The organism is Rhodococcus sp. DK176, assembly GCF_038447315.2.
Lineage (GTDB): Bacteria > Actinomycetota > Actinomycetes > Mycobacteriales > Mycobacteriaceae > Rhodococcus_F > Rhodococcus_F jostii_A.
Genome location: NZ_CP118321.2, coordinates 6,236,473 through 6,293,975, shown reverse-complemented (window position 1 = coordinate 6,293,975; position 57,503 = coordinate 6,236,473). Strand labels below are relative to the sequence as shown.

Sequence of the window (57,503 nt, the reverse complement as noted above, 5' to 3'; positions counted from 1 at the left end):
GTCGAGCAGCCCCCACCCGGCGCCGGGTTCGAGGTCGCGGAGCGCGAGCACCAGCGCGCCGTCGCATCCCGAATCGGGCCGCCGCCAGTATCCCAGTGTCGCCGCGAACGCCTCGCAGACGGCGGCCCGGCCGAGGGCGAGGTACCGCTGGGGGTCGCTCCACCGGACCGTCGACGGCTCCTCGCCGAACAGCGTCCGCACGTAGTGATCGCGGACGTCCTCGAAGTCCCAGGGGGCCCCGTTGTCCCGCGGCACGGCCGCCTTCCACCGTGGGTGGTGGCCCGCGACCGCGAGGCTGCCGAATTCGGCCTCGATCGCCGCGTCCGACGGGGGGATCGAGAACGCGAGGCATTCGGCGGCGAACCGCACCCGGGCCTGGCGGACGTCGGACAGCGGAAGCCGATATCCCCCGACCCCGAAGTAGTGCGCGATACCCGTCCCCACATGGGTCGCGAGCGCGTCGTCGCCCGGCGGCGAGGTCGGTGACGACGACACCCGCACCAACCCCGGCGCCGTCCGACCGACCACCGCCGGAATCACGTCGTGCACCGCCGTCATGTGCGACCACGGAAGTCCGAGCATCGCCGGTTGCTGTTCGGTCTCGCTGCCTCCACTGAACATGGTGAGCGCGGGGTTCCCGGACAGCGGCCGCAGCACCGCCTCGACCTCGGCGGTCAGCAGGTCCAGGAACGGCTGGTCGTCGGGCGGGTCGAACGTCGACAGCATGACGTCCTGCCACACCATGACACCGAGTTCGGCACAGTCGTCCCAGAACGCGGCGTCCTCGTACACCGTCGTGCCCGGCACGCGGACCATGTTCAGGCCGGCCTCGACCACCCGCTCGAGGGTGGCCCGAGCCTGATCCCGGCCGCCCAGCCCCACCGGATCCACGGGCGTCCAGACGGCGCCGCGGCAGTACACGTCGACGCCGTTGACCGACAGCCGGAATCCGCCGTCGCCGCACGCCGCGCGCACCGTGCGGAATCCGACCGCACCCAGGTCGACGACGTGCTCCCCCAGGACGATGCTCAGCGGATACGTCGCGGGGGCGCCGTGGGTGTGGGGCCACCACAACCGGACGTCGGGGACGCGCACGTGGGCGCGGATCTCCTTCGCGCCCCGCCCAAAGTCCACGATTTCCGCGTCCACGGTGAGGTCGCCGAGCCGCACGACGGGGGCAGCTCCGGCCGAACGATGCACACGCACGGCGAGGTCCAGCACGCCCGTGCCGTCCTCGACGGCGGTGACCACGTGACGGTCCGACAGGACAGGCGCGGCGCGGTCGCGCAGTCGCACCGCCCGCCACGGACCCACCGGGGCCGGCACACCACCGAAGACCGGGGCGCGGCCGAGCAGGCTCGTGCGAACCCAGCGCAGGCCCTGCGCGCTCACCAGCGACGACCGCCAGCGTCCGCGTGGCCGCCGGCGGCGGAGCGCGGCATCGAGCGACGGAAACCGGATCGCCAGCGTGACCGTGCCGGGGCGGGAGGCGAGTTCGACCGAGGCAGGCACGAACATCGACTCCGAAGACAGGACGAGGTCCTCGCCGGCCCACACCTGCGCGTGCGAGGCGAGGCCGTCGAACTCGAGCCGCCACGGCCCCGGGCCGCCGCCGGACACGTCGGTGACGAACCACCAGTCCACCGCATCGGTCTTCGTCGCCCGCGCCGCCGCAACGCCGTGGGTCGCCCGGATCGCGCCTGCCGCGGTACCCGGCACCTGCGCGGGATACCACGGACCCGGCACACAAGCCAGGCCCGACGGATCGGTGACCGAGCCCGGTTCCGTTGCCACGCAACGCCACCGCGCGCCGGCGAGAAGATCCATTACGCGCGTCCGACCATTCGCGCCACGCCACCCACCGACCGTTCCCACGCCTCGGCCATGCCGTCGAGTTGCGCCGACGGGTCGACACTGCGTCCGCGAGCGGCCCGCGCCATCTGGAACTGCACGCTCTTCGCGCCCTGCGCCACCGCCCGGAAGCCCGGCGCGAACGCCGCTGCCCCCGCGAACCCGTTGCGCTCGAGGTACTCGCAGACGTCGGCGGCCAGTTCCGCGGTGGCACCGCACTGCCGCAACACCCCGAACGTCCACAGGTGGAACGTGTCGATGCCGGCGTCGCGGATCCAGGGCACGTCGGCGACCACTCGTTCGCCGAGTTCGCGCACCGGATTCCCGTCCGGCCGGGTGGCGAGATGATGACGCAGCACCGCCTCGAAACGCGCCGGACGGTACCCCGGGTCCCCGTCGAACCGGACCTGCTCCACGTAGGGGGTGAAGGTCGCCGACCCGGCGACGTCGAGCCCGAACAACCCGCGAAAGTCGTCACCGGCCAACCGGTGATACCCGCTGTTGTGGAAATACTCGAGCGCACCGGCCTCCCGGTCGATGTAGTTCGCGACGATCGTCGTCTTGGTGTGACTCTCGCGGTACCCGGTGCCCACCGTGTCCGGGAGCCAGTGCGCATCCACCTCGACGGTCGACAGCATTCCCGCAGCGAGGTTGTCCTCGACGTGGTCGAGGACCCGGCGCCAGACGTTCATCTCCCCCACGTCGATCCCGTACAGCGCGAACAGATCCTCCGGCTTGAACTTCAGGAACGTCCACTGTGATCCGTCGAACCGGGCGCCGAACGCGCACGCGGCGGCGGGCACCGGATCGAGCCCGAGCGAGTGGAGCACCTCCACCCACAGGTCGAGGTAGCAGTTGGTCTCGGTCCACGTCCGCTCGTCGGAGTGGATGGAGTGCGGTTCGTATCCGTCCGGCGAGATGTCGATCAGCCGGGACATCACAGCGACATCCGGGATTTCACCGCACTCGGCCAGCGCGACGGGTCCATGCCGTGGGTCCGCAGCATCGCGAGCGCGATGCGTTCCATCCCGAATCCCACGCACGCACTGTGGGCGACGCCGCCGTCCGCGGTGGCGATGTCGAACGTGACACCGAAGTGGTCCTGATGGCAGTTGCACGAGGCGACGGCGGTCCCCTCGTCGAGATCGCCGTACAGGCGCACCGTGAGCTCGGTCTTGAGGTTCTCCTCGCGCTGGTTGGCGGCGAGCATGCGTCCGACCCTGCCGAAGAACGGGTCGTTGGCGACCACCGGCGTGGCGTCCAGCCACAGGTCGGACAGCACCTCGAGCCCGCGCTCGATCCACGAATCACGGTGGGTCGCGGCCTGGTCCGCCGTGCCGATCTGCACGAACTCGTGCATCCGGAACGCCTGCATGCGGGCGGGATCGAACGCCGGCTCGTGCCTGAAGCAGTAGCCGTACACGTCGAGCAGCGCACCGCCGTCCGGCAACACACCCGTGAACATCGGGTACGCGGGGTGGCACGCCGCCGACACCAGCATCGTGTCGGTCGGTTCGAGCCACTTGTCCCAGCTCTCACCGTCGGCTCGCGCCGCCAGCAGTTGGGCGTGCTCGGCGTTGGTGCCGGTGAACGTGTTGATCGCCCCGGTCAGGTTGGGGAACGACGCGATGTAGTCGGTGCGCTCGAAACTGGTGCGCGGGAACACCGGGGGAAACCGGAATCGGGCCGCGGACGCGCCCGGCCCTGCCGCGCGCACGACCAAGTCGATGCCGTCGACGATGTCCTCGAACAACCCCGACCGTCCGTAGAGGCCGGCGACGGACGTGTCCACCAGGAGTCCGGCGTCCAGCAGTTCCGCCCGGAAGGCACGCCGGGCCCGCTCGAGTTCGCTCGTCTCTTCCCGTTCCACTGCTGTATCCGTACTCATATCGTCCCCCGGTATGCCGTGGCCATCTGCGCCGAGTTGGCCATGATTCGATCGTTGTTGACCATGACGGCCGCTCCGTGCGCATCGCGCAGGTGCCGGCCGAGCGAGTACTCCGTGTCTTCCCGGTAGCCGGCGATCCCGCAGATCAGCAGGGCTCTGCCGACCAGGTCGACAGCCAGCGTCGACGCCGTCACCTTCAGGTTGTTCATCGCCAGCGAATAGCCCACTCCACCCGCGATTTCGGCCTCCGGCGAACCGGGGGGCGCCGCATCGGCGTCGTCGAACCGGCGGGCCGCCGCGAACACGATGTCCGAGAACTGCTGGTGCACAGCGGCCGCCTCGGCGAGACGCGATGCCGCGGGCGAGGCCACGCCCGGCTGCTTACGCGCTGCCGCTCGCACGCACCGCCGCGCCTTCTCCACCGCCGCGTCGGCGATGCCGAGCCACACGGCCGACCACACCGAGTGCGACACCGGGAGCATCGTCGCCGCCGAGATCTCCGCATAGGGATCGGCGACGACGAGATCGGGTGTCGTGGTGGCACGCAGCACGAATCCGGGACTGCAGGTTCCGCGCAGTCCCAGCGTGTTCCAGTCACCGGTGCGCTCGAGCGTCACGTCGGCACGCCGGCAGACGACGAGCACCTGGTCGCTCGGCGGGCTGTCGGGGGTGCGCCGCGCGGTCGCGAGGATCGCGTCGGCGTACTCGCCGTAGGAGATCACGGGGGCATTCTTGACCAGCGTCACCACCCCGCCGGACTGCTCCACCGCGCACGTGCTGCGCCGGACGTCGCCCCCGATGCCCAGTTCCGTCGTGGCCGATGCCAGCAGGAACTGCCCGGCGACCACGTCACGCAGGAAGCCGGAAACGCCGTCGCCACCCGGATGTCGTACGAGCGAGAGGATCTGGGTCTGGTGCATCGCGAACACCATCGCCGTCGCGGCGCAGTGGCGCCCGAGGGTCCGGGCGATCGTGCACAGTTCGCGAAGCGTCGCGCCTTCGCCACCCAGTTCCGGGGGAACGGCACACGAGAGCAACCGCTGGTCCCGGAGCGCGTCGATCGCTTCCTGCGGAAAACGCGCGTCCCGATCGACGTCGACGGCCCAGCGCGCAGCCACCTCGGCCACGACCCTCTCGGCTCGCGCCGCCGGTCCCCACGACTGCGCGGACTCGATCCCGGTGTCGCTCCCCAGGGCGATGCTCATGCCACTCCGAGTTCGACGAGTGCGCCCCGAATGGAATCCACACTCGCGAACGTGCTCTTGCGCAGCAGCTCGTCGGGGAACTCGACGTCGAACGAATCCTCCAGCGCCAGCATGACGTTGACACTCGCGTGCGACGTCAAACCCAGTTCGTAGAGATCGGCGCCGACGGCGACGCTCGCGGCATCGACGGACAGCCGGGCGTGGTCGCCGAGAACCTTGCGGATGGTCTGCTCGCTCATGGGTGGCGTTCTCCTTGGTGATGGGGTGGGGTGCCGAGCCGGGACGCGGTGACCATCGCGATCGCGACGTCGGCCTCGTGCGAGATCGAGACGTCGAATCCACCGAGCCCCTGCCGCTCGGCGAGGTCCGATGCGTTGCCGGACAGGCGCACTCCGCATCCGCCCCAGCTCTCGCGCCGGATCTCGATGGACTGCCACGGCAAGGCGACGTCCCCGGGTCGCAACACCTTGACCACGGCCTCCTTGGCCGCGAACCGGGCGGCCAGCCGTTGGGCCCGCGCAGGTCCTTCGCAGGTTTCCAGTTCGTGGGGTGTGAAGATTCTCGTCAGGTAGCGGTCGCCGAACCGCTCGACGCTGCTTCGCACGTGCCCGACCGTCATCACGTCGCACCCGATACGGGATTCGGGGATCGACAAGACAGAACCACCAGACATCGCTCCCCCTGCTCCAGTCTTCGACAGTCGCCCTCAGCGACTCTCCAGCAAACCCTTCGAGAAGTTACCGCACACCGGCAATTCAAGACAAGAGGTACTGCGGTGTGGGCATAAACATACCCTGGGTCTGTAACGCTGTCCTGGCAACGCGATCAAGCAGCAACTCCGACGCACGCGACTCGTCTGGAACTCACCGACGCACCGGGCTGGTAGTCGAGCTACAGCCCGACCTCGATGGCTCCGGCCGCCAGCAACTTACCGATCTTCTCCGCCGAGACCGGCCGGCTGAACAGGAAGCCCTGCGCCCGATGGCATCCCATGTCGAGGAGTTGCCGGGCCGACTCGACGTTCTCGACGCCCTCCGCGACCAGCTCCAGGCCGAACGATTCGGCGAGACCGATGATGGACTTCACGATCGCCCGATCCTCGGGGTTGGTATCCAGGTTCATCACGAAACCTTTGTCGATCTTCAGCGTCCCCACCGGCAGCGCCTTGAGGTGGCTGAGGGAGCTGAACCCGGTGCCGAAGTCGTCGATCGCGACCTCCACGTCCATCGCGTGCAAACCTTCGAGCGCTTCACGCGTCCAGGTCAGATCACTGAGCACTGCGTTCTCGGTGATCTCCAGGCACAGCGCGCCCTTCCGAAGGTCGAATTCCGTCAACGCGTTCGCGACGACGTCGAGAAAATCCAGACCGGCCAACTGCCCCGGCGAGACGTTGACGCGAAGATCCAGATCCAGCTCGGGCACCTGCGACCGCCAGTCGGCCCACTGCCGGCAGGCCTTCCGGATCACCCAGCGCCCGAGCTCCCCCGCAACATTCGTCGCCTCGGCGACGTCGATGAACGACGCCGGCTGCAGCAACCCGAGCAGCGGGTGATTCCACCGCACCAGGGCCTCCACCCCGATGATCCGGCCGGTCCGCAAATCGACCTCGGGCTGGTACTCGAGGAACAGCGACTCGTCCGCGATGGCCGCACGCAGACTGAGCTCGATCATGTTGCGTTTCTCGCTCTCCTCCTGCATCTCGTCGGTGAAGACGCTGATCGCGTTCCCACCCTTGGTCTTCGCGACCATGACGGCCTGGTCGGCCTGGCTGAGGAGCGAACTGGTGGTGGCCTTGCCCGGAATTCCGACCGCGACGCCGATACTGACGCTGCGGCTGACCACCTCGCGGCCGAGACGCACCCGCTCGGTCACGACGTCGCGGATGTGCTGCGCCCGCACCTCCGCCTCCTCCAGCCCCACCGATCCGCCGAGCACGAGCACGAATTCGTCGCCGCCCAGCCGGGAAACGAGGTCGTCGGTCTGGCTGGTCGATCTGAGCCGGTCCGCGATCGTCGAGATGAATCCGTCACCGGCTCCGTGACCGAAGAAGTCGTTGAGAGGCTTCAACCGGTCCAGGTCGAGGAACAGGATCGCGACCGGCCCGGCTTCGGACTCGGCGAGACGAGTGTCCAGGTGGTGGTAGAGCGCGCGCCGGTTGCTGAGACCGGTGAGGGAATCGTGGTCGGCCGAGTAGCGCAACTGCTCCTCGACGACGATGCGCGCCTGAACCTGGGCGAGCAGGGCGGCGATCGCCTTGAGGACGTCGAGCTCCGGCGGCGTCCAGTCGCGGTCGCCGAACTTGATGAATCCGAGCGTGCCCGTCGTCGTGTCACCGGACAGCAGCGGAACGGCTGCGAGCGACACCTGCGGCACCCCGGACGCCTCGCGAACCCGCTCGTTGTAATCCGGACCGGACACCTCCGGCCGGAAGATGGCCACTTCCTTCTGGTGCTCGATCTGGGCGAACGTCGAGTCGGCGTCCTTGAAGTAGACGATGCCGAGCGGGTCGGGGTCTGGGATGAAGGGCCGGAGCGGGTATTCCGCGACCAGGACCGTCGCCGCGATCTCGTGGTCTGTGAACCGGAGGAAGCTGGTGTCGACCTCGAAGTGCTCCACGAGATCCTGCAACACGCGGGTGGCCACGGGCTTGAACGAGACCGCATCGACAGGCGTGAGCCGGGACGCCACGGTCGTCACCAGGGTCTCGAGCTTTTCGGTTTGCTTCTCGGTGTTCACGGGCCCTCCTGTCCTTACGATATCCGCCTGCGAACCCGGTCGGCGAGCCGCTCGCTCCGAACCGACGGGCCCGGCGCATGGCTGAGCCGTAACACCATGGCGAGCGCTTCACCCGCCTTCGCACCGACGACATCGAACAGTTCCTCCCGCAGCCTCTCCAATGGTGCCGCATACCGTGGTGAGACTTGTTCGAGTTCCGCACTTTCCACACCGTAGAGAAACACAGGTGAAATCGGCTGGACGGCGAGCCCGAGCGCCTGGGCGTGGATCCACACGCTCTCGGTCGCCTCACCGCCGCGCACGTAGTCCCGAGGGGTGCTGCCCGGTATGGCGACGACCGCGACAGCCGAGCTCGACGCCACACGGTCCGCGGTGGACTTGCCCAGCGCGCGTCCCTCGTCCAGTGCGCCGAGTCGTTCCATTACCTCGGGTCTCCGCAGCAGCGCGAGGGTCGACAGTTCCGCCGAATCGAGTTCCAGTGCACGAACGTCGATGCCGGTCTCGACCGAATCCAGCGGCGGCCACCGCAACTCGCCGATCATCTCGCGGTGCAGGGTCGGCGTGAGGAATCGGATTCGGTCCGACTCCGCCAGAATGGCGCCGATCGTCGAGATGTCGTCCCGGTCGGTCACCAGGCAGAGGCGTGCGCCCTCGCGCGAGACCGCCTCCGCGAGAAGTCCCGCCTGCGTGTCGTCCAACGGCTGGGGCACGCCCGGCCTGCGGTTGGTGGTCCGGTCGAGCATGTGTTCGTAGCGGTCGGTGAGTTCCCGGTCGTTCCCGCTGCCGAACGTCATCGTGGCGGCGGGAAGTCCGGCATCGCCGTCGTGGACCGTCACGGCGCCGAGCAGTCCGGCGGCCGACGCGGCGATCCGGGCGTTGTGCAGCGCGGCGCCGACCGCGACACAACTGCCGCGGTAACCGACGTCCATGGCCGTCGTGTACTCAGGGGCCACTGAAATGGTCAGCCTCGTGTTGTCCGCCGCGATCGTCCACGGCTGGACGTTGCCGCCGGACGGCGCGCGGGACGCGGCATGCACGACGGCGTCGACGGCGTCGTCCGAGACTGCTGCGGGCACCGCACGATCTTCGGGCTCCTCCGGCAGGTCGTGCGGTGGCGGTGGATCGGCGAGGGAATCGAGACGCTCGTCCAGATCCATGCGGCACCGACCCGATGCGAGCGGCTGTCCGAGCCCGATGCGCCGCACCGCCGCCGCGACCTGCGCACCGCCGAGCAGCACCTCGCCCCCGAGCTGAGGCCACGTGGAGATGGTTTCGTCCACCTCCACCAACGACGCCGCCATCGTCGCCGACAGCTGTCCGGCGTCGAGAATCCGAAGGACGAGCGGAATCTTGTCCCGCGAGCCGAGCCCCGCCAGCGACTCCACGTCGACGTCGCCGATCACTCCGTGGAAGACGGGCCGATCGGGTTCGAGGTCGTATCGCTCGACGTCCAGCAACCCCCGGTCACTGGTCGCCATCAGCACCGGCAATCCCCTGCGGCGGGCCTCCCGCCGCAGGGATACCTTCACGTCCAGGGAATCGCATTCGTCGATCACCACGTCCGTGCCGTCCAGGAATTCGGCCACCGACCCGACGTCGAGACCGTCCTCCCACAACGTCACCGTGACGTAAGGGTCGATCTCCGCGATACGGCGGGCAGCGACCACGGACTTGTTCACACCGAGATCGAGAACCGTTCCGGGAACCCGGTTCAGGTTGGACAGTTCGAGGGTGTCGAAGTCCGCGAGCCGCAGACCGCCACACGCACCTTCCAGCGTGAGAGCCAACGCGACCGCGTGACCGACGCTCAGACCGACGATCCCCACGGTCACGTCTCTGAGGCGTTCCTGTTCCTGCGCGGTGATCTTGTTCCGATTCCGGTCCAGCCGCAGCAGCCGGAACGATGCGGGGCCGAGCAGACGCACCACGGTCCGTCGCCACGAGTAGTACGCCCACACCGGAGTCTCGTCCAGCACGCCGGGTCCCGGTGTGGGCACGAGAGAACGGAGGCTGTCGATCTGTTGGCCGAGCCGGTCGACGAAGACCACCGCGGGGTCGCGGCGGAGGCGGTCGAGTACCGCCGCGTCCTCGGAGTGGTCCTCGTCGAGCAGCAGGGCGGTGTAGTCACCGCGGGATTCGTTCACGAGACGCTCCGCATCGGCCGGACGACGTTTCCTCCCGTCCCCGTCGCGATGCCTGCCGACGGCGTCGGTCGGGACGTCGTGAGTAACAGTTGGGCCAGCTGCATGGATTCGGCGCGGCCCCTGCGCCTACTCCGATCCCACCACATCAGCCGCGTCTCGTAGCGGTCATCCGGATAGGGCACGGGAGCAATGTGGTCGGCCACCACGCCACCGGTGGTTCGCCACGTGTCCAGGACGTGGGATGCGGCGGTCGCAAGCATGAACTGGACGTCGAGCAGATCCATCGAGAAGGTGGCTATGCGACCCAATGCGCCGACGAGTTCACCCCGCCTGGCGGCCGTGTCCGCCACCCACGCGCCCTTCGCTTCCACGACACCGAACGGAAGCCGGTCCTCGATCATCCGGCGGACGGCGGGAGCTCCGGGATCTGTTCCCCATTCCGTGATCGCATGCGCCTGATCAGCGACAAGATACGGACCCTGGGCGCGGACGCCGGCTGCGACCGAACCGTCCGGTGCGATGGCGACGAAGAACAGTGCGGTGGTGTCGCCGGCCTGAATCCGCTGGTACTCGAGCGCCTTCTCGGCGCCGTACTTGCGATAGCCGGCGAGTGCTCCCTCGAGATACTCTTCCCAGAGCGTCGGCTCGTCGGAGGGCCGGGCGACGACGAAGCGACACTCCGACCGCGGATCCCACACACTCAGAGTTCGATCGAGTATGGTCTCCGTCGACCAGACGTCTATCTGCGGATTCGTCAGCTGTTCAACAGACATTGGTATTCCCATCGGGCGTCGGTGCGGCAATTCCGGGGACTCACGGGTTACGTAAAGACCCCAAGAACTGGACAGACGAACCCGGTCACAGCCCCGCGGCTACCTATTTTCCGCGTTTACACCAGATTTGTCACCTGTGATGCCATGAATGGGCCCAAAAACAAACTTCAGGTCGGTAATTGGCGACCCGGAATTAGGCGAGGGAAATGAACAGCTCAACGCTGTTCGGCGCGCGGAAGACCTCGATCTCCTCCGCGTAGGCGCGCTCGATGCGCCCTTCCTTCTCAGCCAGCTCGGCCTGAATCCACACGTCTTCGATCGGGTCGGATGACCGCCCGTCAGGTGTGAACTTGGCGAAAAAGCCGGCCGGGACACGCACCAGCACGTCACCGATCTCGAGATGACCGACATCGATGCACCGGTATCCGATCACCGCGGTCCACCCCAGATCCGGGACGGCGACGTAAACGGTGGTCAGTTCCTCGACACCACGCTGCTGGACGCGCTCCCGAGTGAACTTCATCAGATCGCTCGCGTGCGCCGACGAACCCAGCTCCATGCGCGGCAGAACCAGCCCGCCGAAGTCGGCGGACTCACGCTTGACGATCTCGAAACTCATTGTGGCCCCTACCTCGTGGCGGGTGGCACTATCGCCACATACAAATCGATCCCGAAGGCGTGCGGGTAGAACTCGAAGTCACCGGTGTAGGAGCGTTGAATCTGCCGCGATTCCTCCGCATCACGAATCTGCCCCCAGAGCGCGTCGAAGAGGTCGGGGAAGGTTCCCACGGAGGAGAACTTCGCATAGGTCCCCGCAGGAATCCGCGATACCAGATGCCCGCGTCCGACCTGATCGATCGAAGAGCACTCGTAGCCCACGATTTGCGTGTAATACGAGTTGATCTCGGGAGCGTGGTCGACATACGCAGAAGCCAACGGCCTGTCCACGTTTTGCGCGAGAAGGGTCGACCACGTCTTTTCGAGGTCCTTGTCGCGCGCTTTTCCCAGCGCCCTCTTCGGACTGCGGACGGCCAGTCCGGCGACCAGTGTCTCTTCGCGTTCGACTATGACGAACGGCATCGGGCACCCTCCGATGTCATCGGCACATTGGCTTCAATGGCAATTATTGCTCGCCCGCCTTTAATTCGGAGGACGAGATATCACCATACCTCGTCCAGGATCCGCGGTCTGCGTCCTTAGTCGCGAAAAACCTACATGGCTAAGTCATCACTTATTTGATCAAGTCTCCGCGAGACGTCAAACAAAAGGGCAACCAGCCATTATTCCCGAGGATTAACATACTTGAAGTTGGTTTCAGGCCTTGCAAGACGACTTGGAGTGTGGTTTATTGGACGGATCGAGACCTTGGGTGTGACGCAACTAACACACAGAGCGACCTCCAGGTCTCGATGACGAGGGGAGACTGCCCGTGCGCTGCCGACTGTGCGACTCCGATCGCTTGCGAAGCGTCCTGGATCTGGGGGCGACGCCGCCGTGCGAGCTCTTCTTGACCGAGCAAGGCCTGGACGCCCCCGAGACGAACTATCCGCTGCACCTGCGCATCTGCGAGGACTGCCTCCTACTTCAGGTTCCGGCCCTGATCTCCCCGGAGGACACTTTCACCGACTATGCCTACTACTCCTCCTACTCGGATTCATGGGTGGAACACGCACGGCAGTTCGTCGGCTCCTCGGTGACGCGGCTCGGCCTCGACTCGAGATCATTGATCGTCGAGGTCGCGAGTAATGACGGTTACCTGCTGCAGCACGCGGTCGACGCCGGGATACGCTGCGTCGGAATCGAACCGTCGCACAACGTCGGCGCGGCCGCACGTGAACGAGGTGTTCCCACTCTCACCGCATTTCTCGACGAGGAACTCGCCGCCGACATCCGCGCCGAGCACGGTCCGGCAGACCTCGTGGTTGCGAACAACGTGTATGCGCACATCCCCGACCTCCGCGGGTTCACTCGCGCGCTGCGTACCCTCGTCGCCGACGACGGCCAGCTGAGTATCGAGGTGCACCACGCCCTGAATCTGATCGTCCTCGGGCAATTCGACACGGTCTATCACGAGCACTTTCAGTACTACACGCTCCTCTCCGCCATGCGTGCGCTTGCCACGGCCGGCCTCTCGGTCGTCGATGTGGAACTTCTGGAGACACACGGCGGCTCGATCCGGATCTGGGCACGTCCCGGCACTGCCGGCGAGGTGCCCACCCCGCGCGTCACCGACGTATTGAAGGCGGAAGAAGACGCCGGACTGCACACCGTCGACGGATACAGCCGACTCGAAACTCAGGCGAGAGTTGCTCGACAAGAACTGCTCGGGTTCCTCCTCGACTGCCGAGCCCAGAACAGGACCGTCGTCGGCTACGGCGCTCCCGGCAAGGGAAACACCCTGCTGAACTACTGCGGAATTCGCCCCGACCTACTCGAATACACGGTCGACCGTAATCCGTACAAGCACGGCCGGTACACGCCGGGCACCCGGATCCCGATTCTCGATCCCCGGCAGATCGAGAAGGATCGGCCGGACGTCGTCCTCGCGCTGCCGTGGAACCTCGAGACGGAGCTGACCGAACAACTGCACTACATCACCGAGTGGGGCGGAGAGCTCGTGTACCCGCTCCCCTCCCTGCACAGAGCGACATTCCAACCCGAGAGCGTGGCAAGGAGGCTCACGACATGAAAGTTGTCCTGTTCTGCGGCGGATACGGCCTACGCATGCGCAACGACCACAACGACGTGATCCCGAAACCCATGCAGATGGTCGGACCACGTCCGCTGCTATGGCATGTCATGCACTACTACGCTCATTTCGGCCACACGGAATTCATTCTGTGCCTCGGGTACGGTGCGGAGGCCATCAAAGACTACTTCCTCGACTACCGCGAAGCGGAATCCAACGACTTCGTTTTGCGCGCGAGCAAGATCGAGCTGCTGAACTCCGACATCAGCGACTGGTCGATCACGTTCGTCGATACTGGTCTGGAGTCCGCGATCGGCGAGCGTCTGCGACGTGTTCGACGGCACCTCGGCGAAGACGAGTACTTTCTCGCGAACTATGCAGACGTACTCACCGACGCCCCCCTCGACGATGTCATCACGAAGTTCCACGAGTCGGGCGCGGCTGCATCCATGCTCGTCGTCACGCCCCAGTCCTCGTTCCACTGCGTCAACGTGGCCGAGAATGGCGAAGTCAAGGAGATCATCCCGGTCAGCCGGCTGCCCATCTGGGAGAACGGCGGATACTTCGTCCTCAGCCGGGAGATCTTCGATCTTCTTCCCCCTGGCGGCGATCTCGTGGCTGATGTGTGTGAACGCCTTGCCGGTGAAGGCCGCTTGTTCGGGTATCGCCATGAGGGATTCTGGAAGCCGGCGGACACCTTCAAGGAGCGCGCCGAACTCGATTCGAACTACTCGCAAGGCATCCATCCGTGGATGGTGTGGGAGCCGTCGCAGCCCGCACACAGCGCGTGATGATCAGCCTCGACACACGAGGGCTCCGCGAAGTAGCGGTGCTCGGTGCGCACTGTGACGACGTTGCGATCGGGCTCGGAGGCACCCTTCTCACAGTTGCTTCCAGCACTCCCGGCCTTCGCGTCCGGGCGCTCGTGCTGGCCGGCGCCGACGCCCGGCGCGAAATAGAGGAGCGTCATGCGTTGGCGGCATTGTGTCCCGCCGCCGACCTCGAGCTCACGGTTCTCGACGTTCCGGACGGGTACGCACCGGCATATTGGGAGCCGATCAAGAAGGCAGTCGAGGCGTTCGGGCGCGATTGTCATCCCGATGTGGTATTCGCTCCGCACCGAGCCGACGCACACCAGGACCACCGTATGTTGGCGGAGCTGGTTCCGACGGTTTTCCGTGACCACCTGATCCTGGGGTACGAAATCCTCAAGTGGGAAACCGACACACCTCGGCCGTCGATCTACCACCCGCTCACCCGCGCTGTGGCGACGGAAAAGGCGCGGATACTGCTGAAGCACTACCCCTCCCAAACCAACCACGATTGGTTCGACGAAGACTCCTTCCTCGGGCTGTCACGGCTGCGGGGTGTGCAGTGCAGACAACCCCACGCGGAGGCGTTCGTCCTCGAAAAGGCAACCATCCGATTCGGAAGGACCTGACATGCGAGTGCTCCTCACCGGCCACCAGGGATACCTTGGCTCGGTCATGGTTCCGGTATTGCAGACGCGCGGGCACGACGTCGTGGGTCTCGATTCCGGACTCTTCGCCGGATGCGTACTCGGTCCTGCACCCGCCGACCCTCCCTCTTTCCGGGTAGACCTGCGGGACGTGACAGAGCAGCATCTGTGCGGCTTCGATGCCGTAATTCACCTCGCTGCCCTGTCGAACGACCCGCTGGGGTCTCTCGCGCCGGACATCACGTACGAAATCAACCATCGCGCGTCCGTCCGGCTGGCTCGCCTGGCGAAGCAAGCCGGTGTGCGGCGATTTTTGTATGCCTCGACATGCTCCGTATACGGTTCGGCCGGTAACGAGTTGGTGACGGAGTCCGCACCACTGCGTCCACTCACGCCATACGCCGAGAGCAAGGTGCGCGTCGAGGAAGACGTAGCCGAACTCGCCGACTCCGGGTTCTCTCCGGTTTTCCTGCGCAACGCGACCGCCTTCGGATTCTCCCCCCGGCTCCGCGCCGACATCGTCCTCAACAACCTGGTCGGTATCGCGATGCTGACGGGCACAGTGCGAGTCTCGTCGGACGGCACGCCGTGGCGCCCGCTGGTACATGCCCAGGACATCGCCACCGCGTTCGCGTGTGCACTCACCGCGCCGGTCGATCGGATCCACTGCGCCGCCTATAACGTCGGGACCGAGACCAACAATGTGACGGTGGCACAGATCGCCGAGGCCGCCGCCGCGGCGGTCCCCGGCTCACAAGTGCTGATTACGGGAGAGACCGGCGCGGACCCGCGGTCCTACCGCGTCGACTTCTCGGCCATCCGCACGGCATTCGAAGACTTCGTGCCGCGATGGAGCATCGTCGACGGAGCGGCCGAATTGTACGACCGGTGTACCCGCTGGGGCCTCACGGACGTGCTCTTCACGCAGCGCTTCACCCGACTCGCCCATCTTCAGCAACTCGAGCGCGCCGGTGAACTCGATGAGTCCCTGCGGTTCCAGCGAGTTGGGGCCGGCCATGAATGACGCGAACTCCCAGAAACCATCACAACCGTTCGAGCAAGGCCGTCCAACTCCCCGCCGCGGCGTCGCGGTCACTGATCAGCGAGACCGGAAGCGGCCACGTTATCGCAAGAGACGGGTCGTCGTGGGCCACCGCGATGTCAGCCGTCGGATCGTGCTCACGATCGATTCGATAGCACACATCCGCGACCTCGGTGAGTGCCTGGAATCCGTGCAGGAATCCGGGCGGGACATAAAGATGCGCGAAGTCCACGTCGTCGAGTCGGAATGCCTCCTTCTGCCCGAACGTCGGCGACCCCCTGCGGATATCGACCAGGACGTCGTAAATTGCGCCATGAGCACACCGGACAAGTTTCGCCTCACCGGGATTTGCGCGTCCATGCATGCCCCGCACCACGCCGCGCCACGACCGGGACTGCGAATCCTGCAGGAAATCAGCGGCCAGAATTCCGGTCTCGCTCATATGTTCATCGAACTGGCCGGCCTCGAACGTACGCGTGAAGAGACCTCTGTCGTCGCGATAGGGCACGGGCCGGAATACCCGGACATCCGTCAATTCGGTGGTTTCAACATGCACGCTGCAATTCTTGCGCACAAGGGCCGGGTCGGTCACCGATTCCATCGCACCGAGGTTCCGACATGATGGCCTGTCGGGGCTGTGGGGTTGCCGTGTTCGATCGGGTACTCGATCTCGGTTCGATGCCCGCGGCCGACTTCTTCCCTCCTGTCGGTAGTCCGATCACCGCGGCCGAATCGGCGCACCGCCTGACAATGGCGTTGTGTCGAGAGTGCGGCCTTGCTCAGCTCGTCGACGACGACACCGTTCCGGAGGAGCCACGTGGCGTCGAACCAGAGGCTTTGAGAACGCAAGCATGCACAGCTGTCCGTGCCGTCGCCGATGCCGGATACCTCACGGGCGACACCGTCACCGAGTTCGGCAGCCCACACGGCGGAACATGGTTACCACTGCTCGCCTCGCGGGGGTTCCGTGTCGCGACAGACCGCCGGACAGCCTCTGTGGTGATCGATTGCTTCGGGATGATGCACGAACCCGACCAGCGGGTGGCCTTGTCGGCGCGGGCAGCGGCACTCGACCCAGACGGCACCCTGCTCATCCAATTTCATTCTCTCACTACGATTGTGAAGCATCAGCAGTGGACGGCACTCCGGCACGGTCATTTCGCATACTATTCCTTGACCTCACTGCGCCGGTTACTGACCGACGCAGGACTACACCTCACACACGCCTGGGTCTTCGACCTCTATGGCGGCACGGTCTTGGCCGCCGCACGCCGTTCGCCGTGCGCACCCCCGACACCCCGTGTTCATCGCATACTCGCCGATGAGCGCATGATCGGAGTCACGAACCCCGTCACCGTGCAATCCTTGCAACTCGCCGCGGACACGAATGCGACAGCCTTTCGCGACTGGCTGACAGCGATGTCACAGCGGCATTGTCGAGTGTTTGCCTATGGCGCCGCATCTCGGGCCGTACCACTGTTCGCCCACGCGGGCCTCGACCGAGGCCTTGTCGCGGCCGTAGCCGACGCATCCACCGCCAAACAAGGGCGGCGAATGCCCGGCACCGATGTGCCGATCATTTCGCCTGAGCAACTACTTCGCGCTCAGCCGGACAAGGTTGCGCTCACGCTGCCGGATCTACTTCCCGAAGTGTCGCAGCGCTATCCGGAACTCTCCGGACGGTGGGTCCTGCCATCTGAGACGCAACGCGTCCCGGCTCCAGCGCTCGTCGGACCTCGGAGTCGGGAGCACCCGGCGCCGAGACACCCTGATACATACGCGGGCACGCAGATGGCCCGAGACGGCCTGCTCGATTCGCGTTCAACCGCCAGCAACCGAGATGAAGTACAGCCATGACCACCAGCACCCGTCGGATATTGCGAATCGGACCCTTGTATCCACGACCTACCCTGACGCGCGCGGTCCGCCACTCCGCAGACATCGTTCCGGATTCGCTGCCGGCTCCCAGCCGACCCTTGTCGAGCAAGCGTGCACGAACCTACCTGTTACCGATCGCGACCGACTTCATCGTGCTGTCGATCGTCTGTTCAGTGACACGGATCGATCGTCCCGCGCAGTTCGCAGCGATAATTGTGGCGATCCTGGCGCTCACAGGTGCGTACCACCCCCACCTGACGCTCTCAGTACTCGACACCCTGCCCCGACTTGCACTCGCAAGCACACTGGCAGCAATGGGCACGGCAGTGATCTTGACCCCGAACGGCACATTGGTGGGCGCCGTCAAGCTGGCAGCAGTAACCCTCTTTGCCCTCGTACTGTCCCGCAACGCCACCAACGCGGTCGAACGCTACTTCAGACGGAGGCTCCGCGGTGGTCGTCGAACGGTGATCATCGGTGGAGGACCTGTCGCGAAGATACTGGCGAACAGTATGGTCGCTGAGCCGTCATGTGGACTGCAGTTGATCGGACTTCTCGACGACTCCCTACTCGCCGAGACCGCGCACAATGGGAACGTACCGATCACCCCACTGCGAGGGAACCTGTGTGAGTACCTTACGACCCACCACATCGACACGGCGGTACTCGCCTTTCCCCACGCCGTCGACGGCGCGATCATCCACGCGTTGCGTGAATGCGACCGCATCGACTGCGAAATATTCGCAGTTCCCCGACTGTGGGAGCTCACGGCGGTCACCGGCGACATGGAACACATCGGTGCCGTCCCACTGAAGAAGCTTCGGCGAGCGGCACACCGATCGTTCCTGTGGCGGGTGAAGTTATGGATGGGCCGAGTCCTCAGCGCGGCGATGCTTGTAGCGTTGGCCCCGACACTTCTCGCGATCGCCGTCGCGGTGTATTTTTCGGACCGATCGGCACCGGTGTTGTTCAGACAGAAGCGAGTCGGCTTGGACGACCGGATATTCGAACTTCTCAAGTTCCGAACAATGAACCCGGCAAGCGACCACGAATCCGCTACCCACTGGTGCATTGCACATGACGCCAGGATCGGGCGCCTCGGTCGGATCCTACGTGCGACCTCGCTCGACGAATTGCCGCAACTGTGGAATGTAATTCGGGGAGACATGACACTCGTCGGTCCGAGGCCTGAACGTCCCCACTTCGTCGACAAGTTCCGGGCCACGGTTCCCAATTATGCAGCGCGCCACCGCGTACCGACGGGAATAACGGGATGGGCCGCAGTCAACGGCCTACGCGGCGACACGTCGATCGGGAATCGCACCCGCTTCGACAACTACTACATCGAGAATTGGAGCATGTGGTTCGATGTCAAGGTACTACTCCTGACGGCAGTGGCGGTGATCAAACTCGGAGGAAAGTAGCCAGCGACAGATGTGCAATGGCGAAATTCCGCCGGAAAGTGGGCACACAGTACGGCACCCATGGCTACGGCACCCAGGGCGACTCAGCAGTCGACTTGCAACCGAGTCCTTCGCGCCACAACGGTGCGGGATCGCACGGCGAGCCGCTGAACCGCCGCTCTCATCAGCCGCATATCACCAGCAAGAACATCTGCAGGACAGACGAACTCGGGATAGTCACGAGCAATTCGGTGATGGAAGCGAAGCATATCCGACAACTTGCTGACCGTCGATGTCCGACTGCACATGTTGAACGTGGAGTCCCGCCACGCAGCCACGAGCTCGGACATCCCGAAGAACATCCCGAAGGCTGTCACTCGCGCGAACAGATCAACGTCCATGGGGAAAACGAGATCACCGCGGAATCCGCCCACACGATCAAAATGCTCTCGCCTGAACATCGCGGCCGCTGTCGGTCCGAAGTCGGCCGGCCCTCGTCGGACAATTGTCCTCATCAGAGTGCGCGGAGTATGGAGCCCCTCCAAGCCGGGAATCCCCAATCGCGACTCACGCAGCGCCCCACCCTCGTCGATCACGTCGAACTTGGCGGAGCTGAGAGCTATTGCCGGATCGTCCATTACACGAATTTGCATTTCGAGCGATCCGGGCATCAGGACATCGTCCGCACAGACGACCTTCACCAATCGGCCGGTCGAGAATCCCACTACCCTGTTCCAGTTGGCGCCGATCGGCAGAACTACGTCGTTGCAAAAGACTCGCACCCGTGGGTCGCTGAACGAGCGCGCAATAGATTGTGTGGCGTCTTCGCTCGCATTGTCGAGAATTACCAGATCGATTTCGACGTCCTGGTCGAGGACCGATCGCACCGTCTCTTCGAGAGTGCTGGCGGCGTTATATGCCGGAACGCAGACGGAAACCGTGGCAGCAGCCATCGCTATTCTCCACCAAACCCTCGACGCGAGCGACAATCATGATCTCGTTGTGCACCAATGCTTCCTGGTGACAGGACTGCCTTCGATTCTATCACGCGGAGCGGCTCGAGACATCGGGCCGAACGAGCATTGCGAAAGTCCGGCAACGACATCGCGCGTCCGTGCACAGCAATGTAGAGTTTAGTAATCCGGTACCGAATGGACCGGCGTGACAACGCAATAGCAACGACAGCCGGCGCGACATGAACTTTACGGTGGGTAGTCCACAACTCGACAACACTCGGTCTCTGCGGCTCCATATGACGGGGGCGGAGTGGTTCACGTCGGGACATGGTGGATTGAACCGATACTTCACCGACCTGTATTCCACACTGAATGAACGCCCGGGCGTCGATGTTTCCGCTGCAGCGTTCGGTAAGCCCGAACAGGGCGGGCATTCGTGGGGCCCGGTCGGTGCATCGACACTGCGCCGCGCATACACCGCTTTTCGCGACACCAGCGCTCTACCGCCGGACGCGGTCATCGACCGCCATTTCTGCCTATATGGGCGCTCGGCGATCGGCGCGCATGGCAAACATCCCCTCGTTGTCCACTTTCACGGGCCCTGGGCAGCCGAAAGTCGCATCGTTGGGGCCAGTGAGATCACTGCGCGGTCGAAGTACTGGATCGAACGGCTCCGCTACGCCGGCGCAGACCGCTTCGTCGTGCTGTCCAAGCACTTCCGGAATCTGCTCGTCGAGTGCTATCGGGTTCCGGAACGCAAGATCAGGGTTATTCCTCCTGGTGTCGATCTCGCCCGCTTTCGCCCATCGGACTCTCCCTCGGCGTCATGCACCATCCTCTGTGTTCGACGCCTCGAGCGGAGGATGGGTATCCATGTTCTGCTCCGGTCGTGGCGAGCCGTCATCGCTGCCCATCCCGACGCCCGCCTGGTGATAGTCGGTACAGGTACCGAAGAATCGGCCCTCCGAGGACAAGCTGCCGAGGCTGGCTACCTGGACTCGATCACATTCGAGGGAACTGCCACCGACGGACGACTGGCTCAGTTGTACGGGCAGGCGGCTCTGACCGTCGTGCCATCCGTTGCGTTGGAAGGGTTCGGGCTCATTGCGCTGGAATCCCTGGCCGCCGGGCGCGCCCCGATCGTGACCGAGTGCGGCGGATTACCTGACTCCGTGCAGGAACTCGACCCTTCCTTGATCGTTCCCCCCGGCGACGCCGATGCGCTCGGAGAGCGCATCGTCCGGGCTCTGGACGGACACATGCCCGGTCCCGGGCAGTGTCGCACTCACGCCGAAACGTTCTCCTGGGACGCCGCCTCGCAGCAACACATCTCGATGTACGAGGAACTGGTCTCATGACCAAGGCCCTGTTCATCACACACACAGCCGCACCCTCTGGTGCCGAGTTGGCGACACTTCGATTGGCAATCGCTCTTCGCGACAACGGATCAGGCGACACGGGGCGACGCGTCGATGTCTCGGTGGCCTGTGCTCAGGGCGGGCCAGTCGTCGATCGCATGCGCGAGGCCGGTCTGGAAACCATCATTTTGCCAAACACTTTCGACAGCCGCGCCGTGACCGTCCGAAGCAGGAGCTTGCGCCGACTGATCCTGGGATTCTTCGGACTCGCCAAGATCGGATGGTCGGCCGGTGCGACCGCGAGGGCGACAGGAGCGACAGTTCTCGTCGCAGGAAGTACCAAGGCATTGGTCATCGGCGCAGTCGCTACGCGACGCGCCGGGATCCCACTTGTATGGCAGGTGCACGACCGGATATCCGCCGAATACTTCGGGGGTCTCCTCGCCAGCGTAGTTCGCGGGCTCGGCTGGGTGTTCAGCCGAGGTTACATCGCCAACAGCAGATCGACGATGAGTACGCTGTTCGCCTGGCACAGGGCAACGCTCGTCGCCTACCCCGGCGTCGAACCGAGCAGGCTTCCCGATCACGTGAGCCAACGTCGCCCATCCGAAACTGTTGTCGTCGCCGTCGGGCGCTTGACGCCCTGGAAAGGGCAGGACGTTTTCCTGCGCGCGCTGGCCGATACGACTGTTCGACCTCAGTGCGTCTATCTCGTCGGAGGGACATTCTTCGGCGAGGAAGCTTTTCGTGAAAGCCTGGAGCGTCTCGCACACGAACTCGACCTTCCAGTGATCTTTACGGGACACGTCGACCACCCTGACGCCTACATGCGGCATGCAGACATTCTGGTGCACTGTTCCGTCATCCCGGAACCGTTCGGTCAGGTCGTTGTGGAGGGGATGAACGCGGGCTGCGCGGTAATCGCCTCGGGCCCAGGCGGCCCGACCGAGATCGTCGAGTCGGGGATCAACGGGTTACTCGTCGACGGCGGTGATCAGGAGCAACTGACAGCGGCGCTGAATACATTGATCGGCGATCGTGAGCTTCGTCGACGTCTTTCGGCAGCGGGCCGACGACGCGCAACTCATTTCGATATTGCCGAGTCCGCTCGCGATATAGCGTCATTTCTCGACACCGTGTCTGCCACGCCGGAACGTAAGCGAGCAGCGCATGGCTGACGACCGACGAGAAAACCACATCGTCACTGTCGTGCGTGACATCGCTTTCGTGAGCTTCGGGAAGTACGGCCAGTATGTGATCACGGTGGTAACGCTTCCGTTGATAGCGCGAGTTCTCGGAACCGAAGGACTCGGGCTTCTCGCGATCGGAATGTCTTCCTACTTCATCGGATCCCTGCTCGTCGATCTCGGGATCACCCAGTTTCTCGCCGCGATGGTCCACAGCGCAGACATCAATCAGCTCCGCGGAAACTATCTCGTAATCCGTGCGGCAATTCTCGGGACCATAGGTGCCGCCTTACTCGCCAGCCTCGTCTACGGCGTCGATATCCACCTTCACATGATTCTGCTCGGGTTGTTCGCCGGCGGCTTCTGGTCCATCTCCGAAGACTGGGTTCTCATAGGGCAAGGCCGATTCGGAGCGTCGATGGCATACAGGGCGTCGGCCGAATCGCGTACCTCGCACTCCTGATGTCGTTGCTCCCGCGCCTGCCCCATCCCTCTGTCGCCATCCTCTGCTTACTCGTGTCGTCCACACTGACCGTCGCACTGACCTGGAGGGACTCTCTCAAGAAGTTCGGCCGCCCATGTCGTCCACGCGAGGTGACGACAATTCTCCGAATGGGAGCACCCGTCCTCACCTCACGTCTGCTCGTAGCAAGCTACGGGCAGGGCGCTGTTGCGGTGTACTCCTCGGTGCTCGACGCGGTGTCCATCGGCCTGTATTCTGCCGGAGATCGGCTGGTGCGAGCCATACAGTCCTTGCTCGATCCAATAGGCTTCGCGCTACTGCCACGCATGGCCCGCCACAGCACCGACGATCAGTTCTGGCGACGCGCAACCCAGGCGCTTATCGTATGTCTTTGCGCGGCCGGAGTTGCGACGGTCGCGGTATGGATTGCGGCGCCGGCCCTGATCAACCTCGTCTTCGGAAGCGATTTTTCCGAGGCCATTCCGCTCCTGCGAGTCGAGGTGCTCATACTGCCCGCGACCGCCTTGACGTCATTTGTCACCACCGCGGTCCTACCCGTCAAGCAGGACACGAGCGGCGTCTTGATCGGCGCAACCATCGGAACCTTCGTCGCAGCCGCGTCACTACTCGTCGCTGCACTGACACAATCGGTGTGGGCCCTCGTCTACGGCACATTGTGCTGCGAGTTCTCCGTGGCGCTGTGGTACGTCGTCCGGATGCGGCGACTCGCCGGTCGCGAGCGAAAAGAACGCAATGCCGGCGGCACCGCCACAGAGGTCGCGCTGGTTCACAAGGAGAATCGGCTATGAAGATCCTGTATGTCGGCGACGACTGGGTCGGAAGCAACGCTCGATCGCTCGCCAACGGGTTCCGGCAGGCGGGACACGACGTTGTCGTCGTCGACTCGACGTCGGTGTCACTTCCTCCGCGGCTGTCACCCCCGTGGATCTACGCGAAGGCCACTCACCGGCGGGCGCGCTGGAGTATCGAAGCCGTTCAATCGCGCATCGATGCCATCGCTGCCGAATTCAAACCCGACATGGTGTTCGGATTCAAGGCCGTCTTCCTCGACCAACGGCGTCTCCTCGACGTCCCGGCGCAGTTCCATGTTCACTACAGCCCCGACGACACCTCCAACCCCTACAACACATCGCCCGGCTACCTGGAACTGGAGAGCGAATGGGACCTCGTCGTCACGACCAAGCGCCACAACGTCCCTGAGCTACTCGAACGTGGTGCGCGCGCCGTCAAGTTCGTGCTCAGCGCATATGACCCTGCGTGGCACCACCTCTCGGCACGACGAGACTCCCGACGATACGTCGTCGGCTTCATCGGAGCCTGCCGTCCCGACCGTCGCGATCGCTTGATCTCACTGGCACGAAAGTACGGCAAGAATTTGCTCGTTCGCGGGCCCGGCTGGTGCCGTGTGCCCGAGTTGCAGGTCACCAGTGCCGAAGTCGCGGGTCCGGTGTACGGAGAGCATTTCGCCTCGGAAATCGCGTCCGTGACGGCGAACCTCGTTCTGCTCAACTCCGACAACCGGGACACACATACCTGCAGAACTTTTGAAGTGCCCGCGTCCGGCGGACTCTTCGTGGGCGAGAGGACGAGCGAACATGCGGAACTTCTGGAGGAGGGCACGGAATGTCTCCTGTTTTCGAACGAGAACGAGTTGGACGAGATCCTGGAATGGTGCGTGATGAGTCCCGGGCAGGCAGAGAAGATTGCAGAGTCGGGTTTCCGGCGGATCGTGGAGGGTAGGCACAGATATGTGGATCGTGCCCGAGAGATCGTCGATGAAATCTGCTGACCATCGAGTATCGGAACGCGAATTATGAGCAACCCCGACTTCGAGATACTGCTCGTCATCGGCGCACTGGCGACAATAGTCGTCGCCGCTGCGTACGTTCACGGTATCGCACGCGTCTTCCTCGTCGCGCAGGCGGCGTACTGGAGCCTGTCCTACGTTGCGCGTCCGATGGTCCTCCTATGGGTGCGACCTCAACCACGGTTCGGTGACAGCATCGCCGATCCACGACTGGTCACAATCGGCTACGACCACGGGATCGCGATGGTGCTGCGGCCCGTTGCGTTCGGCCTGTGGGTGTACGCGATCGTCGTTGTGGCATACGCGGTCTGGAGCCGGCATCGCGCAGGACGTGACCGTGCCGCAAGGAATTCCGTGCGATCCGCCGACGACGGGAATCTGATTCCCACACTGTGGACCATCTACGCAATCGGTGTTCTCGGGCGAGTTGTATCGTACGCAGCAGGTTCCACCGCCTCCGCGGGCCAAACACAAAGCCCGAACCCGCTACTCAGCTTCGTGACGCTGATGGCGGTAATCGGTGCCCTGGGGTTGATCGTCTTCTACCGACCGGCCAATCGCAGAGTTGCTCTCGCGGTGATCGGTGCGCTGACCGTCATGGAGTTGATGTGGACCGTCGCAATCGAATCGAAGACACCGATCATGGGCGCCGCGCTCGCGATTGCGGTGCGCTTCGCTCTCACCGGATGGTCCAGGGTCAAGGTCGCCGCGATCGCGGCGATCTCGGTTCTGGGAATAGCCGCGTTCGGCTGGTTGCAGGCCATCAAGGCTTCCGCTCTCGCGCGAGCACAGTCCGAGATGCTTGATGCGAACTATCCCGTAGCCATGCAGCCATTCCTCAGCATCCTGCGCAGATTCGATCTCCTCGAGGCTGCGACGGACAGCTACTACCTCGGCGGACGGCCTTGGCTCACCTTGTCGGACGTCGCACACCATGCGCTCATCAGCATGGTGCCGGAACAGCTCCTCGGGACCGCGAAGTTCCAGTCCGGGACCGCGTGGGCAATCGAAGTTCGCGGGTCGTCTGTCGACATGACCAGGGTGTCCGTCTCACTGGCAGAGGGAAACATCAACGAGGGTTTCGTAGTCGGCGGGTATCCCGGAGTCGTCCTCGGCGTGGTCTTCACCTTCGTACTGGTGCTGGCGGGTGTACGTGCGCTGCATTCACGGCACATCATTCCGATCTCTATGGGTCTCATGCTGATCGAGGTACCCGTCTTCTTCGAGCGAGGAATTCTGGGCAGCATGGAACTCATCGGAAAGTCACTTCAGGTGGCCATTCTGGTCTGGATTGTCTATCTGCTCGTCGGAGAGTACCGAAGGCGCACTGAAGCCTCGTCGAAACGGAAGCCGCGGAAACCGCCACACGCACTCGTCGACGCGGCGGGGTCGAAAGATTGGACTGGCCTGCCGATCTCGCCGATCGCCCGGCCCGCGCAGTCGGCGATCACCCCGCCCTCCACGGTCGGTCCACCGAGAACGCGCGAAGCTCCCGTCTCCTTCGAGCGGGGAATTCTGGGCAGAATCGACCTCCTCGGAAAGTCACTTCAGGTGGCCATTCTCGTCTGGATTGTCTACCTGCTCGCCGGAGAATACCGAAGGCGCACTGAAGCGTCGTCGAAACAGAAACCGCAAGAGCCGCCACACACACTCGTCGACGCGGCGGGGTCGAAAGGTTGAAGGACATGCGATTGATCGATTATTTGCACATAGCTCGCCGCCGCTGGATTCTCATCTCGGCGATCACAATTCTCTGTGTGGCGGGCGCCGTCGGCTACAGCTCCATGCAACCGACCACATATCAATCGACCAGCCGACTGTATGTGACGATGGCAACCGGAACGTCGGTGAACGACGTCTACCAGGGTGGTCTAGCCGCCCAGCAGCGAGTGACGTCATACGTAAACCTCGCCGCGAGTTCCAACGTCGCTCAACGCGTCGTCGACCAACTCGGGTTGCCAATGTCTGCCGGCGAGCTGCAGGGCAAGATCTCGGCCTCATTCCCCCCGGCCACCGCGCTGCTGGACGTCACGGTCACCGATTCGACGGCCGAGGGTGCCGTCATGTTGACCGACGCCGTGGTAGCTCAGTTTCGAAGACTGGTAGACGAATTGGAGACCATCCAGACCGACGCGGCTCCTGCTGCAAGAGTTTCGGTCGTCGATCCGGCCACAGATCCCGTCGCGATCAATGGACCCAACTCGCGGCGGCTGCTCGGTATCGGCCTGCTCGCCGGATTGGCGCTCGGTTGTCTGGCGGCGCTTGTGAAGGACCGCATGGACCGCACGATCCGGACATCGCATGAGCTCGGTGAAATTCTGCCGATCCCCGTTCTCGCCATTCTCGATGTCGGGGAACCCGGTGCCATCGGGGAGGCTCGGCGACTGCGCACTCGATTGATCCAGGCGGGTGGTGGCGACAGCGGGATGACAGTGTTGCTCACAAGTCTCTCGGCACGTTCACAACCGGATGTCTCGGTCATGCTCGCGAAGGCATTCGCAGACAGCGGTCGGCGGGTCGTGTTGATCGATGCCGATACCACGGGAGGTGGCATCTCCAACCATCTTCCCGTGTCCGACTCGGGCCTCGCAGACCTCCTGCGCACGACTTCGTCCCCCGTCGACGAGTTGTCTACATGCGCTGACTCCGGGATCAGCGTGCTGGCCATCGGATCTGTCGACGATCGAACCAGTGATCTGCTCGCATCCGAGCGCCTCACCCAGATCGTATCCGCACTCCGTTTCGACTTCGACTACGTCGTCATCGACGCCGCCCCGGTCGGATCTGCCGCCGACGCATTGACGCTCTCCGGGCGTTGCGACGGCACAGTCGCTGTCGTCGAAATGGGAAGATCCACGTCGCCGCAGGTACTCGGCGCACTGGCGACGTTCGATCAAGGTGGATCCCGGCTGATCGGAGCCGTAGCAATATCGAAGAAGCACGCCAACTGGCTCCGCAAGATCTTCCGCCGGCAGAACAGCGGACCAATCCGAACATGGAACACCGGCACGGAACCGCAGAAGGAGGAACCCGCGATCGTCCTCGATGCAACGGCAGACACACTCGAGGCGGACCGGTGACAGACGATGTCCTGAATCGGCGGCGGTTGCTGGCTCGTTCACTGGGTGTCGCTGCAGCACTACCACTGGCGGCTGCCGCGTGTACGTCATCAGCCGAGGAACCGACTGTCGAGTTCACCTCGCCACACGTCTCCGATGTCCCCTCCGCGCGCAACGTCCGGGATTTCGGGGCTGTCGGCGATGGCAAGGCCGACGACACGACGGCGATCGCCACCGCTTGTGCGGTCGGCGAGGGCCCCCTGGTTCTCTACCTGCCCGCCGGTGCTTACCGCGTCACTGCATGGCCTGACCTGCCCGACTACGCCGCTGTCATCGGGGACGGCAGCGACGTCACGACCATCGGTTACGCCGGGGACGGACCATTGATCACACTTCGAGGAAAGCATCGGGTGAGTTTCAAGCGCCTGGGGATCTACGTGACCGGCGCAACCGGCGCGGCGGTGTCCCTGTCCGAATGCTTCAGATGCTCGTTCGATTCCGTCGTATTCCGCGGCGGACACGTCAGTAGCAACTATCCCGAGTTTGCACAGCAGCGAGGGGTCATACTCGACCAGAACACGGGTGGCACTGCGTTCATCAATTGCGATGTCAACAACTTCGGAATCGGGCTCACGACCAGATGCATTCAGAACTACGTCACCTCCTCGAAGTTTACGAGCAATTACGTCGGAGTCCTGGGGACGGGAAATGATCATAGTGCCGGGCTGTCAATGGTCAACGTCGAATTCGTATCCGACACCGATCCGAACACTACGGACAAGCACGTGTTGATCGACGGAGCGGCAAACGATTGGTGGTTGACAAATGTATGGTTCGAGGGCGCCGACATCGCCCTGTCGATCGGGAATCGCGATCGTGGTGGGCCTGCACAGTTCGGCCTGGTCAACTGCAAGGTCGCAGCACGCTCGGTGTGTATGGACATGGTGTATTGCCGACAGCCCTACCTTGCCAACGTCCAGTTCGATTCGGATATCCAGCGCCCGGCAATCGAAGTCCGCGTCGATCCCGAGGGGTGTCCGGACGGCACCGCTGTCAATCTGCTCTCCAGCACAACTTCCGACATCGATCCGAAATCGTTTCCTGAAGGGTGGAGCGTGACTGGTCGCGGGCAGGTAAGTGGAGTTACCTTCGTAGGAACCGTGATTACTCGCGCAGGCATTGACAGTGCTGACCTCCTGCAGGCGCAATCCCCCGATGGTGAAGTACTTTCCGCGGTTCTGCCGACCGGAGAGTGGCTCGTCGACCGAGCCGACAGTGGAGTCGTGCTGAAGGATTCGGCCGACAACTACTGGAGACTGACGGTCTCGACCGATGGCAGCGTGAAGACCGCCCCGCTCGGTAGGCGCCGACCGACTGGCTAGGCATGCGCCGCTCGCCTCGCGACCCCGAATCACGGTCGGGCCGACAACCTGAATGTGCGCATTCTCCAAAGGCACCGGCCCTGTTCAAGCGTGCACTCTGGATGATCATCATCCTCTTCACCACTGCTGCCGCGATTACGGCGGCGGGCTGGCCTGTCTACGTACGTCCGCAGATCGACCCGTTGAGAACAGCGGATGCCATTGTGGTTCTCGGTGGGACTCCGTACGAGCGTTTCGACATCGGCGTCGAATTGGCCGAGCGCGGATACGCACCACAACTCGTCATCTCGAACTCCGTCGGGAGTGGCGACAGGACGATGGACAAGTACTGCCATAACCACTTCGACTTCGTGGTGAGTTGCTTCGAGCCCGATCCGTGGACGACAAAGGGAGAAGCCCAGGAGATTGGGCGCCGCGCCGCCCAGCAAGGGTGGCATCACATCATCGTCGTGACATTCACGCCCCACATCTCTCGGGCGAGGTACATCGTCGAAAAGTGCTTCGACGGCGAAGTGACAATGGTCGCAAGCCCTACCCCGTCCGGGCTGCCCTTCTGGGCAGGAATGTACATCCGCCAATCCGCCGGATACCTCAATGCCTTCACCGATCGAGGGTGTTGAAATACCAATCACCGTGTAACTCGGTCACAATGCCAGCACGCCATCGACAACTTGCTGCATTCTGCGCCGAAAGATGCTACGAGAAAACAGCTCGGCGTGTTGACGGATTGCAGCCGCGTCATAGATCGAGCCGTCGAACGCGCGCATCGAGGTCACGAAACCAGCCACTATCTCTTCGTCGAGAACGCCGGAGACGAATTGGCCCGTAACATGCGGCACCACGCTGTCGACTGCACCACCTCTGCCGAGCGCAATCACCGGCGTTCCGCAGGCCATGGCCTCCACCGGGACTATTCCGAAATCTTCTACGCCAGGCATGAGCAGCGCACGAGTTCGGCGCAGCAGCTCTAACAGCTGCGCATGCGATACATGCCCCAGGAAGACAACCGTGGGACCCGCAATACTGCGGCAATACTCGAGGCTGCGGCCGTCCCCCGTAACCACGAGGGGCACCCCCGCGGCGTTCGCGGCGAGAATTGCCAGGTCGGGCCTCTTGTAGGGCACGAGGCGCCCTGCGACCAAGAAGAAATTATCGCGGCGGGTAGCGGGGTCAGGCGTGAATGCATCGGTGTCGACAGGCGGATGAACCACAACCGCATCGCGGCCCCACCACTGTTTGATGCGCTGCGCAACGGTCGTCGAATTCGCCACCAATTGATTCAACAACGGAGCCGCAGCAAGCTCGGCACGTCGCGCTGTCGACGCGAGCATCATCAATGCGGCAGCGCCCGCTCTCCCGCCTGCTTCACCCTCACGGAGTGATTTGTCCCATGCCCAGCGGGCCGGGCTGTGCACATAGGCGATTGTGGCGGCGGAAGTCGCGAAAACGGCTTGGGTCGCAAATGCGTGATGACTGATGATCACCGCGGCAGCATTTCCGATATCCATTCGTCGGAAGGCATTCGGCATCAACGGCATCAGTGGCGCATAGGACCGCTCACCACCGAGTCGATACAACTGATTGAGCCAAGTGGTCTCCGGCGCCCTCCGCAGTCCCGAGGGGATCCCCGTCGGACGCGCGATCGGCACATGCACGCGCGCATCCGGCCATTGTGCTGACAATTGTTCGACAACATGCTCCGAACCGGCGACTTCGGTAAATCGCTCATGAACGAGCGCGACGCGGGGAGAGGTCATCGAGAATCCCGTCGGGCGTTGCCTGCGGCGGAGGGAGTCACGCTACACACCTTCCTTTCGGATCTGCGCGGGCGACCCGTCGACCAAACACCGCCGACAATACCAGCCCGGCTTCAGCGAAAGTCGCATTCCTGCAGGTCGCGACACCTATCCAGGTTCGCCTTCTCTGCCGTCCCCCATGTTTTCGGGACCTCGGTTCGGGTAGGCTTACTCCAAGCTCTCCACCGTCGTCGTCTGGCGTGGCAGATCGACTGCTTCAGTCAGGCTTGCTGGCCAGAGGTGAAAGCATGAAGCCTCCACGATCATTGGTGGTCCTCGTCGCGGCTGGCAAGCTTTATTCGAGGCCCCTCAGGCATCGGATCGGATCGCACCGTGTACCCAGCGCTGGAATCCGGCTTGGCCCTGTGATGGCTGCCGAGCATCGCGTTGCTCTTCGCTCGCCCAGGCTTTCGGACGCCTCGGCGTGGCAAACCCTGCGGATACGGGATCAGCATCTGATCGAGCCGTTCTGGGTGTCGTCTTCGAAATCCTGGTCTCGGCGCCACACCGAGGGCGCCTGGATAGACGAACTTCTACACATGCGCAAGGAGGCCCGCGCAGGCCGCGCATTGCCGCTGGTAATAGAGGTTGAAGGCCGATTCGCCGGTCAGTTCAACGTCGAGCACATCGACTGTGGAGCGCAGAGCGCAGAGGTCGGCGTGTGGATCGATTCCACTCTCGCAGGACAGGGCATCGCGCTGGCAGCTGCGAACCTCCTCGCGCAGTATGTGTTCGACATACTCGGATTGCGCCGGGTCACTGCTCCGGTATGCGTCGACAACCAGCCTGCCACCCGGCTCGTACGACAGGTTGGGATGCAGCGAGAGGGCACGATGACGAGTTATCTCGACGTCGGCGGTCGACGCAAGGATCACGACCTGTGGGCAATTACGTCGACGATGTGGGCGGCCAAGTCGGCCCGGGATTCGAATTCGACCGCGTCGTGATGTCACCCTTGACAAGCTGCGCGGCACGGTCGAAAGCGGCTCTGCTCGCTTCGATCTGGCTTACCGCCCGACCCAGCAATCCAGCCCTCAGTTCCGGAGCGCGCGACCATGTGCTGCGCATCGCGCAGCGAAGTCGGTCGTCGACCTCTTCCCCGTCGAGCCTTACCAACTCGACTCCGGCTTCGAACATCGCGGCCAAGCCCTCGAACTTGTCGTTGTAATACCGTGAGGTCGACAGCCCGACAACAGGAATTCCTTGAGACAGGGCGAAGACCGCTACGTGGTAAGCACCCGTGACGATTATCCGGCATCGGGCGATCCGCCGCGAGAGTGATTGCGCACTGGCGAAACGACCTAGGGGCGGTACAACGGCGGGGAACCCGGTGAGGAGTGGCATCGTCGAGCGACGGTCTTCGGCGTCGTACTCGGACACGATCAGCGGAACCAGTCGAGCACCGGATTCGGCGGCCACGTCCCGAACGACGCGACCCAACACTTCCTGCACCTCGGCTCCGACCGGAGAGTAATCCGCAACTCTGAGACACACGCCGATGTCCGTGCCGAGGTCCCCGCGCCGAGTCGAGTAACCGAGTTCCACCGCGTCGTCACCGGTAACTACGACACGTTCGGCCGGAACACCGAGAGAATGCAATAGTTCAGGGCCCCGCCGTCCTTCGCGAAGCGCGATGAAATCGACCTGCGGAAGCACTCGAGCGGCCTGTTCCAGCAGCGCGGGATCGTGAATCGGGCCTATCCCCTGCCCGACCATCGCGGTAGGGATTCGATGATTCGTTGCATACTCGAGTAAATCGAGTGTGCGCTCGGTCTGGAACCGATCGATATCGGTAAGGTACCCACCGCCGATCGCGAGCACCAAAGATGCGCCGTCGATGGCATTCGGCAGCCGCCCACCGTCACGACTCAGTAGCAACCGTTCCGAATTCGTTGTCATCGTGCCGGACTCACCGTTCGTACCTTTACCCCCGCTCCCGCGAAGGACGACCCGACGTGCCCGCCGCACGAGAGACGCGGGTGCGGCCGCCGCGGCTTCCCACCCCTCGAGGAAGGGTCCCGCCGCCTCGGGACCGAAACGGCCGGCCAGCCCTCCCCAACCACGCCGTCTCGGCCAATCGCCGCCTTGCTGATACCGAATCGGCTCCGCGTTCGGCTCATAGGCCTTCAACAGCGACGATCTGCTGGTGAGGACACCGATTGTGGCGTTGGGCCATCGCTCTGCAATCCTGCGCACCGTGACGTTGAGAATCGCCAGGTCACCCTTGTTGTTCAGCCAGTACTCGCCGTTTTCCAGAAGAACACGGATGCTCGATCCGCCGGTCGGCGTTGCGCGGGACTCGCGATTCTCCATATCGGCCCCTTCGGACACTCATTCGCGAGAGGACGGCAGCGACCCCCGAGCGGGTAGCACACTATGTCAGCCCAGTCCGAAAGGGACAGGTAGAGGTCGATTCGACGATACCGCAACCCTTTCCTCCACACCACGGTCCGCTCCCCGACCTCGACATCCACATCCGGCGTGTCGTCGACCGGTTTCTCCCGTTCAGCACAACAGTCGACCGACCAGGTGACACAATTGCGTCGCGATGCATCTCCGAGCCATGGAGGTCGCCATGCCCCTCGAGGACGACGCGGTCAGTCGCTCCTTTTCTCGCTCGAACGAGCTGCAGGCACGGCTGAACAAACTTGTGCCGGGCGGAGCGCATACCTATGCGCGCGGTCCCGACCAGTACCCGGATTACATGGCGCCGGTACTTGTCGGCGGGAAGGGAGCCCGCGTATGGGATGTGGACGGGAACAGTTTCGTCGAATACGGCATGGGTCTCCGGTCCGTGACACTGGGACACGGGTACGCCCCCGTGGTCGACGCCGTGTGTGCGGCCATCTCCCGTGGTACGAACTTCAGCCGTCCGACGGAACTCGAATTGCACGCGGCCGAGGACTTTCTCCAACTCGTTCCCGGTGCAGACATGGTGAAGTTTGCCAAGAACGGGTCCGACGCCACCACTGCGGCGGTCCGCCTTGCCCGAGCTGTGACGGGACGCGAGCTGGTGGCGGTCTGCAATCAACCGTTCTTCTCCGTGGACGACTGGTTCATCGGCACAACCGCAATGAACAGCGGTGTTCCCTCCGATGTCGCCGCCAAGACACGCAGCTTCCGATTCAATGACCTCAATTCACTTGTCTCGGTGTTCGACGAGAATCCACACCGGGTGGCCTGTGTTGTCATGGAGGCAGCCACCGCTACAGCTGAGCCGACACCCGGATACCTCGACGCCGTTCGGTCGCTCTGCGACGAGCGCGGAGCCCTTCTCATCTTCGACGAGATGATCACAGGATTCCGATGGTCACAAGGCGGCGCACAAACGGAGTACGCGGTCACACCCGACTTGTCGTGCTGGGGTAAGGCGATGGGTAACGGCTTCCCGATTTCAGCCCTGGCGGGCAAACGCGAGTACATGGAGTTCGGCGGGCTGAACACGGACCACGACCGGGTCTTCCTCCTGTCCACGACCCACGGACCCGAGTGCGGAGCGCTCGCGGCTTTCCGCGCAGTCGTACACGCCTACGCCACCGAGGATCCGATTTCGCGCATGGAGCAGTCCGGCAGGCGCATCGCCGAAGGAGTCGGCGCAGCCGCTGCAGATATGGGGATTGCGGATTACGTCCAGGTGATCGGCCGGCCTTCATGCCTGATTTTCGTCACGCGTGACCTGAACTATCAGCCATCACAGGAATTCCGGACGCTCTTCCTGCAAGAACTCTTGTCAGGTGGCGTTCTGTGCCAATCGTTTGTCACGTCTGCGGCGCACCGCTCGGCCGACGTCGACCTCACTCTGGAAGTGATCCATCGCGCTCTCGAAATCTACAGTAGGGCAATCGAATCCGGTGGCGTGGCCGGATTTCTCCGTGGCCGCCCCGTCGCCCCTGCTCTGCGCCGTTATGCGGCACCCCGCCGGACCGATACATCGGACTGATCGTGCAGCCGCAGGGATCGCTCAGCGCAGCAAGCGCCGCGAGGCGAACTGGCGGAAGTACACGAGCTTCGACGGCTCGACCAGTCCGGGAAGAATGAAGTACCAGACCCGTTCCATGCGACGCGGAAGATCGTCGAAGGCGCCGGTCGCGGTCGCGACCACGTGGGCACCGAGCAGCGACCCGAGCAGGAAAGTGGACAGAGTTCCCGCGGAGACGTCGTCTTCCGTGAGGATGTCCCCCTCCTCGACCGCACGTGCGACGAGTCGCTCGAAGCCCTGCTGCCACGAGGCCACCACGTTGCCGTGCGTCCCCTGGTAGTCGCCGATCTCGTGCTGCAGTCGCAGCATGGCCGCGACGATCGGATCGGAACTCGCCGCCTCGATCGCCACGTAGGACAGGGCGACGAGCGCTTCCAGAGCCGGCGTCGGCCCGTCGCTGACGGAGGTCATTCCGGCGGTCAGACGGATCTGCCCCTCGTCGATGACGCCGCGCGCCAGGTCTTCCTTGGAACTGAAGTGGAAGTACAACGCACCTTTGGTCACACCGGACTGCTCGATGATTTCGTTGAGACCCGCGTTGGCGTAACCGAGACGTAAGAATACGTCGGCCGCCGCCATGAGGACCGACGCCCGAGTTACCTCTGCTCGAACCTGTCTCGCCATCGACTGCCTCCCGAACAACCCCCCCGACGGGGCGCGCAAACTCCAGCGAACCCTAGCACTTGACAGGCGCAGCCCTAGGGAAGTTGAACCGCGAGTCGGGAAACGAGAACACGTTCACTGAGGTGTCGTACGGGGCCGATCGGTGCCCAGCTGCGGATCCGCCTCGAGATTGGTCAATCCGTTCCAGCACAGGTTGACCAGATGCGCGGCGACGACTTCCTTCGGCGGCGTCCGCTCGTCCAGCCACCACGTGGCGGTGGTGGACACCATCCCGACCAGCGCCTGCGCGTACAGCAGGGCCAGATCGGGATTGAAACCACGCCGCGAGAAGTCGCCGGCCAGGATGTGCCCGACCTGACCGATGGCCTCGTTCAGCAGGCTCGAGTACGTACCGTCCGGTGCCGCCACCGGAGAGTCGCGGACGAGGATGCGGAACCCGTCGGTGTGCTCCTCCACATAGGTGAGCAGCGCCAGCGCCACCCGCTCGACCCGGACCCGGGAGCGATTCTGTTTCAGCGAGGACGTCACCATCTCCAGCAGTCGCGACATCTCCCGATCCACGACGACGGCATAGAGGCCCTCCTTGCCGCCGAAGTGTTCGTAGACGACAGGCTTGGAGACGTGGGCCCGCTGTGCGATCTCCTCGATCGACGTCGCCTCGTACCCTCGCTCGGCAAACAGGGCACGGCCGATCTCGATCAACTGCTCCCGCCGTTGCGTACCGGTCATCCGGGTGCGGACCGCCCTCTCGGGGGTCGCGTCCAACTCCGTGGGTCGGGGCACCGAGGCACCTTCCTTTCCTGACACTCGCGACGACGAAGTGCCGCGGGCAGCGCGGAAACACTGCAGGTAGCACCCACTCTATCGGGACGATCGAGACAAATTTCCGCAGCGGTTCGACGGGCGGCGGGTCGGCATGCGAGGATTCTCTCGCGCAAACGGGCGTGACACCCCGTGTGCGTGGCAATCCGCCGTAGTGTAATGGCAGCACCTCTGATTTTGGTTCAGATAGTTCAGGTTCGAGTCCTGGCGGCGGAGCGGAGCCTGCGGAGCACATTCCTGCAGGTGGAGCTGTCGAGAACAGCAAGAGCGGAACGACTCAGAGGGAGCTTCATGCCAGTGCAGACCGCCGTGGTCGTCCTCGCCGCCGGCGCGGGAACTCGGATGCGGTCGAAGACCCCCAAGGTGTTGCACACTCTGGGCGGACGCACGATGCTGGCGCACTCCCTGTACGCCGCCGCCGAGGTCGATCCGACGCACCTCGTCACCGTCGTCGGGCACGACAAGGAACGCGTCGGGGTCGCCGTCAGCGCCCTCGAGGCCGAACTGGGCCGCCCGATCGCGATCGCCGTCCAGGACGAGCAGAACGGCACCGGACACGCCGTCGAATGCGGCCTGTCCGCCCTGCCCGCCGACTTCCGCGGGACCGTGCTGGTCACCGCCGCGGACGTCCCGCTGCTCGACGGCCGCACCCTGCACGCTCTCGTCGACGAGCACCACAGCGAGCCGACCCCCTCGGCGGTCACCGTGCTGACGTTCACCGCTCCCGAGCCCCGCGGCTACGGGCGGATCGTCAGACTGCCCCACGACGGTGAGATCGCCGAGATCGTGGAAGAGGCCGACGCCACCGAGGAGCAGGCGGCCATCACCGAGGTCAACGCCGGCGTGTACGCGTTCGACGCCGAGTTCCTGCGCTCCGCGCTCGGGCAGCTCAATGCGAACAACGCGCAGGGCGAGCTGTACCTGACCGACGTCGTCAAGATCGCCCGCGAGGCCGGCGCACCCGTTTTCGCCGCCCACCTGGCCGACTCCGCTAAGGTCGCAGGCGCCAACGATCGCGTCCAGCTGTCGAGGCTGGCTGCCGAACTCAATCGCCGCACCGTCGAGAACTGGATGCGGGCCGGGGTCACCGTCGTCGATCCGTCGACCACCTGGATCGACGTCGGCGTCACACTCGCTCGCGACGTCACCATCCATCCGGGAGTGCAACTGCTCGGCACCACCGCCGTCGGCGAGGACGCCGTGATCGGTCCCGACACCACCCTCACCGACGTGACGGTCGGCGAAGGCGCCAGCGTGGTGCGTACCCACGGCTCGGAATCGACGATCGGCGCGGGCGCCACCGTCGGCCCGTTCTCCTACCTGCGTCCCGGCACCGTCCTCGGTGCGTCCGGCAAGCTCGGCGCCTTCGTCGAGACGAAGAACGCCGACATCGGGGCGCACACCAAAGTTCCTCACCTGACCTACGTGGGCGACGCCACGATCGGCGAGTACAGCAACATCGGTGCGTCGAGCGTGTTCGTCAATTACGACGGCGTCGCCAAGAGCCGTACGGTGGTGGGGTCACACGTCCGGACCGGATCGGACACCATGTTCGTCGCTCCGGTACAGGTCGGTGACGGTGCTTACACCGGCGCCGGCACGGTGCTGCGTTTCGACGTTCCACCGGGGGCACTCGCGGTCTCCGGCGGGAAGCAGCGCAATATTGACGGCTGGGTGCAACGAAATCGCCCCGGTACCGCCGCCGCCGAGGCGGCAGCCGCCGCGGGACTGCACCACAGTTCAGATCTGCACGAAACCGAGAAGCAAGATTTAAAGGATGGCATAGAGCAGTGACCGCGAATTGGATCGACAACCAGAAGAACCTCATGCTTTTTTCTGGTCGCGCGCATCCGGAGCTGGCCGAACAGGTAGCGAAGGAACTCGACGTGCGGGTCACCCCGCAGACTGCCCGTGACTTCGCGAACGGCGAGATCTTCGTCCGTTTCGAGGAGTCGGTCCGCGGCTCCGACGCCTTCGTGCTGCAGAGCCACCCGGCCCCGCTGAACACGTGGGTGATGGAACAGCTGATCATGATCGACGCGCTCAAGCGCGGATCGGCCAAGCGCATCACCGCGATCCTGCCGTTCTACCCGTACGCACGCCAGGACAAGAAGCACCGCGGCCGTGAGCCCATCTCGGCTCGCCTGATCGCCGACCTCCTCAAGACGGCAGGCGCCGACCGCATCATCACGGTCGATCTCCACACCGACCAGATCCAGGGCTTCTTCGACGGCCCCGTCGACCACATGCACGCCCAGGGTCAGCTCGCCGAGTACATCCGCGGCAACTACGGCACCGACAACATCGCCGTCGTCTCCCCCGACTCCGGTCGCGTCCGGGTCGCCGAGAAGTGGGCCGACACCCTCGGTGGCGCGCCGCTGGCATTCATCCACAAGACGCGCGACCCGCTGGTGCCCAACCAGGTGAAGTCCAACCGCGTCGTCGGTGACGTCGAAGGCCACACCTGCATCCTGATCGACGACATGATCGACACCGGTGGAACCATCGCCGGCGCCGTGAAGATCCTCAAGGAGGCCGGCGCGGGCGACGTGATCATCGCCGCCACCCACGGTGTCCTGTCCGATCCGGCGGCCGAGCGTCTCGCCGCGTGTGGTGCCAAGGAAGTCATCGTCACCAACACGCTCCCGATCGACGAGTCGAAGAAGTTCCCGACCCTCACGGTGCTGTCCATCGCGCCGCTGCTTGCTCGCACCATCAAGGAAGTTTTCGAGAACGGCTCGGTCACGTCGCTGTTCAACGGCAACGCCTAGGCGCTCCGCGCCTGTGAGTGGTTGACGAGTCCAGAGACTCGTCAACCACTCACAGGCGTAGCCTTTCCCTGTGTTCACCGGGATCCCCACCGCTGCTCTCGACTTCTACGAGGACCTCGAGGCAGACAACAGCAAGAGCTTCTGGACCGCGCACAAATCCGTCTACGACGACTCCGTGCGCGCACCCATGACCGCCCTGCTCGCGGAACTCGAATCGGAGTTCGGCGCGGGCAAAGTGTTTCGCCCCTACCGCGATGTCCGGTTCTCGAAGGACAAGACGCCCTACAAGACCCATCAGGGCGGATTCGTCGAGACCCGCCCGGGCGTGGGCTACTACGTGCAGATCGATGCCGCCGGACTGTTCGTCGCGGGTGGCTTCTATTCGCATACCCCGCTCCATGTCGGGCGCTTCCGTGACGCCGTCGACGACGACCGCAAGGGCCGCGAACTCGCCCGGCTCGTGAAGAAGGTCCGGTCGTCGGGATTCGAGATCGGCGGCGACACACTCAAGACCCGTCCTCGCGGCGTCGCCGAGGACCACCCGCGGCTGGACCTGATGCGTCACAGGTCGCTCACGGCCAGCCGGAGCTACCTCTCCCCCGACTGGATCGAAACTCCCCGCGCCGCTGACGAAGTGCGCATCGCCTGGCGTTCGATGCGGCCGCTCGTCGAGTGGCTGACCACCGTCATCGGTGCCGGAGAATGAAACTTACCGGTCGGGAAAACACGTGTGGCACACAGCGTTTGCGGAGCAGTTTGCGCGCCTCGGCATGATCTTCGTCACGCTCGGGCGCAGAACCGCAGGTCGTACTTACGGCGATGTGACCCGCACGCCCGAAATCCCCTACTGTGGCTCGTCGTGATCGACGCGCAGACTCTCTCCGGCCCTATCGATATCGCTGCAATTCGAAACGTCCGGCGTTGGTCGCCGGGGGCGTGCGTGTGGTGCGGAGACGACAACGCCGTCGAGATGTTCCGTAACGAACCTCGCTGTGGCACTTGCCGCGAGAAGGAATCGGTCATCGACGAGGCCCGCCGCTTCCTGGGCATGTACGGTCTGCGTCCGCTCGGCGGAACGTTGCAGTCGGACGACGACGAAGAGCGTGAGCACCGGGTCAACGCCCGCGACGCCCGCCGCGAACTCAACGAGATGAAGCTCGCGGAACTCCCGGACCCGGCGGCCGTCCGCAAGGCCCTGCGCCCCCGGGCGGCCAGTGTGGTGTCGGAGCCGCGCAGCACCGCTCATTCCGGAACGTCGTCGGCCTCCGCGTCGACCCGCCCGAGTGCGTCCCGCACGTCGGCCACCCCGCCGGTGGCACCGGTGCGCACCGATGCCGTCGACGTCGCCGCACTCGAATCGCGCGTCACGGGCCTGCTCGATCAGCTCTCGGCCATCGACGCCCAGATGAACCTGATCGGCGAGCCCGCCGGCCTTGCCGCGCGTGCTCGAATCAGCGACCTCGAGAAGCAGCGCGCCACCGTGCTCCGCACCCTCGCGGCGCTGGAGAAGGCCCGGATCGCGGCCGGCCAGTAGGCCGTACTTTTCGGGCTGCGTCCGGGTGATACTCTCGCCCTTCATGCAGCCCGCCTCCTCACCCACCGCGCTCGTCATCGACGCGAAGAAGCCGCCGATGGGCCCGATGCTGGTGACCCCCAATGCCCGCATCAACGGCCATCCCGTGCCGCTTCGATGGGGACACAACGAAATTCCGGCACCGCCGGGCGTGCACCACATCCAGATCTCGGTCCCGTGGATCTGGGAGCAGGGCAGGGCGCAGATCACCGTCGACAACCGGTACCACCCGGCTCCCCCGGTGTACTACGCGTCGCCGTTCAGCAGTTTCAGCAAGGGCGCGATCGACCATCGGCCGGTGAAGAATCCCGGACTGTTCGGGTTGCTGCTCATCCTCACACCGGTACTCGTCCTGATCCTCGCTGTCGTGGCGTTCGCCCTGTTCGGCTAGAGAGGCCGCATCCGCACCATTGACACAATGGGCAATGTGTCTCACTATCGATACATGACCGCACATGTGTCGAGCGTTTCGTTCGTACCGAGGTCCGGACAGTCGTGGCGTGCCCCGTGGCAGATGTACGCAGGCCTGCGCGACCACGACCCCGTCCATCACGTCGTCCCCGAGGACGCACCCGGCAACGACTACTGGGTGTTGTCCCGGCACGCCGACGTCTACGCGGCGGCCCGGGACCCCGAGACGTTCTCCTCCGCCGCCGGCCTCACCACGACATACGGCGAGCTGGAGAAGATCGGCCTGCAGGACAATCCGCCGCTGGTGATGCTCGACCCGCCCGACCACACCGCGTTCCGCCGTCTCGTGTCGAAGGGATTCACCCCACGGCAGGTCACCGCCGTCGAGCCGAACGTCCGGGCGTTCGTGGTGGAGCGCATCGAACGACTGCGGGAGGCAGGTGCGGGCGATGTGGTGAAGGAACTGTTCAAGCCGCTGCCGAGCATGGTCGTCGCCCACTACCTCGGTGTCCCCGACGAGGACCGGGCGCAGTTCGACGGGTGGACCGAGGCCATCGTCGCGGCCAATGCGCAGGGCGACACGCTGCAGGCGACGGGTGCGGTCACCGAACTGATGGGCTACTTCACCGGACTGATCGAGCGGCGGCGCACCGACCCCGGAGACGACACGATCTCGCACCTCGTCGCGGGCGGGATGGGAGCCGACGGCGACATCACCGGGCTGCTCTCCATCCTCGGTTTCGCGTTCACGATGGTCACCGGCGGCAACGACACCACCACCGGGATGCTCGGCGGCGCAGTCCAGTTGCTCACCGAGCACCGGGATCAGCGACGCGACCTTATCGAACATCCGGAGCTCGTTCGTGACGCCGTCGAGGAATTGCTCCGGCTCACCGCCCCCGTCCAGGGCCTCGCCCGCACGGTGACCCGCGACGTCGAGATCGACGGCACCGTCGTTCCCGAGGGACGGAAGGTACTCCTGCTGTACGGCTCCGCTAACCGCGATCCGCGCCGGTTCGGACCGGATGCCGAGGTCCTGGACGTGCGTCGCAGTCCGAAGCAGATCCTCACCTTCAGCCATGGGGCCCACCACTGCCTCGGTGCGGCCGCGGCACGGATGCAGGCGCGGATCGCGCTCGAGGAACTGCTGGCCCGCTGCCCCGATTTCACCGTCGACATCGACGCCGTCGTCTATGCGGACGGCAATTACGTGCGCCGCCCGACGAGCGTCCCGTTCCGGGTGCGTGAAGCATGACCGCCGACTGGATGCGGGACGAACGCCCCCGCCTCGCCGCCGAGCGGATCCTCGACGTCGCAGCCCAGCTGTATGTCGAGAACGGCATCGCGGCCGTCGGTATGGCCGAGGTCGCCCGGGCGGCCGGATGTTCCCGGGCCACGTTGTACCGCTACTTCGACAGCAAGCAGTCGCTGCAGCTGGCGTTCGTTCACCGCGAGGCCCGGCGCATCGGCGCGCTGGTCGCGGAGGAGGTGTCCGCGGCCGGTGATCCGAAGGATGTGATCGTGGAGGCGATGCTGGCCGCGATCCGGCTGGTGCGCGCCGACCCGACTCTGGCCGCCTGGTTCCAGCTCGGCGACTCCGGCCTCGCCGCGCAGATCGCGCACTCGTCGGACGTCATCGAATCGCTGGGCTCCGCCTTCCTGGGGCAGGCGGGGTTCTCCGGCGAGGAGACGTCCCGGAAGGCACGGTGGCTCGTCCGGATCATCGTCTCCCTGCTCACCGTCCCTGGCGTCGACGACACCGACGAACGCACGATGCTCGAGCAGTTCGTCGCACCGGCACTCGCCGAGCACGACTCCGGACGCGCCTGACACCTGCCACCGGGGAGGTGACCGTCAGCGCACCGCGCCCGCCTGCTCGTCGGCATCGACCTCGAGGGTTGTCTTCCGGTCGGACTCACCGATCCGCGCGAAGACGAGCGGCTTGCGGAGCCGCAGGTAGCAGTACAGGGCGATGTAGCCGAGCACGGTCGCGAAGAAGATCCACGCGACCACGCCCCGCGCCCCGGACGGGAACGGGTTGAAGCTGTACCAGTAGACGAGCACGGACCCGATCGCGGCGAGGACGGTTGCGAGTCCGATGCCCAGGCGCAGCGACCGCGACCGGACCGCGCAATAGCCGGCCGCCAGTGCGGTGAGTCCGTAGGCGGCGATCAGCATGTAGCCGGCGTACGTCCCGAGCAGGCCGTACGACGTCTCCGCCGCCGTCACCACCACGCCGAGGAGCCCGGCCACGAGGTAGATGACGCCGAGGGTCGTCACCGCACCGACGGGGGTGCCGTGGCGGGCACTGACCTTGCCGAGGCGAGCGGGCAGCAGACCGTCGCGGGCCAGGGTGTACACGGTCCGGCTGGTGCCTGCCATGACTCCGAGCGTGGATCCGAAGAAGCTGATGGCGACACCGATGTCGATCAGGTAGCCGAGCCACCCGACGCCGTTGTGCTCGGCGAGGGTGTCGAGGGGTGCGTTCATGTTGTCGATCGGCACCCCGCGGAAGCCGAGCACGATGATGTAGGTGGCGACGATGTAGAGCACCCCGCAGGCCAGGACCGACCCGACGACGGCGAAGCTGATGGCCCGCTTGGGATGACGCGCCTCCCGCCCCAAGGTGGCGGCGTGGTCGAATCCGGCGAGGGAGAACACGGAGAAGCCCGCGGTCGCGAGAATCGCTGTGGCACTGAAGCCGTGGAAGTCGAACTGCCTACTGTCGATCGGACCGGTGTCCGAATTCGCGAGAACCACGATCAGGAGCACGACGATCACTGCCACCGTGAAGAATTCGATCACCAGCAGCAGCTTCGCGGACAGCTTCACTTCACGAAGGTTCAGGGCGGTCACCGCGACTGCGACGGCCCCGGCGCAGATGCCGAGCGTCCACGTGCTCGCAGGCAGACCCACCTTCTGGAGGAATGCGTCGAGGTAGATCGCCGAGCCGATCACGCACGCGGGTCCCGCGACGAGTGACGACGCGAGGTGGGTGACCATCACGAAGAATCCGGCCGGCTTGCCTGCCGCGCGAGCCGCGAGTCCGTACGTTCCGCCGGTGGTGGTGAAGCGTTTGGCCAGCCAGCCGATGCCCCCGGCGAACCCGAGGACCAGCACCGAGGTCACGGCCCAGGTGATCCAGCTGAGGTTGCCTGCGATCGTGACGACGACACCGATCGCGAGGGCCAGCGTGGATGCGGGCGCCAGGATGCCGAGCGACACTCCGAACACTGCCCACGTCGGGAGGATTCCGCGCGGCAGCTGTGCCTCGGCGTCGGTGCTTTCCGCCGAGGACATCATCGTGTCCTCCGTGGTCGATCCATCGTGCACAGTCTTCATGAACGCTCCTCGCGGATGACAGGACAGAGGGTGTCGAATAATTGGCTGGTGGGCCAGTTATGAATCATCGTGAGGGCGATCACACTCGATGTCAAGAGCGCATCGCCTCCCGAGCGGCACCCGCCGCGACCGCGACGAGTGGGTTGACAGCCCCTGTGAGTGCCGCCACAATCTAAATTGACTGATGCGCCAGTTATCTATTTTCCGATCGACAGCAACACGAGATCGAGGAGAGTCCCCTATGACCACTGTGGTGGCCGAGTCCGTCACACAACTGAGCGTGTTCTCCGACCCCGCCTCGGTGGCCGTCGTCGGCGCCTCCGCCGATCCCGCGAAGTGGGGTTACTGGCTGGCGAGCGGCGCTCTGACCGGCGAGCACCGCCGCCGGGTCCACCTGGTCAACAGGAGAACCGACACCCTCCTCGAACACCCGTGCCACCCGAGCGTGTCGGCCCTCCCCGAGGTCCCCGACCTGGTCGCCCTCTGCGTGCCTGCGCGTTACGTCTCGGACGTGGTGGACGAAGCCCTCGCACTCGGCGTCCGCGGATTCCTCGGCGTCACCGCGGGCGTTCCCGGCGAAGCCGAACTCGCGGCCCGGATCCGCAGTGCCGGAGCACGACTCGTCGGCACCAACAGTCTCGGCATCTACGACAGCGCCACCGACCTCTCGCTGGCATGGGGACGGTTCACACCCGGGCCGCTCGCGATCATCTCGCAGAGCGGGCAACTCGGCTCCGAACTCGCCGCGCTCGGCGCCCGGCACGGTGTGGGCGTCTCCCGGTTCGTCTCCATCGGTAACCAGTCCGACGTCACCGCCGCCGAACTGCTCGCCGAGCTCGGCGGCCACGACCCGACGCGCGTGATCGCCCTGTACCTCGAAAGCTTCAGCGACGGTGAATCCCTGTTCCGGACGTTGCGCGCCCTGCGCGACACCGGACGACCGACCCTGCTGCTGACGGTCGGCGCCAGCGCCGCGAGCACGCGTCTGGCGCGTTCCCACACGGGCTCGCTCACCTCTGCCCTGGACGTCGTCGACGCCGCGTGCCGCGCAGCGGGAGTGCTCCGCGTGAGCAGCCCCGACGAGTTGATCACCGTCGCCCGGGCATTCCTCTCCACCACCGTTCCTGCCGGCAACCGCGTCGCCATCGTCGGCGACAGCGGCGGGCAGTGCGCGATCGCCGCGGACGTGACGAGCGCGAGCGCATTGACCGTTCCCGACTTCTCCCCGGCGCTCGCCGAATCCGTTGCCCTGCAACTGCCGGCCGGTGCAGCCAGCAACAACCCGGTGGACCTCGCCGGGGCGGGCGAGCAAGATCTGGGAAGTTACGCGAGCGTCGTCGGCCGTCTCCTCCGTGCCGACGAGTCGGACGCCGTGGTGCTCACCGGGTATTTCGGCTGCTACGCGCGGGACGCTCCCACTCTCGCCGAACACGAAGCGGCCGTGGCCGAACGGATCGGCCGGGCGTCCGCGGAGACCGGCAAACCCGTCGTCGTCCACACCATGGCTCCGGAATCGAGCACCGCACAGGCGTTGTGGCGGCACGGCGTCCCCGTGTTCGACACGGTCGACTCCGCGGTCCGCGCCCTGTCCGGGCTGTCCCGCCTGCGACCGCCGCAACCGTCGAACCACGCCCTCTCCGAGCCCGTTCCGCGGGACGGACTCCGGCCCGGATACTGGGCCGCGCGCGAACTCCTCACCGCACTCGGAGTCGCCTTCCCCGACGGCGGAGTCGTGCACACCCACGAGGAGGCGGTCGAACTGGCCGGCCGTTTGCGGGCCCCGTTCGTCCTCAAGGCGAGTTGGCTCGAGCACAAGAGCGAGGCGGGCGGCGTCGCGGTCGGCATCGACGGTCCCGAACAGCTGGCGCGCACCTTCGAGGACATGCACTCACGGCTCGGCGACGGCGACTACGTGCTCGAGGAGCAGGACACCCGGGCGGGCACCGTGGAGATCCTGGTCGGCGCGCGCCGTGATCCCGACCTCGGTCCAGTGATCGTTGTGGGCGCCGGTGGCACCGAAACCGAAGTGCTCCAGGACATCTGTCTCGAATCGGCCCCCGTCGGGCCCGGCGATGCCCTCGCGATGCTCGAACGCCTCCGCTGCATGCCGCTTCTCCGCGGGTGGCGGGGACGCCCCGCGGTGTCCGTCGACGGCGTGGTCGACGTGATCACACGGGTGTCCCGGTTGATCGCGGAACGGTCCGACATCGCCGAGATCGAATTGAATCCGGTCCGCGCCGCCCCGGACGGAGCGCTCACCGTCGACGCGCTCGTCGTGGCCGCCGAACCGGCCCCCGCCCCGTGAACCGCATCCCGAGACAGCACAGGAGAACCATGCGATGACCGACACCCACTCCCCCGGCCTCGTCCCGAACACCGCCGACGAATTCGAAGGCCGCGTCGCCGTCGTCACGGGTGGCGGCTCCGGAATCGGGCGCGCCGTCGCGATGCGGTGGGCGGCCGCGGGCGGCACCGTCGTCGTCTTCGGCCGCAGGCAGAACATGCTCGAGGACACCGTCCGGGCGGCCGAGGGGGTCGGCGGGAAAGCCCAGGCAGTGGTGTGCGACGTGCGGGATTCCGACGCCGTGGACGCCGCAATCGACGGGGTGGTCGATCGCTACGGCCGCCTCGACGCCCTCGTCAACAACGCCGCAGGCAACTTCGTGGTTCCCAGCGAGGACCTCTCGCCGGGCGGGTGGAAGGCCGTCGTGGACATCGTCCTGAACGGCACGTTCTACTGCACCCGCGCAGCGGGCCGCCACATGCTGGCGACCGGTCGCGGCACCATCCTCAACACCATCGCCAGCTACGCGTGGCACGGTCATCCCGGCACCGTCCACAGTGCGGCAGCCAAGGCGGGTGTCGTCGCGATGACGCGCACGCTGGCCGTGGAATGGGGCGGACGCGGCGTCCGGATCAACTGCATCGCACCGGGACCGACCGAAACCGAGGGAGCCGGGGCGGCCCTGTGGCCCACCGAGCAGGATCGCGCCCGCGTGCTGTCGAGTGTCCCGGCTGCTCGATTCACGACGCCGGAGGAAGTCGCCGAATCCGCGGCCTTCTTGCTCAGCGACCGCTCCGGCTACATCACCGGCGAGGTCCTCGTCACCGACGGCGGCCAATGGCTCGGCAAGTCCGTGTACACGGATTCGCGAGCGGCGGCCCGATGACCACCACGATTCACACCACCTGGGACCGCAGCTCGATCCTCGTCGGCGGGGACTGGATTCCCGTCACCGACTGCACGCAGGTGCACGACCCGGCCACCGAGGCCGTGATCGGCCGGTCGGCGTCGGCCGGAGCCGACCACGTCGATGCCGCCGTCGCGGAGGCACGTTCCGCCGGAACAGCTTGGGGTGCAAGCGCTCCCGGGGATCGCGCCGACATCCTCGACGACCTGTGCACCCACCTGCGCGCGCGGAGGCAGCTCCTCGTCGACACCACCGTCGCGGAAGTGGGAGCCCCGGTGACCGTGGCCGAGGAAGCGCACATCGACCTCGGTATCGAGATCCTCGCATCGTATGCGCGGCTCGCGAGGGACCTTCCGTTCCGGGAACGGCTGGGCCGGACGGTGCTGCTGCGCCGTCCCGCGGGTGTCGTCGCCTGCATCACGCCGTGGAACTACCCCTTCTACCAGCTCGCAGCCAAGGTGGGAGCGGCTCTCGCGGCGGGATGCACCACCGTCGTCAAGCCGGCCGAACTCACTCCGCTGTCCACCTACCTGTTCGCCGACGCCGCACTCGATGCCGGCGTTCCGCCCGGGGTCCTGAACCTGGTTCCGGGCAGCGGTCGAACGGTAGGGGCCGCGCTGGCCGCGCATCCCGGGGTCGACGTGGTGTCCTTCACCGGCTCCACCGCCGTCGGCAGGGGCGTCGCGCACGCCGCCGCCGAATCCCTGAAACGCGCGTGCCTCGAACTCGGCGGCAAATCGGCCTCCGTGGTGCTCGGCGATGCCCCACTGCCGGCGGCGGTCACCGCGACCGTCGACGCCGCCATGCTCAACTCGGGTCAGACGTGCAGCGCGTGGACTCGCCTACTCGTGCCGCGCGCACGGTACGAGGAGGCGGTCGAACTCGCCGCCGACCACGCCGACACGTTGCGCGTGGGTGATCCCCGGGATCGCGCGACGCAACTCGGCCCGGTGATCTCGGCTGCGCAGCGACGCTCGATCGCGGAGGCGGTCGACGCGGCGGTCGCCGGCGGGGCCCGCCTGGCAGCGGGAGGTTCCGGTGTGCCCGCCGGCCTGGAAACGGGCCACTACCTGCGGCCGACCGTGCTCGCCGAAGTCGGACCGCACGACCCGATCGTGCGTGACGAGATCTTCGGGCCGGTGCTGGTCGTCCTTCCGCACGACGGCGACGAGGACGCTATCCGGCTCGCCAACGACAGCGACTACGGGCTCGGCGGCGCCGTGTGGTCGGCCGACCCGGAACGCGCACTGGGCGTCGCGGCCCGGATGGACACCGGTCAGGTCGACATCAACGGCGCCCCGTTCAACCCCGAGGCCCCGTTCGGCGGCTGGAAGTCCTCCGGCCTGGGCCGGGAGCTCGGCCGGTTCGGCGTCGAGGAGTTCACCGAGCTGACGGCGGTGCAGCACTGACCCGACGCACCCCACACGCCCCAGTCCCGCACCGACACAACCGTATTCGAAGCGAAGGAACCGAGAAATGACCACCACCAACATCCCCGCCTGGCCCCTGACCGACGAGCAGAAGCAGATCATAGAGCTGTGCCGGGACTTCGCGCAGAAGGAGATCCGGCCCCGCGGCCGGGAGGTCGACGAGGCGGATGTCGTGACGCCCGTCGACATCTTCGCCAAGGCCGCCGCGGTCGGCATCACCGACTTCATGATCCCCGAGGAGTTCGGCGGAGGCGGCATGGGCGACGTCTTCACCCAGTGCCTGGTGCAGGAGGAACTGTGCTGGGGCGACCCCGGCATCGGAAACCTCTTGTGCTCCAACGGCTTCTTCTCCGATCCGATCATGGTCCTCGGCACCGAGGAACAGAAGAAGCAGTGGCTCGGCCCCCTCACCGGTCCGAAAGCTCCGATGACCTCGCTGGCCACCACCGAACCGGGATCCGGCTCGGATGCGGCGTCGATCGTCACCACGGCCGAGCGTGTCGACGGCGGCTACCGGCTGAGCGGGCAGAAGGCGTGGATCTCCAACGCCGGCGCCGCCCAGTTCTACGTCGTGTTCGCCAAGACCGACCGCACGCAGCGGTCCGGTGGCGTCTCCGCGTTCCTCCTCGAGAAGGGCGCCGAGGGAATGACCTTCGGTGAGCCGATGAAGAAGATGGGACAGCGCGCCATCGTGTGCCGGGAGATCTTCTTCGACAACGTGTTCGTCCCCGAGGAGAATCGTCTCGGCGAGGAAGGACAGGGTTTCTACGGTCTGATGGGCACTTTCGACATCTCCCGGGTCGTCCTCGGGGCGGCCGCCGTCGGCGCTGCGCGCGCCGCCTACGAGTACGCCCTCGACTACGCCAAGACACGGAAGCAGTTCGGGGTGCCGATCATCGAGCATCAGGCCGTCGCATTCCGGCTGGCAGACATGGCGACGCGGATCGAATCCGCCCGGCTGCTGGTCCATCACGCCGCCCGCATCATCGACAGCGGCGGCAACGCCCGGGGCATCGCCGCCATGGCGAAACTGACGGCGTCCGAAACCGCCATGTTCGTCACGCACGCCGCGGTGCAGACGCTCGGCGGTTGGGGCTATTCCCGCGAGTACCCCGTCGAGCAGTGGATGCGCGACGTGAAACTGGAGGAGATCGAGGAAGGCACGTCCGACATCATGAAGCTCGTCATTTCCCGGAACCTGGACTGATCCCCGCGGGTGCGGGGCGGAGAGACGCCTTCGCCCCGCACCCGTCCGGGTACCCGCGCACCATCCGCACACGAACACGCACAGCCCATGGGAGGGCATCGATGACAAGCCAGAACGGCGGCCAGGCACTCGTCGCGGCTCTCGCCGCACACGGAGTCGACACGGTCTTCGGAATTCCGGGCACCCACAACCTCGCCGTCTACGCCGCCTTGGCCGACTCGCCGATCCGCTCCGTCCTGACCCGGCACGAGCAGGGGGCCGGTTACGCCGCCGACGGATATGCCCGCGTGACGGGCAAACCCGGCGTGTGCCTGACCACCACCGGCCCCGCCATCCTCAATGCCGCTGCCGCGGCGGCGCAGGCGTGGTCGGATTCGGTCCCGGTTCTCTTCATCTCACCGGCCCTGCCGCTCACCCACCCGGGGAGGGGAAACGGCTACCTCCACGAGGTGAAGAACCAGCAGGCCGCGCTCGAGGCGATCGTGTCCTACAGCCACCGGGTCACCAGCGTCGCCGAGATCCCCCGCGCGATCACCTACGCTTTCGCCGCCATGAGCTCCGGCAGACCACGACCGGTGCACATCGAGATCCCCGTCGACATCCTCGACGCGGAAGCCGACGTCCGGATCGTGGCACCGGTCCGGTCCGCTCCGCTCGCCGCTCCCCTGCACGCGGTGACCGACGCGGCACAGCGTCTCGCCGCCGCACAGTCTCCCGTGCTGATCGTGGGCGGCGGGGCCCGCTCGGCGGCACCGCAGGTCCGCGCCCTCGCCGAACGTCTGTCCGCTCCCGTGGTCACGACGACCAACGGGAAGGGAGTCCTCGACGAGGACCACCCTCTGTCGGTGGGAGCCGGCGTTCACCATCCGTCGGTCCGCGCCGTGCTCGAGGCCGCCGACTGCGTTCTCGCGATCGGGACGGAGTTCGCACCCTCCGACTTCTGGTACGGCCCGGTCGAACTGGACCACAAGCTGATTCGCATCGACGTCGACCCGACGTCGATGACCACGAACGCCGATCCCGCCATCCGCCTGCTGGGTGATGCCGGGACCACGGTGTCGCAACTGCTCGACGTCACGAAGATGCGCGAGGATCCCGGCGCCTGCGAGCGGGCCGCGTCGCTCCGACGGGGGCTGCGCGCCGATGCCGCCGCCGAGGGCGCTCCGTGGCTGGACATGATGGCCGCCATCGCACCGGTCGTCGACGAATCCACGGTGATCGCCGGGGACAGCACGATGGCCTGCTATTACGGTGCGCTGTCGAACCTCACCGTGCACCGCCCCGGCGGATTCCTGTACCCGACGGGACAGGGAACGCTGGGATACGGTCTGCCCGCTGCGATCGGCGCGTCAGTCGCCGACCCGGACGCGCGGATCCTGGCGATCCTCGGGGACGGCGGGGTGATGTTCACGCTTCCCGAGCTCGCGACCGCGGCACAGCTCCGATTGCCGCTGCCCATCGTCGTCGTCGACAACGACGGTTACGGCGAGATCCGCAACGAGATGGCGGACCGCGGCGACACCGTCCACTCGGTCGCGCTCGGCGGCATCGACTTCCCCGCCGTGGCGCGGGCGATGGGATGTCACGGACGAGCCGTCGAGTCCCCCGCGGCGCTGACGGACGCGATCACGGCGGCCTTCGACGCGGATCGCCCGACCCTCCTGCACATCCGTGAGAACAGCAGGGCAACGCAGCAGGGGTGACGGCTACGCTGGTTCGGCCGAACTCTCGACTACGGTCTCTGTAGACGAGACGTCACATCCTAGGAGTTGAGAGCGCGATGCCACGCCCCAGCGTTGAAGCGGAACGTCGAGAACAGATCCTTCAAGCGACGTGTGAAGCCATCGCCGAACTCGGCTTCCGCGCAGTCCGGATCGCCGACGTCGCGACACGGGCCGGGGTGAGCAACGGGACGATCCACTACTACTTCGATTCCAAGGATGCGCTGCTGCATGCGGCGTTCCAGTTCAACTTCGAGCACTCGCTGGAACGACGGCGATGGATCATGGAGAAGAGCGACGTCCCGCTCGTGCGGCTCCACCGGCTCGTGGAGTCGTATCTGCCCGCCGGGCCGGAGACGATCACGGCCTGGCGGGTGTGGGTGGAGCTGTGGGCGTCCGCACTCGGCAACGTCGAACTCCAAGAGCTCAACGACACCGTGTACGGAGAGTGGCGCGGGGTGGTTCGGGAGACCGTCGAGGCAGGTGTCGAGCAGGGCGCTCTGCGGGTGAAGGATCCCGGGGCCGCCACCGACATGCTCCTCGGTCTTCTCGACGGCCTCGCGATCCAGGTGCTCACCGGCTCCACCCTGATGACTCCGACGCGGATGCGGGCGGTGTGCGACGACTTCATCGACGCCATCACCGTCGACAAGCACCGGGTCGCGTCGTCCGCCCGCAAACGCACCACGAAGTAACCGTCAGAGCGCCGATGCGACGGTGAGCCCTTCCAGCACAGCTTCTTCCACGGTGCGCGGCGACAAGCAGTCGCCGACGGCATGGATCCGCTCCCGCGGGAACCCGTCGACCTCCAGCAGGTCGGTGACCGACGCGTGTCCCTGGGCGAGAACGACTGCGCTGACACCGTCGACCAGCACGGGCCGTTCGGTGAGCGTGTGCTGCAGATAGGCCGTGTCGTCGTCCGCGCCGCGCAAACGGACGTTGGGCAGGATCTCGACCTTCGCCTCCACCGCCGCGGCCACCATCGCGTTCCGCACGTACTGCTGGAGGTGTTCGCCCGCAGCGTATCCGGTGACCGCGAGCGTGACGCGGTGGCCGAGCCGGGCGAGGTGGTTCGCGACACCCAGCCCGATCCAGTCGCCGCGCCAATCGGCGACGAGGACCCTGCCTGCGGGGAATGTGTGCCCGCGGATCACGTCCCACGCCTCCACCATATGAGGCTCGTCGAGGGTCTCGATCCCGGGGCGGAACGGCCTCGCACCGGTCGCGACGATCAGCTCGTCGGGTTGCTCCGACCTGACCAGTCCGGGGTCGACCGTCGTTCCGGTCACGAACCGCACACCCGCCCGGCGCGCCTCCCCCTCCAGGTTGGTCACGGCGCCACCGAACTCGCTCCTGCCCGGTAGCAGTTCGGCCAGCAGCACCTGGCCTCCCACCCGGGATGCCGCCTCGTACAGGGTCACCCGGTGCCCACGTTCCGCGGCCACCGCGGCCGCTTTCAGCCCACCTGGTCCGCCGCCGATCACCATGACGCTCTTCGGCCGGCGTGTGATCTGCAGAGCTCCGAAGCGCACTTCGCGGCCGGTCTCCGGATGTTGGATGCACGAGATCGCGCACCCTCGCTGGAAATGCCCCATGCACGCCTGATTGCAGCCGATGCACGCGCGAATCGAATCGACTTCGCTGCGTTCGGCTTTCGCCGGCATCGCGGGGTCGCAGATGAGGGCGCGGGTCATCGCGCACGCGTCGGCCTGCCCCTGCGCGATCACCGCGTCTCCCTCGTGCGGTTGATTGATCCTGCCCGCCACGATCACCGGAACCCGGACCACCGATTTGACGGCCGCGGCCAGCGGAGCGGTGTAGGCGGCGGACTCGGTCATCGGGGCGGCGATGTGCACCGCGCCCGACAGACTCGACGAACTCCCGGCGCACACACTGACGTAATCGAGCAGTCTGTCCGCGTCCAGCGACGCGCACACCGCCTGCGATTCGTCCGGCCGCAGTCCGTCGCTGCCCATCTCGTCGCCGGAAATCCTCATCCCGACCACGAAGTCGCGGCCGACCGCCGCACGGACGGCCGCGAGTGCGGCACGGAGGAACCGCTGGCGATTCTCCGCCGACCCGCCGTACTCGTCCGTGCGGAGGTTGGTGCGGGGGTTGAGGAACTGCGCCGGTAGATAGCCGTGGCTCGCGACGATCTCGACGCCGTCGAGTCCGGCGCGCTGCAGTCTCCGTGCAGCGTCGCCGTACCCCTGCACGACCGCGTCGATCTCGCCCGCCGTCATCGCTCTCGGCATCACGTGGAAGCGTTCACTCGGCACGGCGGACGGTGCCAGCGCGACGGGAGTGGACCCGTCCTGCGACTCCAGGATCTCCCGGCCGGGATGGAAGATCTGCCCGACGACGACACACTCGTGGCGGTGACAGACGTCGGCGATGCGCCGGTACCCCGGGATGCAGTCGTCGTCCGTCGCCATCAGCACGTGGGACGTGTAGCGGGCGGTCTCGTGAACACCTGCGACCTGGACCACGATCATGCCGGCACCACCGGCGGCGCGGGCTTCGTGGTAGGCGACCAGTTCGGCGGTCACCTTCCCCTGCTGCACGAGAACGGTGTCGTGCCCGGAGGACACGATACGGTTCGCGAGCGTCACGTTCCCGATGCGGAGCGGGGAGAACAGGTGGGGAAAGAGCTGTGACGTCATAGCTTTCACCTTTCGGCACCGGCGGCGACGCGGGGCCGACGGTCGTAGCCGCCGAGTCCGAGCGGCTGCACGAACGTCTTGGTCAACACGGCGTGGAGCGTGCCTGCGACGAGGAACGCCGGAATCGACGCGGTGGTGTACGGAAAGATCGCGGACGGGATGTAGGTGACCGGATTGAGCAGCAGTGCGTACGTGGCCGCGCCGGCAGCCACGGAGGCGAACGCGAAGGCGTTGACACCACCCCAGTACCCGTAGCAGGAGCACGCACTGGGCAGGTACAGGTCGCGGATCCGCAGGACACCCCGCCGCAACAGGAAGAAGTCGACTATCTGCACTGCGCACAGCGGTGCCACGAGGATCGCACCCCAGGACAGGAAGCGACCGTAGTTGTCGTAGACGGCCGAGGGGAAGAAGACGAGGATCGCCGCGGGTCCGAGGATGAATGCCACCAGTACGGGCCAGGGCGTGCCGCGGAGCAGCTTCCCGCCACCGCCTTTGAGCGCCACCATGGAGGCGTATCCCTGGGAGAGGATGGCGGTGACGTTGGCGAGGCCGATGACGATCAGGGCCAGGACGCCCAGCACGACGCCGGCGAGCGGGATCATCCACTCCGTCGGATCTTCGAGGTTCAGCGCCAGCGCCGCGAAGACACCGACGACCGCCGCGGCCACGGACGCGGCGAAGAGTCCGAGCCAGTTCGGCCAGAACGCCGCACGCGGGCCCCGGGTGAGCCGCGCCAGGTTTCCGACGTTCGGCCACCACGCGAACCCGCCGGCGATGTTCAGTTCGATCGCGACCATGAAACTGGTGTGCGGATTGCTCTCCGGGTCGAGCGGCGGGAGACTGGCCAACTCGGACCAGGATCGCTTGGTGAACACCATGACGAGAATTCCGACGATGATGAGGACGAGGACGGGTGCGATCACCCGGCACACGGACTCGACCGAGACCGGTCCCCGGGCAAGCACGAGCCAGGACAGGACCACCGCCACCAGCCCCAACAGGCTCACTGCCGCACCGGTCTGGGAGATCTCGACCCCGAAGACGTTGTCGATGACGTTCACCAGGCCGTGCCCGAACATGATGGCCAGGACAGCCGACCACGCCGCCGCGAAGAGCGTGGAGATCACGACCATCACGATTCGGGCGCCGTTGCTGCCGAATACGCTGCGCAGTCCGACGAACTGCTCGATGCCGTACTTCGCCGACGGCAGGCATGGCGCGAGCGAGACGAGGAAGACGCTGATCGCGTAGCCGATGACGATGCTGGCGATCGCCTGTACCGCGCCGACGTAGTACGCGACGGCGGCGCCCTGCAGAAACGCCCAGGTGGCCACGGCCAAGCCGATGTTGACCGCCGAGTAGTCCCAGAAGCCCCAGATCCGCTCCGCCGGCAACAACGGCAGTTCGTTCATCGTGGCGTCCGTGCCGTCGTCGCCGGTGCCGCCGGCACTTCCCGGTTCCGTGGTGCGGTCCAGCCGCTGCCCGTCCAGCATCAGTACGCCCACCACGACATGACGGTGATCGTGACGACGATCCCGGCGATCGCCGCCGCGACGTCCCGCCACGGAAGGTCGGGCAGGATCATCCCGCCACCGTCGGGGGATTCCAGGAGGAGTAGTCGTCTCTCGAGTTCCTGTTCGAATGCGTCGTCCACGCGATCCCCATTTCTGATTGGTGGGCCAGTTATCAATAGTTTGTGGCACGGGTCACATCGTGTCAACCCTCGAATCCTCCCGCAGGAAAGCGGAATTGAGTATTGACTGGCGAGCCAATCAAGAACAGGATGCTCGTCATGACGAACACGAAGGATCACCCGACTGCACTACCGGCCCGCGTTCGGACCGTCGTCGTCGGCGCGGGATACGCAGGCCTGTCCGCCGCACTCTCGCTGCACGACGACGGCATCGACACCGTGATCCTCGAGGGATCCGGCCGCGTCGGCGGAAGGGTGTGCTCCGAACGGACGAGGGACGGTGTGGTCGTCGACCACGGCGGGCAGTGGGTCGGCCCCACCCAGAAACATCTGCTCGCCCTCGCCGAACGCTTCGCCTGCCCGACCTTCCCCACGTACAACACGGGCGAGCACCTCGAACTGTGGCCCGACGGTGTGCAGCGGCGGTACACCGGTGCCGGTCCCGTCGACGGCCCCGGCATGGCCGAATATCTGGCTGCCGCCGATCGCATCGACGAACTCGCGCGGACCGTCGACCTCGACGATCCCACGGCCACTCCGGACATCGAGGGGTGGGACAGCGAGACCGTCCACTCCTACTTCGAGCGGACCGTCGCGAACGAAGACGCCCGTCGGCGACTCGCGCTCGCCGTCGAGGGGGTGTGGTCGATCGAGCCCCGCGATCTGTCGCTGTTCCATCTGCTGTTCTACGTCGCATCGGCCGGCGGATTCGACCAGCTGATGGAAACCGAGGGTTGCGCGCAGGAGCGCCGATTCAGGGACGGAGCACAGTCGACGGCGCTGGCCGTCGCAGATCATCTCGGCGACCGGGTCCACATGGATACGGCTGTGCGCCACGTCGAGCACACCAGCGACGGCGTTCGGATCGAGACCACTCGGGGAACGATTCTCGCCGACACCGTCGTCATGGCACTGCCGCCGTCGGCCACCCAGCGAGTCACGTTCACTCCCCCGCTGCCGGTCTCGCGCACACGAT

50 protein-coding genes, 1 tRNA gene and 1 pseudogene (2 of these 52 only partly in view) are annotated in these 57,503 nt (G+C 65.5%); 31 read left to right on the top strand and 21 right to left on the bottom strand.

What is annotated here, in order from left to right; translation table 11 throughout:
* The 11 genes from PSR88_RS29265 to PSR88_RS29215 all read right to left on the bottom strand — a co-directional run.
* Window positions 1–1,827, bottom strand: the 5' portion of a protein-coding gene (locus PSR88_RS29265) for a glycosyl hydrolase (protein WP_029539510.1). It extends 642 nt beyond the left edge of the window; only the first 1,827 of its 2,469 coding nucleotides appear in the window; its start codon is at window positions 1,825–1,827; the stop codon falls past the left edge of the window.
* Window positions 1,827–2,789, bottom strand: a complete 963-nt coding sequence (locus PSR88_RS29260) for a DUF1839 family protein (RefSeq protein WP_016883426.1) — start codon at window positions 2,787–2,789, stop codon at window positions 1,827–1,829. The genes PSR88_RS29265 and PSR88_RS29260 overlap by 1 nt, the downstream gene beginning before the upstream one ends.
* Complete coding sequence (locus tag PSR88_RS29255) at window positions 2,789–3,739, bottom strand: amino acid--[acyl-carrier-protein] ligase (RefSeq protein ID WP_029539512.1); 951 nt, start codon at window positions 3,737–3,739, stop codon at window positions 2,789–2,791. The genes PSR88_RS29260 and PSR88_RS29255 overlap by 1 nt, the downstream gene beginning before the upstream one ends.
* Window positions 3,736–4,944 (bottom strand): acyl-CoA dehydrogenase family protein, encoded by a 1,209-nt coding sequence (locus PSR88_RS29250; RefSeq protein WP_016883428.1) that lies wholly within the window; start codon window positions 4,942–4,944, stop codon window positions 3,736–3,738. The genes PSR88_RS29255 and PSR88_RS29250 overlap by 4 nt, the downstream gene beginning before the upstream one ends.
* Window positions 4,941–5,183: an acyl carrier protein gene (locus PSR88_RS29245; protein ID WP_016883429.1), complete on the bottom strand. Its 243-nt coding sequence runs from the start codon at window positions 5,181–5,183 to the stop codon at window positions 4,941–4,943. The genes PSR88_RS29250 and PSR88_RS29245 overlap by 4 nt, the downstream gene beginning before the upstream one ends.
* Window positions 5,180–5,617: a holo-ACP synthase gene (gene acpS, locus PSR88_RS29240; protein ID WP_009478995.1), complete on the bottom strand. Its 438-nt coding sequence runs from the start codon at window positions 5,615–5,617 to the stop codon at window positions 5,180–5,182. Before acpS ends, PSR88_RS29245 begins: the two co-directional genes overlap by 4 nt.
* Window positions 5,618–5,835: 218 nt before the next feature.
* A complete protein-coding gene (locus PSR88_RS29235) occupies window positions 5,836–7,680 on the bottom strand; it encodes a putative bifunctional diguanylate cyclase/phosphodiesterase (protein WP_009478994.1) in 1,845 nt (614 codons plus the stop codon).
* Window positions 7,681–7,694: 14 nt separating this feature from the next.
* Window positions 7,695–9,824, bottom strand: coding sequence for an Rv1355c family protein (locus PSR88_RS29230; RefSeq protein WP_016883430.1), 2,130 nt, complete (start codon window positions 9,822–9,824; stop codon window positions 7,695–7,697).
* The gene (locus tag PSR88_RS29225; protein ID WP_009478992.1) at window positions 9,821–10,597 is read right to left on the bottom strand and encodes a hypothetical protein; all 777 of its coding nucleotides are present in this window, start codon (window positions 10,595–10,597) and stop codon (window positions 9,821–9,823) included. The genes PSR88_RS29230 and PSR88_RS29225 overlap by 4 nt, the downstream gene beginning before the upstream one ends.
* A 193-nt stretch (window positions 10,598–10,790) precedes the next feature.
* Window positions 10,791–11,216: a hypothetical protein gene (locus tag PSR88_RS29220; RefSeq protein ID WP_011597870.1), complete on the bottom strand. Its 426-nt coding sequence runs from the start codon at window positions 11,214–11,216 to the stop codon at window positions 10,791–10,793.
* Between the two features lie 8 nt (window positions 11,217–11,224).
* A complete protein-coding gene (locus tag PSR88_RS29215) occupies window positions 11,225–11,677 on the bottom strand; it encodes a GyrI-like domain-containing protein (RefSeq protein ID WP_009478990.1) in 453 nt (150 codons plus the stop codon).
* A 349-nt stretch (window positions 11,678–12,026) separates the two neighbouring features.
* Here PSR88_RS29215 and PSR88_RS29210 point away from each other — a divergent pair, with 349 nt between their 5' ends.
* Genes PSR88_RS29210 through PSR88_RS29195 form a run of 4 tightly spaced genes read left to right on the top strand, consistent with a single transcriptional unit; the run spans window position 12,027 to window position 15,769 of the window.
* Window positions 12,027–13,286, top strand: a complete 1,260-nt coding sequence (locus PSR88_RS29210; protein WP_011597869.1) for a class I SAM-dependent methyltransferase — start codon at window positions 12,027–12,029, stop codon at window positions 13,284–13,286.
* Window positions 13,283–14,077, top strand: a complete 795-nt coding sequence (locus PSR88_RS29205; RefSeq protein ID WP_009478988.1) for a glucose-1-phosphate cytidylyltransferase — start codon at window positions 13,283–13,285, stop codon at window positions 14,075–14,077. The genes PSR88_RS29210 and PSR88_RS29205 overlap by 4 nt, the downstream gene beginning before the upstream one ends.
* Window positions 14,077–14,727: a PIG-L deacetylase family protein gene (locus PSR88_RS29200; protein ID WP_011597868.1), complete on the top strand. Its 651-nt coding sequence runs from the start codon at window positions 14,077–14,079 to the stop codon at window positions 14,725–14,727. Before PSR88_RS29205 ends, PSR88_RS29200 begins: the two co-directional genes overlap by 1 nt.
* Window position 14,728: 1 nt before the next feature.
* The gene (locus tag PSR88_RS29195; protein ID WP_011597867.1) at window positions 14,729–15,769 is read left to right on the top strand and encodes an NAD-dependent epimerase/dehydratase family protein; all 1,041 of its coding nucleotides are present in this window, start codon (window positions 14,729–14,731) and stop codon (window positions 15,767–15,769) included.
* A 19-nt stretch (window positions 15,770–15,788) separates the two neighbouring features.
* Here PSR88_RS29195 and PSR88_RS29190 read toward each other — a convergent pair whose 3' ends face one another.
* Window positions 15,789–16,388: a dTDP-4-dehydrorhamnose 3,5-epimerase family protein gene (locus PSR88_RS29190; RefSeq protein ID WP_016883431.1), complete on the bottom strand. Its 600-nt coding sequence runs from the start codon at window positions 16,386–16,388 to the stop codon at window positions 15,789–15,791.
* A gap of 17 nt (window positions 16,389–16,405) precedes the next feature.
* On the opposite strand from PSR88_RS29190, the gene PSR88_RS29185 reads away from it, so the two are divergent.
* Together PSR88_RS29185 and PSR88_RS29180 are read left to right on the top strand one after the other, a co-directional pair.
* A complete protein-coding gene (locus tag PSR88_RS29185; RefSeq protein WP_016883432.1) occupies window positions 16,406–17,644 on the top strand; it encodes a methyltransferase domain-containing protein in 1,239 nt (412 codons plus the stop codon).
* Window positions 17,641–19,089, top strand: a complete 1,449-nt coding sequence (locus PSR88_RS29180) for an exopolysaccharide biosynthesis polyprenyl glycosylphosphotransferase (protein WP_016883433.1) — start codon at window positions 17,641–17,643, stop codon at window positions 19,087–19,089. The genes PSR88_RS29185 and PSR88_RS29180 overlap by 4 nt, the downstream gene beginning before the upstream one ends.
* Before the next feature lie 83 nt (window positions 19,090–19,172).
* On the opposite strand, the gene PSR88_RS29175 is transcribed toward PSR88_RS29180, so the two are convergent.
* Window positions 19,173–20,021, bottom strand: a complete 849-nt coding sequence (locus tag PSR88_RS29175; RefSeq protein ID WP_011597863.1) for a glycosyltransferase family 2 protein — start codon at window positions 20,019–20,021, stop codon at window positions 19,173–19,175.
* A 299-nt stretch (window positions 20,022–20,320) separates the two neighbouring features.
* Here PSR88_RS29175 and PSR88_RS29170 point away from each other — a divergent pair, with 299 nt between their 5' ends.
* From PSR88_RS29170 to PSR88_RS29135, 8 genes and pseudogenes are all read left to right on the top strand, one after another.
* A complete protein-coding gene (locus PSR88_RS29170) occupies window positions 20,321–21,382 on the top strand; it encodes a glycosyltransferase family 4 protein (protein WP_016883434.1) in 1,062 nt (353 codons plus the stop codon).
* Window positions 21,379–22,560 (top strand): glycosyltransferase family 4 protein, encoded by a 1,182-nt coding sequence (locus PSR88_RS29165; protein ID WP_016883435.1) that lies wholly within the window; start codon window positions 21,379–21,381, stop codon window positions 22,558–22,560. The genes PSR88_RS29170 and PSR88_RS29165 overlap by 4 nt, the downstream gene beginning before the upstream one ends.
* Window positions 22,553–23,841, top strand: a pseudogene (locus tag PSR88_RS29160) (lipopolysaccharide biosynthesis protein). Before PSR88_RS29165 ends, PSR88_RS29160 begins: the two are co-directional and overlap by 8 nt.
* On the top strand, window positions 23,838–24,842 hold the full coding sequence (locus tag PSR88_RS29155) for a glycosyltransferase (RefSeq protein ID WP_016883436.1): 1,005 nt from the start codon (window positions 23,838–23,840) through the stop codon (window positions 24,840–24,842). The pseudogene PSR88_RS29160 and the gene PSR88_RS29155 overlap by 4 nt, the downstream one beginning before the upstream one ends.
* Before the next feature lie 24 nt (window positions 24,843–24,866).
* Window positions 24,867–26,540 carry a hypothetical protein gene (locus PSR88_RS29150; protein WP_016883437.1) on the top strand — a complete coding sequence of 558 codons (1,674 nt, stop codon included), beginning with the start codon at window positions 24,867–24,869 and terminating at the stop codon, window positions 26,538–26,540.
* Between the two features lie 5 nt (window positions 26,541–26,545).
* Window positions 26,546–27,940, top strand: a complete 1,395-nt coding sequence (locus tag PSR88_RS29145) for a polysaccharide biosynthesis tyrosine autokinase (RefSeq protein ID WP_011597858.1) — start codon at window positions 26,546–26,548, stop codon at window positions 27,938–27,940.
* On the top strand, window positions 27,937–29,301 hold the full coding sequence (locus PSR88_RS29140) for a glycosyl hydrolase family 28-related protein (protein ID WP_011597857.1): 1,365 nt from the start codon (window positions 27,937–27,939) through the stop codon (window positions 29,299–29,301). Before PSR88_RS29145 ends, PSR88_RS29140 begins: the two co-directional genes overlap by 4 nt.
* Window positions 29,302–29,303: 2 nt before the next feature.
* On the top strand, window positions 29,304–29,921 hold the full coding sequence (locus PSR88_RS29135) for a YdcF family protein (RefSeq protein WP_029539513.1): 618 nt from the start codon (window positions 29,304–29,306) through the stop codon (window positions 29,919–29,921).
* A gap of 24 nt (window positions 29,922–29,945) precedes the next feature.
* Here PSR88_RS29135 and PSR88_RS29130 read toward each other — a convergent pair whose 3' ends face one another.
* On the bottom strand, window positions 29,946–31,058 hold the full coding sequence (locus tag PSR88_RS29130) for a glycosyltransferase (RefSeq protein ID WP_011597855.1): 1,113 nt from the start codon (window positions 31,056–31,058) through the stop codon (window positions 29,946–29,948).
* A gap of 287 nt (window positions 31,059–31,345) precedes the next feature.
* On the opposite strand from PSR88_RS29130, the gene PSR88_RS29125 reads away from it, so the two are divergent.
* Window positions 31,346–32,044, top strand: coding sequence for a GNAT family N-acetyltransferase (locus PSR88_RS29125; protein ID WP_011597854.1), 699 nt, complete (start codon window positions 31,346–31,348; stop codon window positions 32,042–32,044).
* Here the strand turns inward: PSR88_RS29125 and PSR88_RS29120 are convergent.
* Complete coding sequence (locus tag PSR88_RS29120) at window positions 31,986–33,410, bottom strand: polysaccharide pyruvyl transferase family protein (RefSeq protein WP_016883440.1); 1,425 nt, start codon at window positions 33,408–33,410, stop codon at window positions 31,986–31,988. The two genes, PSR88_RS29125 and PSR88_RS29120, sit on opposite strands and share 59 nt — an antisense overlap.
* A 250-nt stretch (window positions 33,411–33,660) precedes the next feature.
* Here PSR88_RS29120 and PSR88_RS29115 point away from each other — a divergent pair, with 250 nt between their 5' ends.
* Window positions 33,661–35,037: a glutamate-1-semialdehyde 2,1-aminomutase gene (locus PSR88_RS29115; RefSeq protein WP_016883441.1), complete on the top strand. Its 1,377-nt coding sequence runs from the start codon at window positions 33,661–33,663 to the stop codon at window positions 35,035–35,037.
* Between the two features lie 21 nt (window positions 35,038–35,058).
* Here PSR88_RS29115 and PSR88_RS29110 read toward each other — a convergent pair whose 3' ends face one another.
* Both PSR88_RS29110 and PSR88_RS29105 read right to left on the bottom strand, forming a co-directional pair.
* A complete protein-coding gene (locus tag PSR88_RS29110; RefSeq protein ID WP_009478970.1) occupies window positions 35,059–35,700 on the bottom strand; it encodes a ScbR family autoregulator-binding transcription factor in 642 nt (213 codons plus the stop codon).
* Window positions 35,701–35,814: 114 nt separating this feature from the next.
* Window positions 35,815–36,429 carry a TetR/AcrR family transcriptional regulator gene (locus PSR88_RS29105; RefSeq protein WP_206031502.1) on the bottom strand — a complete coding sequence of 205 codons (615 nt, stop codon included), beginning with the start codon at window positions 36,427–36,429 and terminating at the stop codon, window positions 35,815–35,817.
* A 238-nt stretch (window positions 36,430–36,667) separates the two neighbouring features.
* Between PSR88_RS29105 and PSR88_RS29100 the strand changes: the two genes are divergently transcribed.
* The 8 genes from PSR88_RS29100 to PSR88_RS29065 all read left to right on the top strand — a co-directional run bounded on the left by PSR88_RS29100 (window position 36,668) and on the right by PSR88_RS29065 (window position 43,107).
* A tRNA-Gln gene (locus PSR88_RS29100) sits at window positions 36,668–36,738 on the top strand.
* A 75-nt stretch (window positions 36,739–36,813) separates the two neighbouring features.
* On the top strand, window positions 36,814–38,316 hold the full coding sequence (glmU, locus tag PSR88_RS29095; protein WP_011597849.1) for a bifunctional UDP-N-acetylglucosamine diphosphorylase/glucosamine-1-phosphate N-acetyltransferase GlmU: 1,503 nt from the start codon (window positions 36,814–36,816) through the stop codon (window positions 38,314–38,316).
* Window positions 38,313–39,293 (top strand): ribose-phosphate diphosphokinase, encoded by a 981-nt coding sequence (locus PSR88_RS29090; protein ID WP_011597848.1) that lies wholly within the window; start codon window positions 38,313–38,315, stop codon window positions 39,291–39,293. The genes glmU and PSR88_RS29090 overlap by 4 nt, the downstream gene beginning before the upstream one ends.
* A 70-nt stretch (window positions 39,294–39,363) precedes the next feature.
* A complete protein-coding gene (locus tag PSR88_RS29085; RefSeq protein ID WP_016883442.1) occupies window positions 39,364–39,999 on the top strand; it encodes a DUF2461 domain-containing protein in 636 nt (211 codons plus the stop codon).
* Between the two features lie 153 nt (window positions 40,000–40,152).
* Entirely contained in the window at window positions 40,153–40,827 is a 675-nt protein-coding gene (locus PSR88_RS29080) for a hypothetical protein (protein WP_009478965.1), read from the top strand.
* Window positions 40,828–40,870: 43 nt separating this feature from the next.
* Complete coding sequence (locus tag PSR88_RS29075) at window positions 40,871–41,257, top strand: hypothetical protein (RefSeq protein WP_009478964.1); 387 nt, start codon at window positions 40,871–40,873, stop codon at window positions 41,255–41,257.
* 54 nt (window positions 41,258–41,311) lie between these two features.
* Window positions 41,312–42,532, top strand: coding sequence for a cytochrome P450 (locus PSR88_RS29070; RefSeq protein WP_037197391.1), 1,221 nt, complete (start codon window positions 41,312–41,314; stop codon window positions 42,530–42,532).
* Window positions 42,529–43,107: a TetR/AcrR family transcriptional regulator gene (locus tag PSR88_RS29065; RefSeq protein ID WP_016883446.1), complete on the top strand. Its 579-nt coding sequence runs from the start codon at window positions 42,529–42,531 to the stop codon at window positions 43,105–43,107. Before PSR88_RS29070 ends, PSR88_RS29065 begins: the two co-directional genes overlap by 4 nt.
* 24 nt (window positions 43,108–43,131) lie before the next feature.
* Here PSR88_RS29065 and PSR88_RS29060 read toward each other — a convergent pair whose 3' ends face one another.
* A complete protein-coding gene (locus PSR88_RS29060; protein ID WP_011597843.1) occupies window positions 43,132–44,619 on the bottom strand; it encodes an APC family permease in 1,488 nt (495 codons plus the stop codon).
* A gap of 241 nt (window positions 44,620–44,860) precedes the next feature.
* Between PSR88_RS29060 and PSR88_RS29055 the strand changes: the two genes are divergently transcribed.
* From PSR88_RS29055 to PSR88_RS29030, 6 genes are all read left to right on the top strand, one after another.
* The gene (locus tag PSR88_RS29055; RefSeq protein WP_016883447.1) at window positions 44,861–46,924 is read left to right on the top strand and encodes an acetate--CoA ligase family protein; all 2,064 of its coding nucleotides are present in this window, start codon (window positions 44,861–44,863) and stop codon (window positions 46,922–46,924) included.
* Between the two features lie 34 nt (window positions 46,925–46,958).
* Window positions 46,959–47,789: an SDR family oxidoreductase gene (locus tag PSR88_RS29050; protein ID WP_016883448.1), complete on the top strand. Its 831-nt coding sequence runs from the start codon at window positions 46,959–46,961 to the stop codon at window positions 47,787–47,789.
* Entirely contained in the window at window positions 47,786–49,219 is a 1,434-nt protein-coding gene (locus tag PSR88_RS29045; RefSeq protein ID WP_016883449.1) for an aldehyde dehydrogenase family protein, read from the top strand. Before PSR88_RS29050 ends, PSR88_RS29045 begins: the two co-directional genes overlap by 4 nt.
* Before the next feature lie 67 nt (window positions 49,220–49,286).
* A complete protein-coding gene (locus tag PSR88_RS29040) occupies window positions 49,287–50,447 on the top strand; it encodes an acyl-CoA dehydrogenase family protein (RefSeq protein ID WP_011597839.1) in 1,161 nt (386 codons plus the stop codon).
* Between the two features lie 101 nt (window positions 50,448–50,548).
* On the top strand, window positions 50,549–52,150 hold the full coding sequence (locus PSR88_RS29035; protein WP_016883450.1) for a thiamine pyrophosphate-binding protein: 1,602 nt from the start codon (window positions 50,549–50,551) through the stop codon (window positions 52,148–52,150).
* Between the two features lie 77 nt (window positions 52,151–52,227).
* Window positions 52,228–52,863, top strand: coding sequence for a TetR/AcrR family transcriptional regulator (locus PSR88_RS29030; RefSeq protein WP_011597837.1), 636 nt, complete (start codon window positions 52,228–52,230; stop codon window positions 52,861–52,863).
* A gap of 3 nt (window positions 52,864–52,866) precedes the next feature.
* On the opposite strand, the gene PSR88_RS29025 is transcribed toward PSR88_RS29030, so the two are convergent.
* Genes PSR88_RS29025 through PSR88_RS29015 form a run of 3 tightly spaced genes read right to left on the bottom strand, consistent with a single transcriptional unit; the run spans window position 52,867 to window position 56,488 of the window.
* The gene (locus PSR88_RS29025; RefSeq protein WP_016883451.1) at window positions 52,867–54,831 is read right to left on the bottom strand and encodes an FAD-dependent oxidoreductase; all 1,965 of its coding nucleotides are present in this window, start codon (window positions 54,829–54,831) and stop codon (window positions 52,867–52,869) included.
* A 5-nt stretch (window positions 54,832–54,836) separates the two neighbouring features.
* Window positions 54,837–56,327 (bottom strand): cytosine permease, encoded by a 1,491-nt coding sequence (locus PSR88_RS29020; RefSeq protein ID WP_037197395.1) that lies wholly within the window; start codon window positions 56,325–56,327, stop codon window positions 54,837–54,839.
* Entirely contained in the window at window positions 56,327–56,488 is a 162-nt protein-coding gene (locus tag PSR88_RS29015; RefSeq protein WP_016883453.1) for a hypothetical protein, read from the bottom strand. Before PSR88_RS29015 ends, PSR88_RS29020 begins: the two co-directional genes overlap by 1 nt.
* A gap of 129 nt (window positions 56,489–56,617) precedes the next feature.
* Between PSR88_RS29015 and PSR88_RS29010 the strand changes: the two genes are divergently transcribed.
* Window positions 56,618–57,503, top strand: partial view of an FAD-dependent oxidoreductase gene (locus tag PSR88_RS29010; protein ID WP_016883454.1) — the 5' portion only. The gene runs 515 nt beyond the window's last position; only the first 886 of its 1,401 coding nucleotides appear in the window; it begins with the start codon at window positions 56,618–56,620; the stop codon falls past the right edge of the window.

Bases quoted from the DNA above. Each gene is read 5' to 3' on its own strand.
- PSR88_RS29260 (WP_016883426.1), bottom strand. From the start codon at position 2,789: ATGTCCCGGCTGATCGACATCTCGCCGGACGGATACGAACCGCACTCC.
- PSR88_RS29255 (WP_029539512.1), bottom strand. From the start codon at position 3,739: ATGAGTACGGATACAGCAGTGGAACGGGAAGAGACGAGCGAACTCGAG.
- PSR88_RS29250 (WP_016883428.1), bottom strand. From the start codon at position 4,944: ATGAGCATCGCCCTGGGGAGCGACACCGGGATCGAGTCCGCGCAGTCG.
- PSR88_RS29245 (WP_016883429.1), bottom strand. From the start codon at position 5,183: ATGAGCGAGCAGACCATCCGCAAGGTTCTCGGCGACCACGCCCGGCTG.
- acpS (WP_009478995.1), bottom strand. From the start codon at position 5,617: ATGTCTGGTGGTTCTGTCTTGTCGATCCCCGAATCCCGTATCGGGTGC.
- PSR88_RS29225 (WP_009478992.1), bottom strand. From the start codon at position 10,597: ATGTCTGTTGAACAGCTGACGAATCCGCAGATAGACGTCTGGTCGACG.
- PSR88_RS29220 (WP_011597870.1), bottom strand. From the start codon at position 11,216: ATGAGTTTCGAGATCGTCAAGCGTGAGTCCGCCGACTTCGGCGGGCTG.
- PSR88_RS29215 (WP_009478990.1), bottom strand. From the start codon at position 11,677: ATGCCGTTCGTCATAGTCGAACGCGAAGAGACACTGGTCGCCGGACTG.
- PSR88_RS29205 (WP_009478988.1), top strand. From the start codon at position 13,283: ATGAAAGTTGTCCTGTTCTGCGGCGGATACGGCCTACGCATGCGCAAC.
- PSR88_RS29200 (WP_011597868.1), top strand. From the start codon at position 14,077: ATGATCAGCCTCGACACACGAGGGCTCCGCGAAGTAGCGGTGCTCGGT.
- PSR88_RS29195 (WP_011597867.1), top strand. From the start codon at position 14,729: ATGCGAGTGCTCCTCACCGGCCACCAGGGATACCTTGGCTCGGTCATG.
- PSR88_RS29190 (WP_016883431.1), bottom strand. From the start codon at position 16,388: ATGGAATCGGTGACCGACCCGGCCCTTGTGCGCAAGAATTGCAGCGTG.
- PSR88_RS29185 (WP_016883432.1), top strand. From the start codon at position 16,406: ATGATGGCCTGTCGGGGCTGTGGGGTTGCCGTGTTCGATCGGGTACTC.
- PSR88_RS29180 (WP_016883433.1), top strand. From the start codon at position 17,641: ATGACCACCAGCACCCGTCGGATATTGCGAATCGGACCCTTGTATCCA.
- PSR88_RS29175 (WP_011597863.1), bottom strand. From the start codon at position 20,021: ATGGCTGCTGCCACGGTTTCCGTCTGCGTTCCGGCATATAACGCCGCC.
- PSR88_RS29170 (WP_016883434.1), top strand. From the start codon at position 20,321: ATGACGGGGGCGGAGTGGTTCACGTCGGGACATGGTGGATTGAACCGA.
- PSR88_RS29165 (WP_016883435.1), top strand. From the start codon at position 21,379: ATGACCAAGGCCCTGTTCATCACACACACAGCCGCACCCTCTGGTGCC.
- PSR88_RS29155 (WP_016883436.1), top strand. From the start codon at position 23,838: ATGAAGATCCTGTATGTCGGCGACGACTGGGTCGGAAGCAACGCTCGA.
- PSR88_RS29150 (WP_016883437.1), top strand. From the start codon at position 24,867: ATGAGCAACCCCGACTTCGAGATACTGCTCGTCATCGGCGCACTGGCG.
- PSR88_RS29145 (WP_011597858.1), top strand. From the start codon at position 26,546: ATGCGATTGATCGATTATTTGCACATAGCTCGCCGCCGCTGGATTCTC.
- PSR88_RS29135 (WP_029539513.1), top strand. From the start codon at position 29,304: ATGCGCCGCTCGCCTCGCGACCCCGAATCACGGTCGGGCCGACAACCT.
- PSR88_RS29130 (WP_011597855.1), bottom strand. From the start codon at position 31,058: ATGACCTCTCCCCGCGTCGCGCTCGTTCATGAGCGATTTACCGAAGTC.
- PSR88_RS29125 (WP_011597854.1), top strand. From the start codon at position 31,346: ATGAAGCCTCCACGATCATTGGTGGTCCTCGTCGCGGCTGGCAAGCTT.
- PSR88_RS29120 (WP_016883440.1), bottom strand. From the start codon at position 33,410: ATGGAGAATCGCGAGTCCCGCGCAACGCCGACCGGCGGATCGAGCATC.
- PSR88_RS29115 (WP_016883441.1), top strand. From the start codon at position 33,661: ATGGAGGTCGCCATGCCCCTCGAGGACGACGCGGTCAGTCGCTCCTTT.
- PSR88_RS29110 (WP_009478970.1), bottom strand. From the start codon at position 35,700: ATGGCGAGACAGGTTCGAGCAGAGGTAACTCGGGCGTCGGTCCTCATG.
- PSR88_RS29105 (WP_206031502.1), bottom strand. From the start codon at position 36,429: ATGACCGGTACGCAACGGCGGGAGCAGTTGATCGAGATCGGCCGTGCC.
- glmU (WP_011597849.1), top strand. From the start codon at position 36,814: ATGCCAGTGCAGACCGCCGTGGTCGTCCTCGCCGCCGGCGCGGGAACT.
- PSR88_RS29075 (WP_009478964.1), top strand. From the start codon at position 40,871: ATGCAGCCCGCCTCCTCACCCACCGCGCTCGTCATCGACGCGAAGAAG.
- PSR88_RS29070 (WP_037197391.1), top strand. From the start codon at position 41,312: ATGACCGCACATGTGTCGAGCGTTTCGTTCGTACCGAGGTCCGGACAG.
- PSR88_RS29065 (WP_016883446.1), top strand. From the start codon at position 42,529: ATGACCGCCGACTGGATGCGGGACGAACGCCCCCGCCTCGCCGCCGAG.
- PSR88_RS29060 (WP_011597843.1), bottom strand. From the start codon at position 44,619: ATGAAGACTGTGCACGATGGATCGACCACGGAGGACACGATGATGTCC.
- PSR88_RS29055 (WP_016883447.1), top strand. From the start codon at position 44,861: ATGACCACTGTGGTGGCCGAGTCCGTCACACAACTGAGCGTGTTCTCC.
- PSR88_RS29050 (WP_016883448.1), top strand. From the start codon at position 46,959: ATGACCGACACCCACTCCCCCGGCCTCGTCCCGAACACCGCCGACGAA.
- PSR88_RS29045 (WP_016883449.1), top strand. From the start codon at position 47,786: ATGACCACCACGATTCACACCACCTGGGACCGCAGCTCGATCCTCGTC.
- PSR88_RS29040 (WP_011597839.1), top strand. From the start codon at position 49,287: ATGACCACCACCAACATCCCCGCCTGGCCCCTGACCGACGAGCAGAAG.
- PSR88_RS29035 (WP_016883450.1), top strand. From the start codon at position 50,549: ATGACAAGCCAGAACGGCGGCCAGGCACTCGTCGCGGCTCTCGCCGCA.
- PSR88_RS29030 (WP_011597837.1), top strand. From the start codon at position 52,228: ATGCCACGCCCCAGCGTTGAAGCGGAACGTCGAGAACAGATCCTTCAA.
- PSR88_RS29025 (WP_016883451.1), bottom strand. From the start codon at position 54,831: ATGACGTCACAGCTCTTTCCCCACCTGTTCTCCCCGCTCCGCATCGGG.
- PSR88_RS29020 (WP_037197395.1), bottom strand. From the start codon at position 56,327: ATGCTGGACGGGCAGCGGCTGGACCGCACCACGGAACCGGGAAGTGCC.